This window comes from Roseomonas marmotae (genome assembly GCF_017654485.1).
Taxonomy (GTDB): domain Bacteria; phylum Pseudomonadota; class Alphaproteobacteria; order Acetobacterales; family Acetobacteraceae; genus Pseudoroseomonas; species Pseudoroseomonas marmotae.
This window is the reverse complement of the sequence record NZ_CP061091.1, coordinates 261786-316779: the sequence shown is the minus strand read 5'-3', so window position 1 is coordinate 316779 and position 54994 is coordinate 261786. Positions and strand designations below refer to the sequence as shown.

At 70.5% G+C, this 54994-nt stretch carries 56 protein-coding genes and 1 pseudogene (1 of these 57 running past the window's edge); 34 read left to right on the top strand and 23 right to left on the bottom strand.

Going from position 1 to position 54994, the window contains the following annotated elements; all coding sequences use genetic code 11:
- Nucleotides 1-44: 44 nt before the first annotated feature.
- Together IAI58_RS01515 and IAI58_RS01510 are read right to left on the bottom strand one after the other, a co-directional pair.
- Entirely contained in the window at nt 45-1139 is a 1095-nt protein-coding gene (locus tag IAI58_RS01515) for a TRAP transporter substrate-binding protein (RefSeq protein WP_207448043.1), read from the bottom strand.
- A gap of 159 nt (nt 1140-1298) precedes the next feature.
- The gene (locus IAI58_RS01510; protein ID WP_207448041.1) at nt 1299-1772 is read right to left on the bottom strand and encodes a zinc-ribbon domain-containing protein; all 474 of its coding nucleotides are present in this window, start codon (nt 1770-1772) and stop codon (nt 1299-1301) included.
- A 113-nt stretch (nt 1773-1885) separates the two neighbouring features.
- Here IAI58_RS01510 and IAI58_RS01505 point away from each other — a divergent pair, with 113 nt between their 5' ends.
- From IAI58_RS01505 to IAI58_RS01485, 5 genes are all read left to right on the top strand, one after another.
- Nucleotides 1886-2560, top strand: coding sequence for a cell division ATP-binding protein FtsE (locus IAI58_RS01505; protein ID WP_207448039.1), 675 nt, complete (start codon nt 1886-1888; stop codon nt 2558-2560).
- Complete coding sequence (locus IAI58_RS01500; protein WP_207448037.1) at nt 2553-3425, top strand: cell division protein FtsX; 873 nt, start codon at nt 2553-2555, stop codon at nt 3423-3425. The genes IAI58_RS01505 and IAI58_RS01500 overlap by 8 nt, the downstream gene beginning before the upstream one ends.
- Complete coding sequence (locus IAI58_RS01495) at nt 3422-4036, top strand: YdcF family protein (protein WP_237182892.1); 615 nt, start codon at nt 3422-3424, stop codon at nt 4034-4036. Before IAI58_RS01500 ends, IAI58_RS01495 begins: the two co-directional genes overlap by 4 nt.
- Nucleotides 4033-4806, top strand: coding sequence for a lysophospholipid acyltransferase family protein (locus tag IAI58_RS01490; RefSeq protein ID WP_237182471.1), 774 nt, complete (start codon nt 4033-4035; stop codon nt 4804-4806). Before IAI58_RS01495 ends, IAI58_RS01490 begins: the two co-directional genes overlap by 4 nt.
- Before the next feature lie 414 nt (nt 4807-5220).
- On the top strand, nt 5221-6183 hold the full coding sequence (locus tag IAI58_RS01485; RefSeq protein WP_207448035.1) for a DUF2125 domain-containing protein: 963 nt from the start codon (nt 5221-5223) through the stop codon (nt 6181-6183).
- 40 nt (nt 6184-6223) lie between these two features.
- Here the strand turns inward: IAI58_RS01485 and rho are convergent, their stop codons facing one another.
- The 4 genes from rho to IAI58_RS01465 form a co-directional block, all read right to left on the bottom strand.
- A complete protein-coding gene (gene rho / locus IAI58_RS01480; RefSeq protein ID WP_207448033.1) occupies nt 6224-7498 on the bottom strand; it encodes a transcription termination factor Rho in 1275 nt (424 codons plus the stop codon).
- 441 nt (nt 7499-7939) lie between these two features.
- On the bottom strand, nt 7940-9088 hold the full coding sequence (gene dnaJ, locus IAI58_RS01475; protein WP_207448031.1) for a molecular chaperone DnaJ: 1149 nt from the start codon (nt 9086-9088) through the stop codon (nt 7940-7942).
- Nucleotides 9089-9183: 95 nt separating this feature from the next.
- A complete protein-coding gene (dnaK, locus tag IAI58_RS01470) occupies nt 9184-11115 on the bottom strand; it encodes a molecular chaperone DnaK (protein WP_207448030.1) in 1932 nt (643 codons plus the stop codon).
- A 239-nt stretch (nt 11116-11354) separates the two neighbouring features.
- Nucleotides 11355-11936, bottom strand: coding sequence for a nucleotide exchange factor GrpE (locus tag IAI58_RS01465; protein WP_207448029.1), 582 nt, complete (start codon nt 11934-11936; stop codon nt 11355-11357).
- Nucleotides 11937-12077: 141 nt separating this feature from the next.
- On the opposite strand from IAI58_RS01465, the gene hemH reads away from it, so the two are divergent.
- The 6 genes from hemH to trmB all read left to right on the top strand — a co-directional run bounded on the left by hemH (nt 12078) and on the right by trmB (nt 17396).
- Nucleotides 12078-13190, top strand: a complete 1113-nt coding sequence (gene hemH, locus IAI58_RS01460; RefSeq protein ID WP_207448028.1) for a ferrochelatase — start codon at nt 12078-12080, stop codon at nt 13188-13190.
- Complete coding sequence (locus IAI58_RS01455; RefSeq protein WP_207448027.1) at nt 13187-13843, top strand: HAD family hydrolase; 657 nt, start codon at nt 13187-13189, stop codon at nt 13841-13843. Before hemH ends, IAI58_RS01455 begins: the two co-directional genes overlap by 4 nt.
- A complete protein-coding gene (gene hemJ, locus IAI58_RS01450; protein ID WP_207448026.1) occupies nt 13840-14292 on the top strand; it encodes a protoporphyrinogen oxidase HemJ in 453 nt (150 codons plus the stop codon). Before IAI58_RS01455 ends, hemJ begins: the two co-directional genes overlap by 4 nt.
- Nucleotides 14293-14428: 136 nt before the next feature.
- Complete coding sequence (gene dapB, locus IAI58_RS01445) at nt 14429-15199, top strand: 4-hydroxy-tetrahydrodipicolinate reductase (protein WP_207448025.1); 771 nt, start codon at nt 14429-14431, stop codon at nt 15197-15199.
- Between the two features lie 219 nt (nt 15200-15418).
- Nucleotides 15419-16606, top strand: coding sequence for a methionine adenosyltransferase (metK, locus tag IAI58_RS01440; protein ID WP_207448024.1), 1188 nt, complete (start codon nt 15419-15421; stop codon nt 16604-16606).
- 76 nt (nt 16607-16682) lie between these two features.
- Nucleotides 16683-17396 carry a tRNA (guanine(46)-N(7))-methyltransferase TrmB gene (trmB, locus tag IAI58_RS01435; protein WP_207448023.1) on the top strand — a complete coding sequence of 238 codons (714 nt, stop codon included), beginning with the start codon at nt 16683-16685 and terminating at the stop codon, nt 17394-17396.
- 73 nt (nt 17397-17469) lie between these two features.
- Here the strand turns inward: trmB and IAI58_RS01430 are convergent, their stop codons facing one another.
- Nucleotides 17470-18702, bottom strand: a complete 1233-nt coding sequence (locus tag IAI58_RS01430) for a DNA methyltransferase (RefSeq protein ID WP_207448021.1) — start codon at nt 18700-18702, stop codon at nt 17470-17472.
- A gap of 149 nt (nt 18703-18851) precedes the next feature.
- On the opposite strand from IAI58_RS01430, the gene IAI58_RS01425 reads away from it, so the two are divergent.
- From IAI58_RS01425 to IAI58_RS01415, 3 genes are read left to right on the top strand one after another with little or no spacing between them, the layout of a single operon-like run.
- Nucleotides 18852-19259, top strand: a complete 408-nt coding sequence (locus IAI58_RS01425; protein ID WP_207448019.1) for a hypothetical protein — start codon at nt 18852-18854, stop codon at nt 19257-19259.
- Nucleotides 19256-19636, top strand: coding sequence for a nuclear transport factor 2 family protein (locus IAI58_RS01420; protein ID WP_237182891.1), 381 nt, complete (start codon nt 19256-19258; stop codon nt 19634-19636). Before IAI58_RS01425 ends, IAI58_RS01420 begins: the two co-directional genes overlap by 4 nt.
- A 5-nt stretch (nt 19637-19641) precedes the next feature.
- A complete protein-coding gene (locus IAI58_RS01415) occupies nt 19642-20139 on the top strand; it encodes an MOSC domain-containing protein (RefSeq protein ID WP_207448017.1) in 498 nt (165 codons plus the stop codon).
- Between the two features lie 28 nt (nt 20140-20167).
- Here IAI58_RS01415 and rsmD read toward each other — a convergent pair whose 3' ends face one another.
- The 3 genes and pseudogenes from rsmD to IAI58_RS01400 all read right to left on the bottom strand — a co-directional run bounded on the left by rsmD (nt 20168) and on the right by IAI58_RS01400 (nt 22434).
- On the bottom strand, nt 20168-20725 hold the full coding sequence (gene rsmD, locus IAI58_RS01410) for a 16S rRNA (guanine(966)-N(2))-methyltransferase RsmD (RefSeq protein WP_207448016.1): 558 nt from the start codon (nt 20723-20725) through the stop codon (nt 20168-20170).
- A 231-nt stretch (nt 20726-20956) separates the two neighbouring features.
- Nucleotides 20957-21724: pseudogene (locus IAI58_RS01405) on the bottom strand (pseudouridine synthase); the annotation flags it as partial.
- Nucleotides 21721-22434: a gamma-glutamyl-gamma-aminobutyrate hydrolase family protein gene (locus IAI58_RS01400; RefSeq protein ID WP_207448014.1), complete on the bottom strand. Its 714-nt coding sequence runs from the start codon at nt 22432-22434 to the stop codon at nt 21721-21723. The gene IAI58_RS01400 and the pseudogene IAI58_RS01405, both read right to left, overlap by 4 nt.
- Before the next feature lie 117 nt (nt 22435-22551).
- On the opposite strand from IAI58_RS01400, the gene IAI58_RS01395 reads away from it, so the two are divergent.
- The 3 genes from IAI58_RS01395 to IAI58_RS01385 all read left to right on the top strand — a co-directional run bounded on the left by IAI58_RS01395 (nt 22552) and on the right by IAI58_RS01385 (nt 24680).
- Nucleotides 22552-23310, top strand: coding sequence for an SDR family NAD(P)-dependent oxidoreductase (locus IAI58_RS01395; protein ID WP_207448013.1), 759 nt, complete (start codon nt 22552-22554; stop codon nt 23308-23310).
- Nucleotides 23307-23747 carry a nucleoside deaminase gene (locus IAI58_RS01390; protein ID WP_207448012.1) on the top strand — a complete coding sequence of 147 codons (441 nt, stop codon included), beginning with the start codon at nt 23307-23309 and terminating at the stop codon, nt 23745-23747. Before IAI58_RS01395 ends, IAI58_RS01390 begins: the two co-directional genes overlap by 4 nt.
- 267 nt (nt 23748-24014) lie before the next feature.
- Nucleotides 24015-24680, top strand: coding sequence for a PEP-CTERM sorting domain-containing protein (locus IAI58_RS01385; RefSeq protein ID WP_207448011.1), 666 nt, complete (start codon nt 24015-24017; stop codon nt 24678-24680).
- Between the two features lie 296 nt (nt 24681-24976).
- Here the strand turns inward: IAI58_RS01385 and IAI58_RS01380 are convergent, their stop codons facing one another.
- Entirely contained in the window at nt 24977-25162 is a 186-nt protein-coding gene (locus IAI58_RS01380; protein ID WP_207448009.1) for a succinate dehydrogenase assembly factor 4, read from the bottom strand.
- A 42-nt stretch (nt 25163-25204) separates the two neighbouring features.
- On the opposite strand from IAI58_RS01380, the gene htpX reads away from it, so the two are divergent.
- The 8 genes from htpX to IAI58_RS01340 all read left to right on the top strand — a co-directional run bounded on the left by htpX (nt 25205) and on the right by IAI58_RS01340 (nt 32100).
- On the top strand, nt 25205-26188 hold the full coding sequence (gene htpX, locus IAI58_RS01375) for a zinc metalloprotease HtpX (RefSeq protein ID WP_208776002.1): 984 nt from the start codon (nt 25205-25207) through the stop codon (nt 26186-26188).
- Between the two features lie 145 nt (nt 26189-26333).
- Nucleotides 26334-27410 (top strand): alpha/beta hydrolase, encoded by a 1077-nt coding sequence (locus IAI58_RS01370; RefSeq protein WP_207448005.1) that lies wholly within the window; start codon nt 26334-26336, stop codon nt 27408-27410.
- Nucleotides 27411-27593: 183 nt separating this feature from the next.
- A complete protein-coding gene (locus tag IAI58_RS01365; RefSeq protein ID WP_207448003.1) occupies nt 27594-27800 on the top strand; it encodes a cold-shock protein in 207 nt (68 codons plus the stop codon).
- Between the two features lie 187 nt (nt 27801-27987).
- Nucleotides 27988-28155: a hypothetical protein gene (locus IAI58_RS01360; RefSeq protein ID WP_207448001.1), complete on the top strand. Its 168-nt coding sequence runs from the start codon at nt 27988-27990 to the stop codon at nt 28153-28155.
- Nucleotides 28156-28187: 32 nt separating this feature from the next.
- Nucleotides 28188-28457, top strand: coding sequence for a hypothetical protein (locus IAI58_RS01355; protein ID WP_207447999.1), 270 nt, complete (start codon nt 28188-28190; stop codon nt 28455-28457).
- Nucleotides 28458-28544: 87 nt separating this feature from the next.
- Nucleotides 28545-30326, top strand: a complete 1782-nt coding sequence (locus IAI58_RS01350; RefSeq protein ID WP_207447997.1) for an IlvD/Edd family dehydratase — start codon at nt 28545-28547, stop codon at nt 30324-30326.
- 165 nt (nt 30327-30491) lie between these two features.
- On the top strand, nt 30492-31241 hold the full coding sequence (locus IAI58_RS01345) for an SDR family oxidoreductase (protein ID WP_207447995.1): 750 nt from the start codon (nt 30492-30494) through the stop codon (nt 31239-31241).
- Nucleotides 31242-31254: 13 nt separating this feature from the next.
- Nucleotides 31255-32100: a fumarylacetoacetate hydrolase family protein gene (locus tag IAI58_RS01340; protein ID WP_207447993.1), complete on the top strand. Its 846-nt coding sequence runs from the start codon at nt 31255-31257 to the stop codon at nt 32098-32100.
- Nucleotides 32101-32159: 59 nt separating this feature from the next.
- Here IAI58_RS01340 and pncA read toward each other — a convergent pair whose 3' ends face one another.
- The 10 genes from pncA to IAI58_RS01290 all read right to left on the bottom strand — a co-directional run bounded on the left by pncA (nt 32160) and on the right by IAI58_RS01290 (nt 40285).
- On the bottom strand, nt 32160-32774 hold the full coding sequence (gene pncA, locus IAI58_RS01335) for a bifunctional nicotinamidase/pyrazinamidase (RefSeq protein ID WP_207447990.1): 615 nt from the start codon (nt 32772-32774) through the stop codon (nt 32160-32162).
- Nucleotides 32771-33382 carry an urease accessory protein UreG gene (gene ureG / locus IAI58_RS01330; RefSeq protein WP_207447988.1) on the bottom strand — a complete coding sequence of 204 codons (612 nt, stop codon included), beginning with the start codon at nt 33380-33382 and terminating at the stop codon, nt 32771-32773. The genes pncA and ureG overlap by 4 nt, the downstream gene beginning before the upstream one ends.
- The gene (locus IAI58_RS01325) at nt 33379-34077 is read right to left on the bottom strand and encodes an urease accessory protein UreF (protein WP_237182469.1); all 699 of its coding nucleotides are present in this window, start codon (nt 34075-34077) and stop codon (nt 33379-33381) included. Before IAI58_RS01325 ends, ureG begins: the two co-directional genes overlap by 4 nt.
- Nucleotides 34055-34573 carry an urease accessory protein UreE gene (locus IAI58_RS01320; protein WP_207447984.1) on the bottom strand — a complete coding sequence of 173 codons (519 nt, stop codon included), beginning with the start codon at nt 34571-34573 and terminating at the stop codon, nt 34055-34057. The genes IAI58_RS01325 and IAI58_RS01320 overlap by 23 nt, the downstream gene beginning before the upstream one ends.
- Before the next feature lie 9 nt (nt 34574-34582).
- Nucleotides 34583-36292, bottom strand: coding sequence for an urease subunit alpha (gene ureC, locus IAI58_RS01315; protein WP_207447982.1), 1710 nt, complete (start codon nt 36290-36292; stop codon nt 34583-34585).
- A gap of 3 nt (nt 36293-36295) precedes the next feature.
- Complete coding sequence (locus IAI58_RS01310; protein WP_207447980.1) at nt 36296-36601, bottom strand: urease subunit beta; 306 nt, start codon at nt 36599-36601, stop codon at nt 36296-36298.
- A 10-nt stretch (nt 36602-36611) separates the two neighbouring features.
- The gene (locus IAI58_RS01305) at nt 36612-36914 is read right to left on the bottom strand and encodes an urease subunit gamma (RefSeq protein WP_207447978.1); all 303 of its coding nucleotides are present in this window, start codon (nt 36912-36914) and stop codon (nt 36612-36614) included.
- 48 nt (nt 36915-36962) lie between these two features.
- Nucleotides 36963-37790 carry an urease accessory protein UreD gene (locus IAI58_RS01300; protein WP_207447976.1) on the bottom strand — a complete coding sequence of 276 codons (828 nt, stop codon included), beginning with the start codon at nt 37788-37790 and terminating at the stop codon, nt 36963-36965.
- 248 nt (nt 37791-38038) lie between these two features.
- Nucleotides 38039-39571 carry a UxaA family hydrolase gene (locus IAI58_RS01295; protein WP_207447973.1) on the bottom strand — a complete coding sequence of 511 codons (1533 nt, stop codon included), beginning with the start codon at nt 39569-39571 and terminating at the stop codon, nt 38039-38041.
- 75 nt (nt 39572-39646) lie between these two features.
- Entirely contained in the window at nt 39647-40285 is a 639-nt protein-coding gene (locus IAI58_RS01290) for a YqgE/AlgH family protein (protein ID WP_207447971.1), read from the bottom strand.
- 110 nt (nt 40286-40395) lie between these two features.
- Here IAI58_RS01290 and IAI58_RS01285 point away from each other — a divergent pair, with 110 nt between their 5' ends.
- Nucleotides 40396-40878, top strand: a complete 483-nt coding sequence (locus IAI58_RS01285) for a peroxiredoxin (protein ID WP_207447969.1) — start codon at nt 40396-40398, stop codon at nt 40876-40878.
- 289 nt (nt 40879-41167) lie between these two features.
- Here IAI58_RS01285 and IAI58_RS01280 read toward each other — a convergent pair whose 3' ends face one another.
- A complete protein-coding gene (locus IAI58_RS01280) occupies nt 41168-42358 on the bottom strand; it encodes an acyl-CoA dehydrogenase (RefSeq protein ID WP_207447967.1) in 1191 nt (396 codons plus the stop codon).
- Between the two features lie 124 nt (nt 42359-42482).
- Entirely contained in the window at nt 42483-44246 is a 1764-nt protein-coding gene (locus IAI58_RS01275) for a DEAD/DEAH box helicase (protein ID WP_207448082.1), read from the bottom strand.
- A gap of 269 nt (nt 44247-44515) precedes the next feature.
- On the opposite strand from IAI58_RS01275, the gene IAI58_RS01270 reads away from it, so the two are divergent.
- The 8 genes from IAI58_RS01270 to IAI58_RS01235 form a co-directional block, all read left to right on the top strand.
- Nucleotides 44516-45217, top strand: coding sequence for an alpha/beta fold hydrolase (locus IAI58_RS01270; protein WP_207447965.1), 702 nt, complete (start codon nt 44516-44518; stop codon nt 45215-45217).
- 58 nt (nt 45218-45275) lie between these two features.
- A complete protein-coding gene (locus tag IAI58_RS01265; protein WP_207447963.1) occupies nt 45276-46358 on the top strand; it encodes a family 8 glycosyl hydrolase in 1083 nt (360 codons plus the stop codon).
- Between the two features lie 509 nt (nt 46359-46867).
- Entirely contained in the window at nt 46868-47440 is a 573-nt protein-coding gene (locus IAI58_RS01260; RefSeq protein ID WP_207447961.1) for a hypothetical protein, read from the top strand.
- A 10-nt stretch (nt 47441-47450) separates the two neighbouring features.
- On the top strand, nt 47451-48293 hold the full coding sequence (locus IAI58_RS01255; RefSeq protein ID WP_207447959.1) for a cellulose synthase operon protein YhjQ/BcsQ: 843 nt from the start codon (nt 47451-47453) through the stop codon (nt 48291-48293).
- A complete protein-coding gene (bcsA, locus tag IAI58_RS01250; RefSeq protein ID WP_207447958.1) occupies nt 48293-52858 on the top strand; it encodes a UDP-forming cellulose synthase catalytic subunit in 4566 nt (1521 codons plus the stop codon). The genes IAI58_RS01255 and bcsA overlap by 1 nt, the downstream gene beginning before the upstream one ends.
- Nucleotides 52859-52907: 49 nt before the next feature.
- On the top strand, nt 52908-53381 hold the full coding sequence (gene bcsD, locus IAI58_RS01245) for a cellulose biosynthesis protein BcsD (RefSeq protein WP_207447957.1): 474 nt from the start codon (nt 52908-52910) through the stop codon (nt 53379-53381).
- A 69-nt stretch (nt 53382-53450) separates the two neighbouring features.
- The gene (locus IAI58_RS01240) at nt 53451-54740 is read left to right on the top strand and encodes a class I SAM-dependent RNA methyltransferase (RefSeq protein ID WP_207447956.1); all 1290 of its coding nucleotides are present in this window, start codon (nt 53451-53453) and stop codon (nt 54738-54740) included.
- A gap of 85 nt (nt 54741-54825) precedes the next feature.
- A protein-coding gene (locus IAI58_RS01235) for an MBL fold metallo-hydrolase (protein ID WP_207447955.1) crosses the window boundary here: on the top strand, nt 54826-54994 show its 5' end (the start). Its footprint extends 842 nt past the window's final position; 169 of the gene's 1011 nt are visible here — the first part of the coding sequence; its start codon is at nt 54826-54828; its stop codon lies beyond the right edge, outside the window.

The following is a 54994-nucleotide window of genomic DNA, read 5'->3' as shown; positions in this document are numbered from 1 at the left end:
ATGTCATCTGAAACCGGCGATAGCGGCGCCGGCCTCCGGTGGCGTCACTTGACGGTCTGGGCGGCCGTGAAGGCGAAGTTGTCGTAGGAGTTCTCGGCGACGCGGAACCAGGCGTATTCGTCGTCGCGGAACTTGCGGTAGGACTCCCAGGTCTTCTTGAACATGGGGTTCCTGTCGCTGGTCTCCTCGTAGAGCACGTGGGTCGCCTTCCAGGCGGCGGCCATCACCTCGCGCGGCCAGGCGCGCAGCTGGGCGCCGCCGGCGATCAGCCGGCGCAGGGCCATCGGGTTGCCGGCGTCGTAGCGCGCGGTCATGTCGGCATCAGCATCGGCGCAGGCGGTCTCCAGCGCCATCTTGTAGGCGGCGGGCAGGGCGTCGAAGGCGGCCTGGTTGGCCATGAAATGCAGCCTCGCGCCGGCTTCCCAGAAGCCGGGGAAGTAGTAGTAGGGGGCGACGCGATTGAGGCCGAGCTTCTCGTCGTCATAGGGGCCGACGAATTCGACGGCGTCGATCGAGCCACGCTCCAGCGCCGGATAGATATCGGCCGGGGCCACCTGGGTCGGCACCGCGCCCATCTTGGCGAAGACCTCGCCCGCGATGCCGGCGATGCGGAACTTCAGGCCCTGGATGTCAGCGATGGACTTGATTTCCTTGCGGAACCAGCCGCCCATCTGCGCACCCGTGTCGCCGGCCGGGAAGCTGACGATGTTGTAGCCGCGGAAGAGTTCCTGCGCGAGCTCGCGCCCGCCGCCATGGCGGTACCAGGCATTCGACATGCGGGTGTTCAGGCCGAAGGGCACCGCCGTGTGGAAGGCGAAGGTGGCGTCCTTGCCGGTGTAGTAATAGGGCGCGGTGTGCGCGGCCTCGATCGTGCCGGCCTGCACCGCGTCCAGCGCCTGGGCGGTGCCGACGATCTCGCCCGCCGGGAAATTGCGGATCTGGAACTTGTTGTCGGTCAGCGCGGCCACGCGGCGGGCGATGAATTCCGGCGCGCCCCAGAGAATGTCCAGGTTGCGCGGGAAGGCGCTGGTCAGGCGCCAGCGCACCTCCGGCGCCGATTGCGCCAGGGCCGGCGTGGCGAGGGTCAGGGCGGCCGGCGCAGCGGTGGCGGCGGCGCCGAGCAAGGCGCGGCGGTTCATGGCGTTCTCCCGAAGCAGGCGTATGTGCCTTCGGTCTTAGGACATCCGGATCGGGCGCGGAAGGTATCGCGCGAATGATCCTGCATCTGCCGCATCATAAAGGCGAGGATCATGCGCGTGTCGGCGGTGACGTGGAATATTATGTCCTTCGCGCCGTCGCTACAGGCTTAGCATGCCATAGAGCCGAGCGGCCGGTGGCCAGGCCGCCACCACGGCGTCCCGGTACCGCCACAGCAGCAGGGCGGCGGCGGCGAGCAGGGCGAGGGAGAGCAGCCAGGCCAGCAGCGGCGCCACGATGCCGCGGCCCTGAGTCGCCCGTGCCGGCGCGTGGCCGGCCTGCAGGGGCGCGGGCGGCGATGCTGCCCCGCGTGGCAGGAGAGCCTCGCGCGCCAGGCTGGCCTCCCGCGGGATGGGGGGCTGGCGCGGCGGGGGGGGCACGGAACGCGCCGGCAGCGGGGCGGCGGATGGTGGCGGGGCGGCGGGCGGGGCGGAGCCCTCCGGCGCCGCGGCCGGTTGCCATTCATTGCCGCAGCGCAGGCAGCGCACCGGGCGCGGCGCCACCAGGCCCTTCGGGGCCAGCAGCTGGTCCGGCACTTCGTAGACGGCGGCGCAGGCGGGGCATTCGATCCGCATAATGATTGCTATGGCCAAGCCGGTGGCGCGCCGCAAGCCCGATGCATCGCCCTCTGTGCCTTCCTTCACCCGCGGGTGGCATGTCAGGCCGTGCCGTGGCATTTCCCTGCCCCATGGTCCGCTTTACCGCCGTCGGCCTGCGCTACCCCGCCCCGAACGGGGGCGAGGGGCCGGAAGCCTTATCCGACCTGACCTTCACGCTGCCGGAGGGAAGTTTCACCTGGCTGCTGGGGGCCTCGGGCGCGGGCAAGTCCTCGCTGCTGCGGCTGATGCATCTGGCGCAGCTGCCGACGCGCGGCACGCTGGAGGTGCTGGGCATGTCGGTGCGGGCCGACCGCCGGGCCCAGCTGCCGGCGCTGCGGCGGCGCATCGGCGTGGTCTTCCAGGATTTCCGGCTGCTGCCGTATCTTTCGGCCTTCGACAATGTCGCCCTGCCGCTGCGTCTTGCCGGCCGCTCCGAGTCGAGCGCGCGGCCGGACGTGACGGAGATCCTGCGCTGGGTCGGGCTGGCGGGAAAGGAAACCTCCCTGCCGCAGCAGCTTTCGGGTGGCGAGCAGCAGCGCGTCGCCATCGCCCGCGCCGTGGTGACGCGCCCGCAGCTGCTGGTGGCCGATGAACCCACGGGCAACCTCGATTCGTATCAGGCGCGGCGGCTGCTGGCCTTGCTGACGGAGATGAACCGCCTGGGTACCACCGTTGTCGTCGCCACCCACAGCGAGGAGCTGGTGGCGAATTTCCCCGCGCCCTCCCTGGTGCTGGAAGCCGGGCGGATCCTGCATCATGGCTAGGCATGTCCGCTATGCGCGCGACCCGCTGGGGCTGCGGCGCGCGCTTTCCGACCGGCTGCTGCCGGGGCTGGTGGCGGCCATGGCGCTGCTGGCCGCGCTGGCCCTGGCCGGCAGCCGGGGCGCCGAGGCGCTGCGCCACCGCTGGCAGGCCGGCGCCGCCGCCGCCGTGACGGTGCAACTGCCGCCCGAGCAGGCCAACCGCATGGACCAGGCGCTGGCCGTGATGCGCGCCATGCCGGAGGTGGAAAGCGCCGAGGCCGTCAGCCCGGAACGGATGCGTGCCCTGCTGCGGCCCTGGCTGGGTGCGGCTGTGGATGACGGCATGGCCGCCCTGCCGCTGCCGGCGGTGATGGAGCTGAAGCTGTTCAACCCGGATATCGATCCCTCTCCGCTGGCCGCCCGGCTGGCCGAGGCGGTGCCGGGGGCCGAGCTGGAGGCGCATGGCGTCTGGGTGGCGCGGCTGGCGGCGCTGGCCAGCAGCGTGCAGGGCGTGGCGCTGGCGGTGCTGGGGCTGGTGGTGGGCGTGGCAGTGGCTGTGGTGGCGGTGGCAACGCGCGCCGGCATCGCCGCGCGGCGCGAGGCGATCGAGATCTTCCACGACCTCGGCGCCACGCAGCGCGACATCGCCGGCCGCTTCGCCCGCCGTATCGGGCTGCTGGCGGCGGGTGGCGCGCTGGCGGGGGCGGCGCTGGCAGTGCCGGCGCTGGTGGCGCTCTCCTCCCTCGCCGCTCCCTTCACGGGCGGGGAGGTGCCCCTGGCGGCGCTCCCCTGGCTGGACCTGGCGCTGCTGCCGCCCGTGGCGGGGGGCATCGGCTGGGCCACCGCCCAGTATAGCGTGCGGCGCTGGCTGCGGCGGCTGCCGTGAAGCGGTGGTGGTGGCTGGCGGGCATTCCCGCCCTGGCCCTGCTGGCGGGTTTCGCCTTTTTCCTGGGCCAGAGCCGGGCGCGGCCGGAGATGCCGTTGCGCCATACCGATGGCATCGCCGTGCTGACCGGCGGGCCGGAGCGGGTGGAGGTCGGGCTGCGGCTGCTGTCCCAGGGCTATGCCCGGCACCTGATGGTCTCGGGCGTCAGCCGTGGCGCGGAACTGGCCGACCTGGCGCGCACCAACAATATCGCCCCCGCCCTGCTGCCGGGCGCCGAGCCCGAGCCGCCGCCGGTGCGCGGCGCGCCGCCGGGGGTGGCGACCCCGGCCATCACCCTGGGGCGGCTGGCCGCCAGCACGCGCGGCAATGGGCAGGAGATCGCCATCTGGGCGCGGGAGAAGGAGATCGACTCGCTCCGGGTGGTCACGGCCGGCTATCACATGCCCCGCGCGCTGCTGGAACTGCGCCGCAACCTGCCGGACGTGGCGCTGGTGCCGCATCCCGTACAGGCGGCGGGGGCGAGGCCGGGTCTGCTGCTACGTGAATATATCAAGCTGATCGGGGCCGCCCTTGGCCTCTCCGCCATCAAGAGCGACTTCCCGCGACAATGACCGCACCCCATGACGCCCCCCCGGGCCTGCTGACGCTGCTGCGCTCGGCCCTGTTCAACCTGTTGTTCTTTGGCGTCACGGCCGGGGCGGTGCTGCTGGGCCTGTTGCTGCTGCCCTTCCCGCGCCGCCTCACGCGCCGCCATGCGCAGGGGTGGGCGCATCTGATGCTCTGGCTGCTGCGGGTGGTCTGCGGCATCCGCGTCCGGGTGACGGGGCGGGAATACCTGCCGACCGGTCCGGCAGTGATCGCCGCCAAGCACCAGTCGGCCTTCGACACCATCATCTGGCTCGCCCTGCTGCCGGACCCCGTCTATGTGCTGAAGAAGGAGCTGCTGCGGATCCCGGTCTGGGGAACGGTCGCGCGGAAATATGGCGCGGTGGCGGTGGACCGGGCCGGCGGCGCCCGCGCCCTGAAGCAGATGGTGCGGGAGGCCGCCGCGGCCGCCGCCGAGGGCTCGCAGATCATCATCTTCCCGGAGGGCACCCGCACCAGCCCCGGCCAGCGCGTGTCCTATCAGCCCGGGGTGGTGGCGCTGGGCGCGGCGGTGGGGCGGCCGATCATCCCGGCGGCCACGGATAGCGGCCTGTTCTGGGGCCGGCGGGCCTTCGCCAAGCGCCCGGGCACCCTGACGGTGGCCCTGTTGCCGCCTCTGCCGATGGGCTTGCCCCGTGCCGCCCTGCTGGCGCGGATGGAAGAAGCGATCGAGACGGAGAGCCTGCGGCTGCTGCCTGATGATTATCCCGTGCCTGTGGATAATTCTGTGGGATAAGTGGAGAACAGCCTTGGCGTCCGCCCCGAAGAATGCCCTCTAAAGGCCTGCGACTCCTTGATTCGTCTGGCCCGGGAATGGTTGTGCCTGTGCTTGTTTTCTACCAAGTGATTGAAATCATTAGCTAAACGGAAATGGTGTGGTACAAAGGGCAGGCGTGTCCTGAACAGCACAGGGAAGACTCAAAGCTCTTGTGGATAGTTTGCGGCGCGGCAGCCCTGGCCTTCACCTCCGGGGATAAAGCATGATTCCCCTCGGGGCCGATATGGGCATGCGGACATGCGCCCTGACGAATCCGGCGCTATACCGGCTGCCGTGAGACTCCAGACCCAAGCGGCGCTGGCCGTGACCTCATCCCCGCCACCCGGTGCCCCTCCGCGGCGCCGGTGGCGGAGGAGACATATCCTCCTGGCGGTGCTGGTTCCGCTGCTGCTGCTGGCCGGGGCGCATGCCGCCTTGCTGTGGTGGATGAGCGGTCAGTTGCAGGCGGCGCTGGAGAACTGGGCGGCGCTGCGACGGGCCCAGGGCTGGCAGGTGGAATACGGCGCCCCCGAGCGCGCTGGCTGGCCTTTCGCCGCCACGCTGCGCCTGCCCGCCATGCGACTGGCCGCGGAGGGGCTGGAATGGCGGGCGGAGGCGCTGCGCCTGTCCGTCACGCCAGAGCATCACGACCGGCTGCGATTGGAGCCGGAGGGCGCGCAGCAGATTTCGCTGGGCGGACCGCCCATGCCGTTGCAGGCGGGGTCGCTCTCGGCCGTGCTGACGCTGGATGGCAGCGCTCCGCCCCTGGCCGGGGTGCTGGAGGGCACTGCGCTGCGGCTGGAAAGCCCCGCCGGCCCGATCGGGCTGGACCATCTGCAGGCCGCTTTCGATGCCAGCGGCCCGGATGCCACGGCCATGACCGCCCGGCTGCGCGGCCTGGCGCTGCCGGGCAATCAGCCGCTGGGGCCGAAGATCGAGGAGACCACGCTGCAGGCCCTGCTGCATGGCAGGCTGGATGGGTTCGGCCCCATCCGGCAGCGCGCGGCCGCCTGGCGCGACGCAGGTGGATGGGTGGAGGTGCAGGGGATGACGTTGCGCTGGGGCAGCATGGCCGCCAGCGCCGCCGCCACGCTGGCACTGGATGATGCGCTGCAGCCCAGCGGTGCCGGCACCCTGCGCGTGGCGAATCCGGGCGAGACGCTGGATGCCATGGCCGATGCCGGGCTGGTGCCGCCGCGCACCGCCGCCATGGCCCGCCGCATCCTGCCGCTGTTGACGCGGCTGGATGCCGGTGGCGGTGCGCCGGTGATCGAACTGCCGGTGACGCTGGAGGAAGGCGCGCTCAGCGCCGCGCGGATTCCGCTGCTGCGGCTGCGCCCGCTGGCCTGGCCATGAGCTGAACGGAAAAGGGGGCCTTCCGGCCCCCTTGTCGTGTTCAGGTATTCATCGCGTCGAAGAAGTCCTGGTTGGTCTTGCTGTATTTCAGCTTGTCCAACAGGAACTCCATCGCGTCCTGCGTGCCCATCGGGTTCAGGATGCGGCGCAGCACCCACATCTTGGACAGCGTGGCGCGGTCCACCAGCACTTCTTCCTTGCGGGTGCCGGATTTGGTGATGTCGATGGCCGGGAAGACGCGCTTGTCGGAGAGCTTGCGGTCGAGGATGAGCTCGGAGTTACCCGTGCCCTTGAACTCCTCGAAGATCACCTCGTCCATGCGGCTGCCGGTATCGATCAGCGCGGTGGCGATGATGGTGAGGCTGCCGCCTTCCTCGATGTTGCGGGCGGCGCCGAAGAAGCGCTTCGGCCGCTGCAGCGCATTGGCATCCACGCCACCCGTCAGCACCTTGCCCGAGGAGGGCACGACGGAGTTGTAGGCGCGGCCCAGGCGGGTGATGGAGTCGAGCAGGATGACCACGTCGCGCTTGTGCTCGACCAGCCGCTTGGCCTTCTCCAGCACCATCTCCGTGACCTGCACGTGGCGGGTCGCCGGCTCGTCGAAGGTGGAGGCCACGACCTCACCGCGGACGGTGCGGGCCATGTCGGTGACTTCCTCGGGCCGCTCATCGATCAGCAGCACGATCAGGAAGACGTCGGGGTGGTTGGCGCTGATGCTGCGGGCGATGTTCTGCAGCATCACGGTCTTGCCGGTGCGCGGCGGCGCCACCACCAGTGCGCGCTGGCCCATGCCGATGGGGGCGACGAGGTCAATCACGCGCGGCGTGTTGTCCTTCTGCATGCCCTTCGGCGGTGGCTCGGCATTCTCGTTCTCCATCTTCAGCCGGCGTGTCGGATAAAGCGGAGTGAGGTTGTCGAAGTTGATGCGGTGGCGGAGAGCCTCGGGCGGCTCGAAATTGACGGTATTGACCTTCAGCAGCGCGAAGTAGCGTTCGCCATCCTTCGGCGCGCGGATCTGGCCTTCCACCGTATCGCCGATGCGCAGGCCGAAGCGGCGCACCTGGGCGGGGGAGACATAGATGTCATCCGGCCCGGGCAGGTAGTTGGACTGTGGAGAGCGCAGGAAGCCGAAGCCATCCGGCAGGATCTCCAGCGTGCCATCGCCATGAATCGCCTGCTCATTTTCGGCGAGCTGCTTGAGAATGGCGAACATCATGTCCTGCTTGCGCAGGCTGGAGGCGTTCTCGATCTGGAGCGACTCGGCGAAAGCCAGCAGATCAGCGGGGCTTTTGGCCTTGAGTTCGGAGAGATGCATGGGCGGGACGCGTTCCGTTCCGGCGTAGAGCAGGGGACACTTCCCAAGGCGCGACCGAGAGGGTCTGCCCATGTGCGGCGAGCGCCCGAATGGGTGCGGCCGGCAATGTCCCGAAGAGGATCAAGGAGGGGAGTCGTGGCGGAATGCCAGACCAGAAGCCTGGAATGCCGCCATGGACGGGAAGCGCCGCAACGCTAGGGTCACAGCCACCACCACGTCAATGCACAAATAGAGGAAATCGGCGATTCTTCAAGGGGTTCAGGAAGAAATTCTCTGATTTCCGGCAGAAAAACAGACCGGAAGGATGCCGCCCCTCCGGCCTTCTATCCTGGACGGCATCTTCACCCGCCCGGACCGTTCCATCAGACCGGGGGCCGGCCACGGTATCCTGCCCGCCATGCACCATGGGTTCATCCATGAACATGGCGGGGCGGCAGGATATCAGCGTCCCAGGCCTTCCCAGAACTCGCGCACCTTGGCGAAGAAGCCTTCGCTTTCCGGGCTGCTCTTCTCGCGCTCGCTGGCCTCGGCCTCGAATTCCTCCAGCAGCTCGCGCTGGCGGGCCGAGAGGTTCTGCGGCGTTTCCACCGCGACCTGCACATACATGTCGCCGCGGGCTGCGGAGCGGAGGACGGAGAAGCCCTTGCCGCGCAGGCGGAACTGGTCGCCGGACTGGGTGCCGGCGGGGATGGTGACGCGCGCGCGGCCGCCATCGATCACCGGCACTTCCACCGCCTCACCCAGCGCCGCCTGCGTCATCCGCAGTGGGACGCGGACGAAGATATTGGCGCCGTCCCGCTGGAAGATCGGGTGCTGCTGGATGTTGATATCGACATAGAGATCGCCCGCCGGCGCGCCGCGCAGCCCGGCCTCGCCCTCGCCCGAGAGGCGGATGCGCGTACCGTCCTCCACCCCGGCCGGGATGGTCACGTTCAGCGTGCGCTCCCGCTGCACGCGGCCGGCGCCGTGGCAGACCTTGCAGGGGTTCTTCACCACGCGGCCGGTGCCGCCGCAGGTGGGGCAGGCGCGCTCGATCAGGAAGAAGCCCTGCTGCGCGCGCACTTTGCCGGCGCCGCCGCAGGTGCCGCAGGTCTGCGCCGCCGTGCTGCCGCCCTCGGCGCCCGAGCCGTTGCAGGCATCGCATTGCACGCCGGTCTGCACGCGCACCGTCTGCTTGCTGCCGGCGAAGGCCTCTTCCAGCGAGATCTGCACATCGGTGCGCAGGTCGGCGCCGCGGCCGGCAGCCTGGCCCTGGCGCTGCCGCCCGGCGCCGCCGCCGAAGCCGAACATCTGCTCGAAGATATCCTCGAAGCCGCCGCCGCCGAAGGGATTGCCGCCGCCGGCGCCCCCGCCGCCCATGCCACCCTCGAAGGCGGCATGGCCGTAGCGGTCATAAGCCGCGCGCTTCTCGGCGTCCTTCAGGACCTCATAGGCCTCGGAGCATTCCTTGAACTTGGCCTCGGCGCCCTTGTCGTCCCGGTTGCGATCCGGGTGGTACTTCATCGCCAGCTTGCGATAAGCCTTCTTCAGCTCATCCTCGCTGGCGCCCTGGGCGACACCCAGAACCTCATAGTAATCCCGCTTGGCCATAGCCGGGTCAGTCCCCCACTTCAGGGTCGATAAGACTACGCCCGGCTTCCGCGAGGAAGCCGGGCGCGACGCTTAATTCACCAGGAAGCCGCGCCTCAGCTGGGCTTCTTCTTGTTCGGGTCGACTTCCTCGAACTCGGCGTCGACCACCTTCTCGCCATTCGGCTGGCCCTGCTGGGCCTGGGCGCCCGGACCGGCCTGGCCCTCGGCGGCGCCCTCCTGCGGGGTGGCCTTGTAGATCGCCTCGCCGACCTTCATCGCGGCGGCGGAGAGACGCTCCGTCGCGCTGGTGATGGCGTCCAGATCCTCGCCGTCCTTGGCGGAGCGGGCGGCGGAGAGGGCAGCCTCGGCCTCGCCCTTCTCGGCCTCGGGGATCTTGTCCGCGTTCTCGCTCAGCGACTTCTCCGTGGTGTGGATCAGCGCTTCGAGCTGGTTGCGGGCCTCGACCGCGGCGCGGCGCTTCTTGTCCTCCTCGGCATGCGCCTCGGCGTCCTTCACCATCCGCTCGATGTCGGACTCGGACAGGCCGGACTTGGCCTGGATCTTGATCTGCGTCTCCTTGCCGGTGGCCTTGTCCTTGGCCGAGACGGAGACGATGCCGTTCGCGTCGATGTCGAAGGTCACCTCGATCTGCGGCACGCCGCGCGGGGCCGGCGGGATGCCCTGCAGGTCGAAGTTGCCCAGCAGCTTGTTGTCCGCCGCCATCTCGCGCTCACCCTGGAACACCTTGATGGTGACCGCGGTCTGGTTGTCGTCGGCGGTGGAGAAGGTCTGGGACTTCTTGGTCGGGATCGTGGTGTTGCGGTCGATCAGCCGGGTGAAGACGCCGCCCAGGGTCTCGATGCCCAGGCTCAGCGGGGTCACGTCCAGCAGCAGCACGTCCTTGACATCGCCCTTCAGCACGCCGCCCTGGATGGCGGCGCCGATGGCGACCACCTCGTCCGGGTTCACGTTCCGGGCGGGGTCCTTGCCGAAGAAGTTCTTAACGGCCTCGATGACCTTGGGCATGCGGGTCATGCCGCCGACCAGGATCACCTCGTCCACCTCGTTGGCGGCGAGGCCGGCATCCTTCAGCGCCTGGCGGCAGGGCTCCAGGGTGCGCTGCACCAGGTCGTCAACCAGCGCCTCCAGCTTCGCGCGGGTCAGCTGCAGCACCAGGTGCTTCGGGCCGGACGCGTCGGCGGTGATGAAGGGCAGGTTGATCTCGGTCTGCTTGGCCGAGGACAGCTCGATCTTCGCCTTCTCGGCGGCCTCCTTGAGGCGCTGCAGGGCGAGCTTGTCGCCGCGCAGGTCGATGCCGTTCTCCTTCTTGAACTCATCGGCCAGGTAGTCGATCACGCGCTGGTCGAAGTCCTCGCCACCCAGGAAGGTGTCGCCGTTGGTGGACTTCACCTCGAAGACGCCGTCGCCGATCTCGAGGATGGAGACGTCGAAGGTGCCGCCGCCGAGGTCATAGACCGCGATGGTGCCGGCGTGCTTCTTGTCGAGGCCGTAGGCGAGGGCGGCCGCCGTCGGCTCGTTGATGATGCGCAGCACTTCCAGGCCGGCGATGGCGCCGGCTTCCTTGGTGGCCTGGCGCTGGCTGTCGTTGAAGTAGGCGGGGACGGTGATGACCGCCTGCGTCACCTTCTCGCCGAGGTAGTTCTCGGCGGTTTCCTTCATCTTGGACAGCACATTGGCGCTGATCTGCTGCGGCGCCATCTTCTGGCCGCCGGCCTCGACCCAGGCATCGCCATTGTCGGCGCGGATGATCTTGAAGGGGACGAGGCCCGCTTCCTTCTTGACCATGGCGTCGTCGAAACGGCGGCCGATCAGGCGCTTGACGGCATAGAGCGTGTCGTTCGGGTTGGTCACGGCCTGGCGCTTGGCGGCCTGGCCGACCAGGCGCTCACCCGACTTGGTGAAGGCCACCATGGACGGCGTGGTGCGCGCGCCCTCAGCGTTCTCCAGCACCTTGGCCTCGCCGCCTTCCATGATGGCGACGCAGCTGTTGGTCGTGCCGAGGTCGATGCCGATGACTTTGCTCATCCGAATTCTCCTTCTGGCGGACGGGGGCGGCCCGATCGAGGCGCCGCGCCCATCCCCGGCTTGCTATGTAGCGGATGGGGTGGAAGGGGCCGGCCGTTCCCGTGAAGGAACGCCGGTTTCGGTTTCCGATGTATTGGCCCGCAGCCCCCCGGACAAGACCAGCCGGCCAGCCATGCGCAGAAATTGTGCAGGGCGGAAGGCGGCAGGGGCGGGCCGGGGCGGCCTCAGGCCCGGCCGGGTCAGGCGGTTTCCGACACGCCGCCGGCCACCACGACCATGGCGGGCTTCAGCAGGCGGCCGTTCAGCGTCCAGGCGGGGGTCCAGGCCTGGATCACGGTGCCGGCGGCCATGCCTTCCGGCGCCGGCTGCTGCGCCATCGCCTGGTGCAGTTCGGGGTCGAAGGGCTGGCCGGCGGGGTCCTGCTTCACCACGCCGTTGCGCTCCAGGATGGTGATGAAGTTGCGCTCCACGCCCTCGAAGCCGCCGCGCAGCTTCGTCAGCAGCTCCGGCTCATCCTCGGCGGGGGCGGGCAGGGCGTCCAGGCCACGGCGCAGGTTCTCGGCCGTCTCCACCACGTCGCGGGCGAATTTCTGCACGGCGTATTGCCGGGCATCCTCCACCTCGCGCTTCGTGCGGGCGCGCAGGTTCTGCATTTCCGCCTCCGAGCGCAGCCAGCGATCCTTCAGCTGCGTCACCTCCGCCTCCAGCTCGGCGATGCGCGCCATGGCATCTGCGGGCTGCTGCGGGGCCTCCGGCGTCTCGGTCCCGGGGGAGGGATTGGTGGTCTGCTCGTTCATCGGGTGATCATTCTTCATGGTCATGGGGGAGCGGGGGAACCCCGGTCTGCCTCACCACCTAGGGGCGGAGGGGCCTGGGAACAAGTTACCGCGCGGCAGCATCCGGCAGGCGGAGCGCGGCCGCACCTTGACCCCACGGTTTAAGATGGCATCTCCAACCCCATCATGCAGCCCCCCTCCGCCCGACCTAAGCTCGCGATCGTGCTGTTCAACCTCGGGGGGCCGGATTCCCCTGAGGCGGTGCGGCCTTTCCTGACCAATCTCTTCACCGACCCCGCCATCCTGCGCCTGCCCGGCTTCGTCCGGCAGCCGCTGGGGCGCTTCGTGGCCTGGCGCCGCACCAAGGCGGCGAGCGAGAACTACGCCATCCTCGGCGGCCGCTCCCCGCTGCTGCCTCTGACGGAGGAGCAGGGCGCCGCCCTGCAGGCCGCGATTGGCGGCGATGTGGAGGCGCGCTGCTTCATCGCCATGCGCTACTGGCACCCGTTCTCCGAGGCCACCGCGCGGGCCGTGAAGGACTGGGGCGCCGAGGAGGTGGTGCTGCTGCCGCTCTATCCGCAGTTCTCCACCACCACGACCGGCTCCTCCATGGCGGCCTGGGATGAGGCCTGCGCCTCGGTCGGCCTCTCGCTGCCCACCCGCACCCTCTGCTGCTGGCATTCCGACGAGGGCTTCGCCACCGCCACCGCCGCCATCCTGCGGCGCGCCCATGACGAGGCGCGGGCGCAGCTGCCGCCGGGAAAGGGGCTCCGCATCCTCTTCTCCGCCCATGGGCTGCCCGAGACCATCGTGAAGCAGGGCGACCCTTATCAGTGGCAGGTGGAGCGCAGCACCGCCGCCGTGGTGGAGGCGCTGGAGGCCGGGGGGCTGGCCCCGGACCGGCTGGACTGGCAGATCTGCTACCAGTCCCGCGTCACGCCGCAGAAATGGCTGGGCCCCTCGACGGAGGAGGCGCTGCACAAGGCGGCCGCCGACGGCGTGGCCGTGCTGGTCCATCCCATCGCCTTTGTCTCCGAGCATTCGGAGACGCTGGTGGAGCTGGATGTGGAATACAAGGAACTGGCGCATAAGCTGGGCGTGCCCGGTTATTTCCGCTGCCCCACCCAGAACAGCGACCCCGCCTTCATCCGGGCGCTGGCCGCGCTGGTCGGCCGGGTGCGGGAGGCGGGCAACCGCAGGCTCTGCTCCTTCGCGGGCGGGCGGCAGTGCCCGAAGGTCCATTCCGGCTGCCCGCATACGGGCGTGAAGCCCCCCCGTGCCGAGAAGGTGCCCGCATGACCCGACGCCCCTCCGCCGTTCTCTTCGATTGCGACGGCGTGCTGGCCGACAGCGAGCAGCTGGTGAACGGCATCGTCGCCGAGGACCTGACCGCGCGCGGCTGGCCCGTGACGGTCGAGCAGTGCAAGGGCATCTTCCTCGGCCGCTCCATCCCGGACATGGTGCCGCTGATCGAGCGCCAGGTGGGGCCGCTGCCGCCGGAATGGCCGGCCGAGCTCTCCGCGCTGATCGCCCGCCGGATGCGGGAAGACGCGCCGCCCATGCCGGGGGCGATGGCGGTGGTGAAGGCGCTGGCCGAGGCCGGCATCCCCATGGCCTGCGCCAGCAATTCCGGGCGGGATGAGCTGGAGGCCAAGCTGGAGGGGCTGAAGCTGATGCCTTTCTTCGAAGGCCGCGTCTTCTCCTACCAGGACGTGCCGAACCCCAAGCCGGCGCCGGACATGTATCTGGCCGCCGCCGCCGCCTGCGGGGCCGATCCGCGCGACTGCGTGGTGGTGGAGGACAGCGCGCTGGGCGCCAGCGCCGGGGTAGCCGCCGGCTGCCGCGTGCTGGGCTTCGCGCATGAGACCCCCGCCGCGCTGCTGGAGGCCCAGGGCGCCGAGCCCTTCCACAGCATGGAGGAACTGCCGCGCCTGCTGGGGATCGCATCATGACGATCGACGCGCTCGCCGCCTTCTATCCCTGGACCAAGGCGCTGCACCTGATCTCGGTCTTCGCCTGGATGGCCGGGATGTTCTACCTGCCGCGCCTCTACGTCTATCACACCGCCGCGCCGGTGGGCTCGGAGCGCAGCGAGATGCTGAAGGTGATGGAGCGCCGCCTGCTGCGCGCCATCATCAACCCCGCCATGATCGCGGCCTGGATCTTCGGGATCATGCTGGTGCTGACGCCCGGCGTCGTCGACTGGTCGGCCGGATGGTGGCACGGCAAGATGCTGGGCTTCCTGCTGATGAGCGCCTTCCACGGCCATCTGGCCGTCGCGCGCAAGAGCTTCGAGCGGGATGAGCGGAAGCATTCGGAACGCTACTGGCGCATCGCCAACGAGGTGCCGACGCTGCTGCTGATCCTGATCGTCATCATGGTGATCGTGCGGCCGTTCTGAGGGTGGTCCAGGGCGGCTCCGCCCCGGACTCCGCTGCGGGTCCGCCGGCGCGGCGGGCCCGGCCTCGCCCCGGCTTGACGGAAGCCCCCCCGCCGCGACACTTCCGCCCCGCATCCGCAACCGAGGGCCAGCCACCATGACCACGCTCCGCATCGGCATCGCCGGCATTTCCGGCCGCATGGGCCGCCTGCTGGCCGAGGAGGTCCTGGCGGCCGGGGAGCATCTCTCGGGCGGCACCGCGCGCGGCGGGGCCGCGGAGGGAGCGGTGCTCTTCAGCGACGCCGGGGCGATGTTCGCCGGCAGCGACGTGGTGATCGACTTCACCCATGCCGAGACCTCGGCCATGCATGCGGCGCTGGCGGCCAGTCACCGCCGGCCACTGGTGCTTGGCACCTCCGGGCTCTCGGTGGAGCAGGAGGCGGCGGTGGCCGAGGCGGCGAAGATCGTGCCCATCGTCCATGCCGCCAATTTCGCGCCGGGGGTGAACCTGCTCTTCGCCCTGGCCGAGCGCATGGCCGCCGCCCTGCCGCCCGAGCAGTATGATGCCGAGATCGTCGAGATGCACCACCGCCAGAAGGTGGACGCACCCTCCGGCACCGCCATCGCCCTGGGCCGGGCGGTGGCGCGGGGGCGTGGCACGACGCTGGAGGAATGCGGCACCGAGAGCGGCCGTGACGGCCATACCGGCCCCCGCCGGACCGGCTCCATCGGCTTCGCGGCGCTGCGGGGAGGGCAGGTGGTGGGCGACCATACCCTGCTCTTCGCCGCGGGGGCGGAGCAGATCGCCCTGACCCACCGTTCCTTCGACCGGCGCGTCTATGCCACTGGCGCGGTGCGGGCGGCGCGCTGGGTCGCCAGCCAGCCGCCGGGCCTCTACGACATGAAGCATGTGCTGGGCATGGGCTGAGGCCGGCGCCACGTCCTTGTGGGGCCGCCCCGGCAGCCGGGGCCGAATGGCCGGGCGTCGGGCGGGCACAGCCAGCCCCTGGGGCCGCGCATGCCAAACCCGTCCCTATGCGCCCTTGACCCCTTATGCCGCCCCTGCGAAACAGCCACGCCCGGAATTCCGGGGGATAGCCAGGCCGGGGCAAGCCGGTCGCCATCGCGACAAGAGGACGATAAGGCCATGCGCGACAAGGGCGAATACCAGTTTACCTCGGAATCCGTTTCCGAAGGCCATCCCGACAAGGTCGCGGACCGCATCAGCGACACGGTGCTGGACGCCTTCCTGGAAGCCGACCCCTATTCCCGCGTGGCCTGCGAGACGCTGGTCACCACGAACCGCATCATCCTGGCCGGCGAGACCCGTGGCCCCGGCAGCGTGACGCATGAGCTGCTGGCGCATCTCGCCCGCATGGCCGTGCATGACATCGGCTACGACCAGGAAGGCTTCTCCTGGCGCAATGCCGAGATCTCCGTCCATCTGCACGCGCAGTCCGCCCATATCGCGCAGGGCGTGGACGCGGCCGGCAACAAGGACGAAGGTGCCGGCGACCAGGGCATCATGTTCGGCTATGCCTGCACCGAGACGCCGGACCTGATGCCGGCGCCGCTGTATTACTCCCACCTCATCCTGCGCCGCATCGCCGAGCTGCGCCGTTCCAAGGACAAGACGGTCGCCGGCCTGCTGCCGGACGCCAAGTCCCAGGTGACGCTGCGCTATGTGGACGGCAAGCCGGTCGGCGTGACCTCTGTCGTGGTCTCCACCCAGCATGAGGAGGGGATGACGCAGGAGCAGGTGCGCGAGCTGGTGCGCCCGATCGTCGCCACCTCCCTGCCCGAGGGCTGGACGGTGCCGGAGGACGAGTTCTACGTGAACCCGACCGGCACCTTCGTGATCGGCGGCCCCGATGGCGACTGCGGCCTGACGGGGCGCAAGATCATCGTCGACACCTATGGCGGCGCGGCCCCGCATGGCGGCGGCGCCTTCTCCGGCAAGGACCCGACCAAGGTGGACCGCTCGGCCGCCTATGCCTGCCGCTACCTCGCCAAGAACGTGGTGGCCGCGGGCCTGGCCGAGAAGTGCACCATCCAGGTCTCCTACGCCATCGGCGTCTCCAAGCCGCTCTCGGTCTATTTCGACCTGCACGGCACCGGCCGCGACATCGACGAGACCAAGCTGGCCAAGGTCGTCAACGGGATGGTCAACCTTTCCCCGCGCGGCATCCGGGAGCACCTGCACCTGAACCGCGCGATCTATGTGCCGACCTCCGCCTACGGCCATTTCGGCCGCACGCCGGATGCCGACCTCGGCACCTTCACCTGGGAAAAGACCGATCTGGCGGATGAGCTGAAGCGCGCCTTCAACCGCTGATCCCTTCCTGAGTTCGTGACCGTGGGGGGTGGTGCCGGCCGGCGCCGCCCCCTTTGACGTAATGGGCCTCTGCCGCATGACCGACGATACCGCCGCCAATCCCCCGCCGGTGCCCGACCGCCTCTATGGCCGCCGGCGCGGCCACCCGCTGCGGCCGCGCCAGCAGGCGCTGCTGGAGGTGACGCTGCCCCGCCTGCAACTCTCGCCCGAGGATGCCGCCAGCGGTCCCGCCCGCGCCTTCGCCGCGCCGGTCGAGGAGGTCTGGCTGGAGGTGGGCTTCGGCGGCGGCGAGCACAGCTACGCGCAGATGCAGGCCAACCCGAAGGTGGGGCTGATCGCCTCCGAGGTCTTCGAGAACGGCATCTGCTCCCTGCTGACGCGGCTGGTGCCGGAGGGCGGGGAGGGCACGGCGCCGCTGCCGCCCAACCTGCGGCTCTGGACCGAGGATGCGCGGCGGCTGCTGCGGATGCTGCCGGAGGGCAGCCTGTCGCGCCTCTTCCTGATGTTCCCGGACCCCTGGCCGAAGGCGCGGCACGCCAAGCGGCGCTTCGTCCATCCCTCCATCCTGCCGGTGCTGGCGGCGGCCATCCGCCCCGGCGGCCAGTGGCGCATCGCCACCGACGACCCGACCTACCAGCAATGGGTCATCGAGGTGATGGGGGCGCAGGATCTGTTCGAGCAGGTCTCGCTGGACACGACGCGGCCGGAGGGCTGGCCGCCGACGCGCTACGAGGCCAAGGCCCTGCGCGAGGGGCGGCAGCCGATGTACTGGGTCTGGCAGCGGCGCTGAGCGCCCGGAGCCTCAGCCGCTTCCGCCTTCCCTCTATACCCGGTCAGGTAAATCGCCGTGACCGGGACCGGCTTCAGAGCCGGCGCAGCAGTACGACGCGGTTGGTATTGGTGCCGGCCGTGTTGTTGGCCACGCCCCAGCAATTGGCGGTCTTGGTGAAGGCCTGGTCGTGCACCAGCACGCCCAGGCGCTCGAAGGGCAGGCCCTCGGCCGCCTGCCAGACCAGCCGCTCCAGCAGCAGCCGGCCGCGCCGTACCTCGCCTACCTCGAAGGCCAGGTGCCCGCCGGGGCGCAGGATGCGCGCCTGCTCGGCCAGCACCGCCCGCACCATGGCCGTCCAACCGGCCTCGCCCCGGTGCATGGCGATGGGGACGGCGGCGGCGTCGATGCCGGCGAACCAGCAGCGCAGCCAGTTGTCGGCGGCGTATTGCACCACGTCCAGGAAGGGCGGCGAGGTCACTGTCAGCGCCACGCTGCCGGCGGCAATGGCGGGGGTGGCGGCGGCCGGACCGGTGCAGAGCAGGGCGGGCGGATGCGCGGGCGGCGGGCCATCGGCCAGCAGGGCGCGCGATTTCTTCAGGATGAGGGCGGCCACCTCCCGCCGCGGCGGGGTGAGGCCCAGCCGCGTGTTGATCCGCCGCTGCGCCCGCACCGAGACCGCCTGGTTGGGGGGCATGGAGCGGCCGGAGAAGAAGCCGGGGGAATGGCCGCTGAGGCGGTTGATGGCGACCATGCGGATCCAGTCCTCCACCGGGTCCGGCTCCCCGAGCGTGAGCGGTGCGCGCGCCAGCAGCCAGCCGCGCAGCGCCATCAGCTGGCGCAGCGTCTCCGGGTGGTAGAAGGCCAGCAGGTCCTCCGGCGCTTCCCCGCCCTCCGCCCAGGGCACCTCCCGCAGCCGTTCCGCCACGGCGTCCAGGGCCGGCGGGTTCAGGCGCGGCCGGGCCAGCAGGGTGGAGAGGGGGTTGATGTCGTTGCCCAGCGGCCGGCGGCCCATCAGCGCCGCCTGCACGGGGGTGGTGCCCCGGCCCATGAAGGGGTCGTGCACCGCCTCGCCGGGGGTGGTCAGGCGGGCGATGAAGAATTCCGGCAACTGGGCCTTGAAGCAGGCGCGGTAGCTGACCTCGTGCAACGAATGCGCCTGACGCTGCCGCACGGTCCAGAAGGCATTGACCCAGTAGGGGATGCCCTCCTCCACCAGACTCTCGGTCCGGCGGCCATGTCCCTCGAAGGCGCGGACCTGCGCGGCGATGTCACCGGCCCCTGCCACCGGGGCGGGCGGGGGCGGCAGGATTGCGGCAGTCGCCATCGGCGCTCTCTCGGGCTCTGTCCCGCCCCAGCCCTAGCATCGCCGCCGCACCGGTACAAGCCTGGAGGCGCCCGCTGGTGCGAACCCCTGGCCAGCAGGGGCCGATCGCCGCTAACCCTGGCATCTCTGGAGTGAAGGAGAACCGCGGCATGACCGTTCCTACGTCCCGGCGCGCGGCGGCGGCGCATCCCTCGAAGCGCCTGGCGGCGGCCATCGCGGGCTGGCACCGGGCGCTGCTCAACGCGCAGGCGGCGGGCCATCCGGCGGGTGGAAACCCCTATGCGCTGCTGCAGGCGGTGATGCATGACCCTGATTTCGCCTGGCTGCGCCGGCTGAGCGACCTGATCCTGCGGATCGACGAGGCCAATGCCAAGGGCGCCACGCCTTCGCCCGAGGCCGTGCAGGGCTTCCTGGCCGACCTCATGGCCCTGACCGAGGGTGAGGACGCCGATTTCCATGCCCGTCAGCAGCGCTTCCTGCTGCGGCCGGAGGTGGCTTCGGCCCGTGCCGCCGCGCAGGCCGCGCTGGACGAATTGCGGCAGGCCACGCAGCAGTGACCATCATCACCGAGGCAGAGGTGGAGGAAGCCGAGGCCGCGCTGCGCGAGGCGACGCTGACCGGAGACGTGGTGTCGCTGGACGGGCTGCTGTCGGAGGCGCTGATCTTCACCGACCAGACGGGGCGGGTGATCGGCAAGTCCGAGGATATGGAGGCGCATCGCACCGGCCTGCTGCGGCTGACCCGGGTGCAGGTCTCGGAGCAGGAGATCCGCCTGGCGGGCAATGCCGCCGTGGTGACGCTGCGGGCCGAGCTGGCGGGCACCTGGGATAGCAATGCCTTCGTCGGCGCCTTCCGCTACACCCGCGTCTGGCGGCGGGAGGAGGCCGGGCTGCGGGTGCTGGCGGCGCATTGCTCGGGTGCGGCGGTGGCCTGAGGCGGGTGCTGAACCCGGCCTCGCCCCTGGCCCGGCTGCTGGAGGGGCCGCTGCGCCCAGGGCGGCTCTGCTGGATCGGGCTGCGCCCGGCCCGGCGGGCGGCGATGGAGGTGGTGGCGGCCGCCGGGCTGCGGGCCGGGCAGGGGCTGGCGGGCGACCGCTATGCCGGGCGGGAGGGCGCGCGGCAGGTGACGCTGATCCAGGCCGAGCATCTGGCGGCCATCGGCGCCTATCTGGGCCTGGAGGGGCCGGCGGCGCCGGAGCGGCTGCGGCGCAACCTCGTCATTTCCGGCCTGAACCTGCTGGCGCTGAAGGGCCGGCGCTTCCGCCTGGGCGGCGCGCTGCTGGAAATGAGCGGCGAATGCCACCCCTGTTCCCGCATGGAGGAGGAATTCGGCCCCGGCGGCTACAATGCCGTGCGCGGCCATGGCGGCATCACCGCGCGGGTGCTGGAGGACGGCGCCATCCGGCTGGGCGATGCGCTGACGCGGGAGAAGAGTTGAGGGGCGCCGCTCCGCCCGCAGCCCGGTGTCAGCCCGGCGCGCGCAGCACCAGCACGCGGGCGGCGCCATGCACCCGCTCCGCCAGGATCTCGAAGCCCGGCAGTTCCGGCGTCTCCTCCCGCCCCACCTCGGCGCAGATCAGCGCGGCGGGAGCGATCCACCCCGCCGCACCCAGGGCCGAGAGGGCGCGGGGCACCAGATCCTGGGCATAGGGCGGGTCCAGGAAAATGAGGGAGCAGGGGGTGGCGGCACGCGGCGGGCGGGTGGCGTCGGCCACCAGGACCTTCGCAGCCTCCTCCTCCCGGCAGGCGGCGATATTGGCGCGCAGGGCGGCCAGCGCCGCGCGGTCCTTCTCGATGAAGCTGGCCGAGGCCGCGCCGCGGGAGAGCGCCTCCAGCCCCAGCGCGCCGGTGCCGGCGAAGGCATCCAGCACCGCCTGCCCCTCCACCGCCGCGCGGCCGGCCCAGGGGGCGTGCCAGAGCATGTCGAACAGCGCCTGCCGCATCCGCTCGGAAGTCGGGCGGGTGGCGGCACCGGCAGGCGCGGCGAGCTTCCGGCCGCGATGGCGGCCGGCGACGATCCGCATCGCCCGCTAGTCGCGCGGGCGGCGCGCGGCGCGGGTGCCGGGCTTCGGCCCGCCCGCCTTGGCCCCGCCACCGCGCGAGGGGCGCGGCGGGCCGTCGAGCCCGAGGGAACGGGCGGCATTGCGCGCGCGCGGGATCTTGGGCTGCGGCGGCTTGGCCGGGCGGTTGCGGGCGATGGGCTCCGGCAGCGGCTCGGCCGGCCTGGGCGCCGCCTCCGCCGCCAGATCCACGCCACGCTTCACGCGCGGCGGCGCCTCCAGGCCCAGCTGCTCCCGCAGCACCTTGGCGTTCACTTCCTCCACCGCGCCCTTGGGCAGGGTGCCGAGCTGGAAGGGGCCATAGGCCACGCGGATCAGCCGCGTCACGGTCAGGCCGAGATGCTGCAGCACCCGCCGGACCTCGCGGTTCTTGCCTTCCTTCAGGCTGACCGTCAGCCAGGAATTGGTGCCCTGGCGGGAATCGAGCCCGGCCTCGATCGGCCCATAGGCCACGCCGTCGATGGTCACGCCGCGCGCCAGCTGCGCCAGCGCCTTCTCGTCGACGAAGCCGTGCACGCGGGCGCGGTAGCGGCGGATCCAGGCATTGCCCGGCAGTTCCAGGCGGCGGGAGAGGGCGCCGTCATTGGTCAGCAGCAGCAGCCCCTCGCTGGTCAGGTCCAGCCGCCCGACCGAAACGAGGCGCGGCAGACCCGCCGGCAGTTCCTCGAAGACCGTGCGGCGGCCCTCGGGGTCCTTATGGGTCGTCACCAGCCCGTCGGGCTTGTGGTAGCGGAACAGCCGCGTGCGCTCCGGCGCGCCCACGGGATTGCCGTCGAGGCTGACGCTGTCGCCCTCGGCCACGAAGGTGGCGGGGCTTTCCACGGTCTCGCCATTCAGGCGCACGCGGCCCTCGGCCACCAGCTTCTCGGCATCCCGGCGGCTGGCGACGCCGGCGCGGGCCAGCCATTTGGCGACGCGCTCGCCGCGCGCGCCGGTCTCGGGGGTGTTGTCGTCCTCGCTCATCGCGCGGCCTCCACGAAGGCATCGAAAATGCGGGGATCGGCGGGGTCCACGGCATATTCCGGGTGCCACTGCACGCCCAGCGCGAAGCGGTAGCCGGGATGCTCGATCCCCTCGATCACCCCATCCGGCGCCACCGCGTTGACGATGGCGCCGTTGCCCGGCCGCTCCACCGCCTGGTGATGCGCGGAATTGACGGCCATCCGCGCCGTGCCGGCGATGCGCTCCAGCAGCGTGCCGGCGGCGATCTCCACCTCATGGCCCGGCTCGGTGCGGGGGTTGGGCTGCTCATGCGCCAGGGCATCGGCGATGCTGTCGGGGATGTGCTGGACCAGCGTGCCGCCGAAGGCGACCGCCAGCAGCTGCTCGCCGCCGCAGATGCCCAGCACAGGGATGTCGCGGGCGAGCGCGCCGCGCGTCACCGCCAGCTCGAAGGCGGTGCGGCCGGCCTTCAGCGAGACGGTCGGATGCGCCGGCCCCCCGCCATAGAGCGAGGGATCGACATCGAAGGCGCCGCCGGTGACCAGCAGACCGTCGATCCGCTCCAGATAGGCCTCGGCCAGTTCCGGCTCATGCGGCAGGGCGACCGGAAGCCCGCCGGCGGCGGCGATGGCGGAGAGATAGTTCTGGCGGATGGCGTACCAGGGCAATTTGGACCAGCCGCCCGCTGGTTCCGCATCCAAGGTTACGCCGATCAGGGGAAGCTTACGCATGGGGCGGTTGCTAGACCGTGGCGAGGGCTGCGACAAATACTATTCCACGCCGGCTGTCCCCCATGTGCGGCGGGCTTACCCTTTCCCTGGCCGCATCGCGGCAGAAGGAGGCATGCGATGTTCGATCTCACCGGCCGGCGCGCCGTGGTGATGGGCGGCAGCCGCGGCATCGGCCGCGCCATCGCGCTGGGCCTGGCGCGGGCCGGCGCGCGCGTCGCCGTCTGTGCGCGTGGCCTGGCCGGGCTGGAGGCCCTGCGCCCCGGGCTGGGGGAGGGCGCCTATGCCGCCCCCTGCGACCTGGCCGATGCCGATGCCATCGCCCGCTTCATCCCCGAGGCCGCCACCGCGCTGGGGGGCATCGACATCCTGGTGAACAATGCCTCCGCCTTCGGCGAGAGCCATGACGAGGAAGGCTGGGCGGCCTCCTTCGCCGTGGACGTCATGGCGGTGGTGCGCGCCAGCCAGGCCGCCGAGCCCTTCCTGGCCGAGGCCGCGCCGGGCATCGAGGGCGGCAGCGCCATCGTCAACATCACCTCCATCGCCGCCCTGCGCTCCCCCGGCCGGGCCGAGCCCTATGGCGCGGCCAAGGCGGCGGTGGTGCATCTGACCGGCAACCAGGCCCGCGTGCTGGGCCGCAGGGGCATCCGCGCCAATGCCGTCGCCCCCGGCTCCATCGAGTTCCCGGAGGGGCTCTGGGACCAGCGGCGCCGGGCCGATTCGCCGCTCTACCGGGCCACCCTGGCCAATATGCCGCGCGGCCGCCTCGGAAGGCCGGAGGAGGTGGCGGATGTCGTGCTCTTCCTGGCCTCGCCCGCCGCGCGCTGGGTGACCGGGCAGAATATCGTCGTCGATGGCGGGCAGCTGCTCGGTCCGTGACGCCTATCGAGATCGCGCTGGAGGAAGCCCGCGCCGCCGCCGCGCGGGGGGAGGTGCCCGTGGGGGCGGTGGTGACGGATGCCGCCGGCACCGTGCTGGGCCGTGCCGGCAACCGCGTGGAGGAATGCCACGACCCCAGCGCTCATGCCGAGATCCTGGCCCTGCGCGCCGCCGCCGCCGCCCGCGGCAGCCCGCGCCTGCCCGACTGCACCCTGACCGTGACGCTGGAGCCCTGCCCGATGTGTGCCCAGGCCGCCAGCTTCTTCCGGGTGCGGCGCGTGGTCTTCGGGGCCTACGACCCCAAGGGGGGCGGGGTGGAGCATGGCGCGCGCATCTTCCAGGCCTCCTCCTGCCACCATGCGCCGGAAGTCATCGGCGGGGTGCGGGAAGGCGAATGCGCCGGGCTGCTGCGGGATTTCTTTTTGCGGCTGCGCTAGGCGTAGCCGCGCGGTTCCGCTCAGGGCGGGCCTCTCCACGCCGCCGCCGTCGGCCGGCCTTCGTGAGAAACGATATATACTCGTAACAGTTGTAAGCCTGGACTTTACGGTTGTGGATCTTTCTCCGGCCGCGATTCAGTTAATACACTGAATTAAAACAGAAAAAACATCTGGCACATTGTTTGCTCTAGCTGAGCGCAGGACCGTAATGGTTCGGTCTCGGAAGGGTTTCCGCCCGCGAGATAAACATTGTCAGAGGGACTTCCCATGCGTTCCAAGATTCTGGGCCTCGCCGCCGCCGCCGCCGTAACAGTCGCGAGCATGGCGACCGCCATGGCCGCCCCCGTAAACTTCACCGTCACCGGTGGCTCCTGGTCGGTGGGCTCCGGTTTTGGCACGGGCAACAGCCAGCTCGACGTGACCTTCAGCAGCCTGGTGACGGCGCAAAGCTTCTCGCTCAACCAGGGCCAGACCGCTTCGTTCCTGTTCGGCAGCGCCACCCTGAACGAGACCTGCATCAACAGCGGGAACACGATTGCCGACGTCCTCTCCGGCTGCGGCGTCGGCGGCAGCGAGCTGGACAACCTCGGCGTGACGGCCAACCTGACCTTCACCAGCCCGCTGGCCTCGACCGTCCAGAGCGTCGCGATCACCGGCGCCATCGCCGGCCCCGTGAACGATCTGTTCGAGCCGCCCCTGCGGATCACCGACTTCTTCATCGACTTCAACCCGGTGACCGTCAACTTCGGCGAGGGCGGCGAGTTCGTGCTCAACCTCTCCGACCTGTACTTCAGCTCCACCGGCACCATCACCAACGCCGCCAGCGTGACCCTGACCGCCACCCCGGTCCCGGAGCCCGCCTCCATGGCGCTCTTCGCGATGGGCCTGCTGGGCCTGGGCGCCGTGCACCGCGCCCGTAGCCGCGCGGCCTGACGCAGACTTGGCCGGATGCCGTTGAGGCATCCGGCCGTCATCGTGCTTTGATGGGGTGACTGCCCCGGCCAGGGGCACCGGCCCCTCCCGGACCCCGCTTCCGACCCCGCTCCGCTCAATGGAGCAAAGATGCTGAACCCGGCATATCCACGGGTTTCAGGTGGGGACGGAAGGCCGGGGCATCCTGCTCCGGCGCCCTGGCCTTCCGGCGAGATGCCGGTGCCACGGGCGTCCGGCGGATGGCGCTCCGCCCCGGCCGCGCCCTCAGCACTCCCTCCGAAGTCGCCCGCGCCTCCTCAGAAATCGCTGACGCGTCCCTTACGTTCCCAGTCCCCGAAGCGGGTCGGTTCCGGCCCCGCCGGGCCGCCGATCTCCGGCGGCATCGGGGCGGGCTTCGCGGGTTTCGGCGCCTCAGGCTGGGTCGCCGTCTCGGCGGGGTTCGGGCTGGCCGGCGTGGCGGCCTCTTGTTCAGGCTTCGTCATGCGCAACATCTGGGGTGCGAAGGCCGGAACGGAAAAGGGGTCATGGGCGGATATCTGCGAACAACCATCCTGCTGGCGGCGATGACGGCGCTTTTCGTGGCGGTCGGCGGGATGCTGGGCGGGCGGAGCGGCATGATGGTGGCGCTGGCCGTGGCCTGCGCGACCAATCTCTTCGCCTGGTGGGGCAGCGACAAGATGGTGCTGCGGATGTACAACGCGCATCCGATCGGGCCGCAGGACGCGCCGGCGCTCTGGCGGATGACGGAGGCCCTGGCCGCGCGGGCGGGGCTGCCGATGCCGGCGCTCTATCTGATCCAGGAACGCCAGCCGAATGCCTTCGCCACCGGCCGCAACCCGCAGAACGCTGCGGTGGCGGTGAATACCGGCCTGCTGGAGCTGATGCCGGAGGATGAGGTGGCGGGCGTCATCGCCCATGAGCTGACGCATATCCGCAACCGCGACACGCTGATCATGACCGTCACCGCCTGCCTGGCGGGCGCCATAGGTATGCTGGCGCAGTTCGGCTGGCTGTTCGGCGGGGCGCGGGACCGGGAGCGGGGGCCGGGCCCGCTGGTGGGGCTGCTGATCATGCTGCTGGCGCCGCTGGCGGCGGCCATCGTGCAGATGGCCATCAGCCGGGCGCGGGAATACGAGGCCGACAAGGGCGCTGCCGAGATCACCGGCAACCCCGCGGGCCTCGCCAATGCGCTGATGCGGCTGGAGCAGGGGCGGGTCCTGCCGAACCCGGAGGCCGAGTCCAATCCGGCGACGGCGCATATGTTCATCATCAACCCGCTCTCCGGCGCGCGGATGGACGGGCTGTTCTCCACCCATCCCCGCACCGAGAACCGCGTGGCGGCGCTGATGGAGATGGCGCAGCGGATGGGCGGCCCGCGCGGTGGCTGGAGCGGCCCGGCCAGCGCGGCGCCGATGCGCGGCTCCGTGCCGGGCACCGGCCGGGGCGGGCCCTGGTCGCGCGGCGCGGCGCGGCCGGCGGCGCGGCCGCCACGCGGCCCCTGGGGCTGAAGCACCGTCGGGCCGGGGCGCCCGCGGCGCCGGCCTCGGGTCGGCCGGCTTTCAGGCTCCACCGGCCGATTTCGGCCTGTCCCGTTCTGGCCTATGCTGGCCTCCGGGCGGGCTGCCACCGCTCGCGATGTCTCCGGAGAACCCCATGCGCCGCCGCATGCTGCTCGCTGCCCCGTTGGTCGCTTCCCCCTTGCTGCTGCCCGCGGCGGGTCCCGTCTCCGCCCAGCCGGCGGGGGTGGTGCTGGAGGAATTCCTGGTGCCCTCCGGCCCGGGCATCCAGCTCTATCTGCGGAACAAGCGGCCGGAGGGGGCGACGACGGCGCGGGCGGACCGGGTGGTGCTCTGTGTCCATGACGGCACCTTCCCCGCCAGCACCAGCTTCGACCTGTCGGCGGGCGGCGTCTCCTGGATGGATTACATGGCCGGGCGCGGCTTCGATGTCTGGTGCCTGGACCTGCGGAATTACGGCCGCTCGACTCGGGAGGCGGCGATGGGCCAGCCGCCGGGCGGCCAGCCGCTGACCCCCAGCCGGGATGCCCTGGCCGATATCGCCGCCGCCGCCGCCTTCATCCGCGAGAAGCTGGGCGTGCCGAAGCTGGTGCATCTGGGCTGGGGCTGGGGCGCCGGGCTGATGGGGCGCTTCGCCACCGAAAATGCCGCGCTGGTGGACCGCCTGGTGCTCTATGCGCCGGAATGGCCGGCGGAGGCCAGGCCCGCTCAGGCCAGTGCTTCCCAGGCCAATGCGTCCCAGGCCAATGGCGCGGCCCGGACGGCGCCGGGCCTGCCCTCCTACCGCAGCCTGACCCGGGCCGAGGTACGCGCCCGCTGGGTGGAAGGGGTGCCGGACAACCGGCGCGGCGCCCTCTTCCCCGCCGGCTGGTACGAGCACTGGGCCGACACCACCTTCGCCGCCGACCCGGAAGGGGCGCGGCAGGTGCCTTCCGTGCTGCGGGTGCCGAATGGCGCGGCGGCAGAGCGGCAATCCGGCCAGCCGCCTTTCGACGCCGCCAGGGTCACGGTGCCGACCCTGATCACCCTGGCGGAATGGGACCACGAGGCGCCGGCCGCCCAGGCCCTGGCCCTGTTCCAGGCCCTGACGGCCGTCCCCTCCAAGCGGATGGTGCTGCTGGGGGAGGGGACGCATGGGATCATGCTGGAGCGGAACCGTGGTGCGCTTTTCCAGGCGGTGCAGGTCTTTCTCGAAGAGGGTTTGACGGGCTAAACGGTCACTCTTTTGCCAACTCTGTTGCGGTCGGCCGGCGATACACTTAGATAGGTGTCGTCGACTGGTTTGGCTTTGCGCCTCGTGCCTGGCCGTTCGTGCATCGTGCCTGGTGCCCGTCCATCAAGTTGATCCGTCGTGCATGTCGTGCGTCGGCAATACTTTTTCTCACGGAGCACCCCGATGACCATCGGTACCGTCAAGTGGTTCAACACGACCAAGGGTTTTGGCTTCATTCAGCCGGAGGACGGCTCGAAGGATGTGTTCGTGCACATCTCCGACGTCCAGCGCGCCGGCCTGCAGGGCCTGAACGAAGGCGAGCGCGTCGAGTTCGAGCTGCAGCGTGGCCGCGACGGCAAGGTTTCCGCCGGTAACCTCCGCCGCACCTGAGCGATAGACGGGTCATGCGCTGCTGCGCGTGACCCTCTTCCGGCCGGGCGCTTCCTGCCCAGGGTCCGTCCCGGCCGGCTGCACAGCCTTCCTTGGCGGTGCATCCGCGCGCCAGAGCGGCGCGCTGTGACAATGCCCTCTGGCTGCGGACCGCCCGCCCCTGCCACCGAGACGGGAGCATCCACCCATGGCACGTACCCCGAACTACAATCAGCAGCGTGCTGATCGCGACCGCGCCAAGCAGGCCAAGGCCGCCGAGAAGCAGCGCGAGCGCGAGCAGCGCAAGGCCGAGCGCGATACCACCGCGACGACCGACCAGCCGCTGCCCCCGCCTGAGTCCGAAGACCAGGCATAAGGCCGCCGCTGTCCTGGCGGCAGGAGTTCACTATGGCTGCCAAGCAGCGGAATACCGGCACCTGGGTGCTGTTCGATGTCCTCTACGCCGATGGCTCCCGCCGCTCGAATCGCAAGGTGCCGGCGGAGCTGCTGGGCGGGCTGGATGGCGATGAGCCGGCGCGCAAGCTGATCGAGAGCCAGGACGAGGAAATCGCCAAGGCTTCCGGGCAGCCGCGCCAGCCTATCGCGGCGCTGACGCGCACGCCGCTGCCCAAGCCTGAGCCCCGGCCCGGGGCGGCGAAGCACGGCAAGGCACGCTGAACCTCCGCCTTCTCCTCTTCCTCCCGGATTGACAGCCACCGACCCCAGGCGGAGGCTGATGCAGGGAGAGAAGAGGACGAATGGCCGATGGACCAGACCAAGAAGCAGTTCAGGCTTCGTAGCCAGCGTTGGTTCGACGACCCGGAAGACCCGGGCATGACCGCGCTCTATATCGAGCGCTTCCTGAATTTCGGCATGACGCGGGGTGAGTTGCAGTCGGGCAAGCCGATCATCGGCATCGCCCAGACCGGCAGCGACATCGCGCCCTGCAACCGCCACCACCTGGCCCTGGCCGAGCGCGTGAAGGCCGGTATCCGCGACGCCGGCGGCATTCCCCTCGAATTCCCGATCCATCCGATCCAGGAGACCGGCAAGCGCCCGACGGCGGCGCTGGACCGCAACCTGGCCTATCTGTCGCTGGTGGAGATCCTGCACGGCTATCCGCTGGATGGCGTGGTGCTGACCACCGGCTGCGACAAGACGACGCCCGCCTGCCTGATGGGCGCGGCCACCGTGAACATCCCGGCCATCGTGCTCTCCGGCGGGCCGATGCTGGACGGGCACTGGAAGGGGCGGCTCTCCGGTTCCGGCACCATCGTCTGGGAAGCGCGCAAGCAGCTCGCGGCCGGCGAGATCAACTACGACGGCTTCATGCAGATGGTGGCCTCTTCCGCCACCTCCGTCGGCCACTGCAACACCATGGGCACGGCGCTGTCGATGAACTCGCTGGCGGAGGCGCTGGGCATGTCGCTGCCGGGCTGCGCCAGCATCCCCGCCGCCTATCGCGAGCGCGGACAGATGGCGCACGCCACGGGCATGCGGATCGTGGATATGGTGCGGGAGAACCTGCGCCCCAGCGACATCATGACGCGTGAGGCCTTCGAGAATACCATCGTCCTGGCCAGCGCCATCGGCGCCTCCTCCAATTGCCCGCCGCACCTCGTGGCCATCGCCCGCCACATGGGCGTGGAGCTGACCACCGAGGACTGGCAGGCCATCGGCGCCGATATCCCGCTGCTGGTGGATTGCCAGCCGGCCGGCCGCTTCCTGGGCGAGGCCTTCTATCGCGGCGGCGGCGTCCAGTCCGTGATGAAGGAGCTGTACGACGCCGGCAAGCTGCATGGCGGCGTGAGGACCGTCAGCGGCAAGACCCTGGCCGAGGACCTGGAGCGGGCGCCGCTGCCGGACCGCGAGGTGATCCGCGCCTATGACACGCCGCTGAAGGAACAGGCGGGCTTCGTCGTGCTCTCCGGCAATCTCTTCGACAGCGCGGTGATGAAGGTCAGCGTCATCGACAAGAAGTTCCGTGAACGCTTCCTCTCCGACCCCGAGGATGTCTTCGAGGGCAAGGTCATCGTCTTTGAGGGGCCGGAGGATTACCACGACCGCATCGAGGACCCCGAGCTGGGCGTGGACGAGCATACCGTGCTGGTCATCCGCAACTGCGGCCCGGTCGGCTATCCCGGCAGCGCGGAGGTGGTGAACATGCAGCCGCCGGGCGCCATGATCAAAGCCGGCATCGACAGCCTGCCCACCATGGGCGACGGCCGGCAGAGCGGCACTTCCGCCTCTCCCTCCATCCTCAATGTCTCCCCGGAAGCCGCGGTGGGTGGCGGGCTGGCGCTGCTGAGGTCGGGCGACCCGATCCGCATCGACCTCAAGACCCGCAAGGTGGACGTGCTGATCCCGGCGGAGGAGATGGAGGCCCGCCGCGCCGCCTGGACGCCGCCCAAGCTGCTGAACAAGACGCCCTGGGAGGAGATCTACCGCTCCATGGTCGGACAGCTCGGCACCGGCGGCTGCCTGGAGCCGGCGACGCTCTACCTGAACATCCTGGAGACGCGCGGCGAGAGCCGGCACAACCACTAAGGCAGGCGGGGAGCAAGGCCGGGGAATGAATTCCCCGGGCCCCTTCTTTTTTCTTCGAATCGGGGTGCGCCTGTTTCGGCGGCGCCACCCTGGAAGCGCCAAAAAAGGAAGATGGGGGTCCGGGGGAATTCCTTCCCCCGGCCTTTCTGCGGGGAGAAGAACCGAATGGCCGGAAGGCTGCAAGGAAAGCGCTGCTTCGTGACGGCGGCGGGGCAGGGCATCGGCCGCGCCGCCGCGCTGGCCTATGCGCGGGAAGGCGCCACGGTGGTCGCCACCGACCGCGATGCGGGAAAGCTGGCGGGCCTGCCGGAGGCAGGCATCACCGCGCTGGCGCTGGATGTGCTGGACGATGCCGCCCTCCGCTCCACCATCGAGGCCAATGGACCCTTCGACGTGGTCTTCAACTGCGCCGGCTTCGTGCATCAGAACGATGTGCTGAGCGCGACGGACGAGGAATGGGATTTCGCCTTCGCGCTGAACGTGCGGGCGCAGTGGAAGGTGATCCAGGCCGCGCTGCCGGGCATGCTGGCCCAGGGCGGCGGCGCCATCGTGAACATGGCTTCCGCCGCCGGCTCGGTGAAGGGTGTCGCCAACCGCTTCGTCTATGGCACCACCAAGGCCGCCGTGGTCGGGCTGACCAAGAGCGTGGCCGCCGATTTCGTCACCAGGGGCATCCGCTGCAACTGCGTCTGCCCCGGCACGGTCGATACCCCCTCGCTCGGTGAGCGGATCGCCGCCAATGCCGGCAGCGCCGGCGGGCTGGAGGCCGCGCGTGCCGCCTTCGTCGCCCGGCAGGCCATGGGCCGGCTGGCCACGGCCGAGGAGATCGCCGAACTCGTGCTCTATCTCTCCGCGCCCGAAAGCACCTTTGTCACTGCCCAGGCCATCGTCATCGACGGCGGCTGGACCAACTGAGGAACGACCGACCATGAAGCTGCTGCGTTACGGCCCGCCGGGCCAGGAGAAGCCGGGCCTGCTGGACGCCCATGGCGAGATCCGCGACCTCTCCGGCGTGCTGCCGGATTTCTCGGGCGACGCGCTCTCCCCCGCCGGGCTGGCCCGGCTGGCGGGGATCGATCCGGCCTCCCTGCCCGCCGTCAGTGGCAGCCCGCGCCTCGGCCCGCCGGTGGCGCATATGAAGAACTTCGTCTGCATCGGCCTGAACTATGCCGACCATGCGGCGGAGACGGGGGCCGCCATCCCGAAGGAGCCCATCATCTTCCTGAAGTCGCTGGGCGCCCTCTGCGGCCCCAATGACGACGTGCAGATCCCGAAGGACAGCCAGAAGACCGACTGGGAAGTCGAGCTGGCCATCGTCATCGGCAGCCGGGCCAAGAATGTCACCGAGGCCGAGGCGATGGACTATGTCGCCGGCTATACCGTCTGCAACGACGTCTCCGAGCGCGAATTCCAGATCGAGCGCGGCGGCCAGTGGGACAAGGGCAAGGGCCACGACACCTTCGGCCCGCTGGGCCCCTGGCTGGTGACGAAGGACGAGGTGCCGGACCCGCAGGACCTCGCCATGTTCTGCGAGGTGGACGGCCACCGCTACCAGGACGGCTCCACGCGCACCATGATCTTCGGCGTGCAGAAGCTGGTCTCCTACGTCTCCCACTTCATCACGCTGCATCCGGGCGATGTCATCACGACAGGCACGCCGCCGGGCGTGGGCATGGGCCAGAAGCCGCCCGTCTATCTGAAGCCGGGCCAGACCATCCGCCTCGGCATCGCCGGCCTGGGAGAGCAGGTGCAGAAGACCGTCGCGGTCAGCTGAAAACGGGAAAGGCTGGGGGAAGGAATTCCCCCAGGCCCCCATCTTCTTTCTTCGAGTTTTTACAGGGCGTCGCTGGCGAGGATGCGCACGCCCTTGGCCAGCAGGCGGGCGGTGCCGGCGGCGGTGGCCTCGGGCGTGATGCCGCGGCAGGCATCCTCGATCAGCACCACCTCGTAGCCGAGATCGGCGGCATCCTCGGCGCTGAAATCCGTGCAATAGCCGCGCGCCAGACCACAGACGAAGATACGTTTGAAGCCGCGTTCCCGCAGGTAGCCATGCAGGCCGGTGTTGGTGCTGCGGTCGTTCTCGCGGAAAGCCGAGTAGCTGTCGATGGACTTCCGGAATCCCTTGCGGATCACCAGTTCGATCCGCCGCGTGTCCAGCGCCGGATGCAGCGCGGCGCCGGGGGTGCCCTGCACGCAGTGGTCGGGCCAGAGCACCTGTTCGCCATAGGACAGCATGACGCTCTCGAAAGGCTTCCGCCCCGCATGCTGGCTGGCGAAGGAGGCATGGTCCGCCGGGTGCCAGTCCTGCGTCGCCACGGCATGGTCGAAGCGCGTCAGCAGGCGGTTGATGACGGGCACCACCGCATCGCCATCCGGCGCCGGCAGCGCGCCGCCGGGCATGAAGTCCGGCTGCACATCCGTCACCAGCAGCAGGTCTGTGGGGTTCATGTCACGATCCCTCCGGCTTTCAGGATGAAATCAGCGATCTCGGCTACGCCCTGACCGGCCTTGAGGTTGGTGAAGATGAAGGGTCGCTGCCCCCGCATCTTCCTCGCATCCCGGTCCATCACGCCGAGATCGGCGCCCACCAGCGGCGCCAGGTCGGTCTTGTTGATGACCAGCAGGTCGGAGCGCGTGATGCCAGGCCCGCCCTTGCGCGGGATCTTGTCGCCGGCCGAGACGTCGATGACATAGATGGTCAGGTCCGCCAGCTCCGGGCTGAAGGTGGCGGCCAGGTTGTCCCCGCCGCTTTCGATGAACAATACTTCCAGCCCGGGGAAGCGGGCATTCATCTCGTCGACGGCGGCGAGGTTGATGCTGGCATCCTCGCGGATGGCGGTATGCGGGCAGCCGCCGGTCTCCACGCCGATGATGCGCTCGGGCGCCAGCGCGCCGCTGCGCGTCAGGAATTCGGCATCCTCCCGCGTGTAGATGTCGTTGGTGATGACGGCGATGTTGTGGCGGTCGCGCAGATGCTTGCACAGCCGGTCCGTCAGCGCCGTCTTGCCGGAACCGACGGGACCACCGATGCCGACACGGAAAGGACCGTTACTCATGAGCGGAAGAGCCTCGTGTATTGCGTCTCGTGACGCAGGGAGAAGAGGTCAAGCATCGGCGCGGCAGTGCCGAGGCGGTCGGGATCGGCGGTGAGGCCGGCTTCCGTCGCAGCCTCGATAACCGGTAGCAGGGCGGCGGTGGCGACCTGCCCATCCGTCTGCCCCAGAGGCACCAGCCGCACGCCCGCCGAGACGATATTGGCCGCGAAAGCCGAGAGAAAGCCGAAAAGCGCCGCGCGCAGCGGCACCCCCTGCCAGGCGGCGGCCGCGCCCAGCGCCACGGGATGCGCGATGCTGCTGCCATGCCGCCGGGCGAAGGCTGCCAGCCGCGCATCCGGCCAGGCGGCGGTGGTGACGCGCAGGAAGGCGCTGCCCTGGGCCATGGTCTCCAGCGCCGTCTCGGCCGTGCCGCGCCAGGCGGCGGCGAGGTCGGCGACATCGTCCAGGGCCGCGTCGCCACCGGCCTCAGCGGCGCGGAAGGCAGCGGCCAGCAGGGCCGCGTCGATCCGCCCGGCCCCGGCCTCCAGCACGCTGCGGAGGTAATCGACCAGCGTGGCGCGGTCGCGCACCGCCCCGTCCTCCACCGCGCGTTCCAGCCCGTGGCTATAGGTATAGGCGCCGACGGGATAGGCCGGGGAAAGCCAGCTCAGCAGCCTTTGCAGGGCCGCGGCGTCAATGGCTGTGGAAGTGGCCATCGCCGTGGTCATGCAATTCGCCGTGCTGATGGCCGGTATGGCGGTTGTGCTCGCCATAGGCACCGCCTTCGGGGTTGAAAGGCGCCTCCACCCTGGCCGTGGTGGCGCCGAGGCCCTGCAACATCCGCAGGATGACGTGGTCCTCGCGGATCAGGATGCGGTCGGGGCCGATCTCGGCGGGCAGGTGCCGGTTGCCCAGGTGCCAGGCCAGCCGCAGCAGGTGCTCCGTGCCCTGCCCGCGCACTTCGATCAGCGGCTCCGGCGCGGCGCGCACCAGCACCACGCCGCCGCCTTCCAGCAGCAGCCCGTCGCCATCGCGCAGCGCGACGGCTTCGGGAAGGTCCAGCAGGAAGCTCAGGCCTTTCTCAGCCGTGTAGCGCCTGCGGCGACGGTGGCGGTCGTCGAAATCGACGGTGATGACATCCTTCGCCGTACGTGCCTGCCAGTGGCCGGCATGCAGGACCTGGGTAGCGCGGGGCAGGGTGGCTTCGGCCATGGGCATGTCTCAGAACAGGAAGTAGCGCTGTGCCATCGGCAGGACTGCCGCCGGCTCGCAGATCAGCAATTCGCCATCGGCGCGGACCTCGTAGGTCTCCGGGTCGATCTCGATCCTTGGCAAGGCGCCGTTGAGGATCATGTCGCGCTTGCCGATCCCGCGCGTATTCGCCACCGGCAGCAGTGTCCGGTTGAGCCCGAGCCGCCCGGCCAGATCCGTCTCCAGCGCGGCGGCGGAGACGAAGGTGACGCTGCTGGCCTGCATCGCCCGGCCATAGCCCGCGAACATCGGGCGGTAATGCACGGGCTGCGGCGTGGGGATGGAGGCATTGGGGTCGCCCATCGGCGCCATGGCGATGCTGCCGCATTTCAGCACCATCTCCGGCTTCACGCCGAAGAAGGCGGGCGACCACATCACGAGATCCGCCAGCTTGCCGGCTTCCACGCTGCCGATATGCGCGCTGACGCCCTGCGCGATGGCGGGGTTGATGGTGTATTTGGCGATGTAGCGGCGGATGCGCAGATTGTCGTTCCCGCCCGTCTCGCCGCTCAGGCGCCCGCGCTGCACCTTCATCTTATGCGCGGTCTGCCAGGTGCGGATGATGACCTCGCCCACCCGCCCCATTGCCTGGCTGTCAGAGGACATCATGGAGATGGCACCGAGGTCGTGCAGGATATCCTCCGACGCGATGGTCTCCTTGCGGATGCGGCTCTCCGCGAAGGCCACATCCTCGGCGATGCGGGGGTCGAGGTGGTGGCAGACCATCAGCATGTCGAGATGCTCATCCACGGTATTCACCGTGTAGGGCATGGTGGGGTTGGTGGAACTGGGCAGGAAGTTCGGCTCCCCGACCACACGCAGGACATCCGGCGCATGGCCACCGCCCGCGCCTTCCGTATGGAAGGCCTGGATGGCGCGGCCGCCGATGGCCTTGATGGTATCCTCGACAAAGCCGCTCTCGTTCAGCGTATCCGTGTGGATGGCGATCTGGATGTCGAACTTATCCGCCACGCGCAGGCAGGTGTCGATGGCCTTGGGCGTGGTGCCCCAGTCCTCATGCAGCTTCAGCCCGCAGGCACCGGCGCGGATCTGTTCCTCCAGCCCACCCGGCAGGGCCGCATTGCCCTTGCCGAGGAAGCCCAGATTCATCGGGAAGCTTTCCGCCGCCTGCAGCATCCGCGCCATGTGCCAGGGGCCGGGCGTGGCGGTGGTGGCCAGCGTGCCATGCGCCGGGCCGGTGCCGCCGCCGAACATGGTGGTGACGCCGGAGGCCAGCGCTTCCTCGATCTGCTGGGGGCAGATGAAATGGATATGCGGGTCGATGCCGCCGGCGGTCAGGATGCGCCCCTCGCAGGCGATGATCTCCGTGCCCGGCCCAATGACGATATCCACGCCCGGCTGGGTATCGGGATTGCCGGCCTTGCCGATGGCGGCGATGCGCCCGTCGCGCAGGCCGACATCGGCCTTGTAGATGCCGCTATGGTCGATGATCAGCGCATTGGTGATGACGGTATCCATCGCGCCCTGCTCGCGGGTGCGCTGGCTCTGCCCCATGCCGTCGCGGATGACCTTGCCGCCGCCGAACTTCACCTCCTCCCCATAGGTGGTGAGGTCGCGCTCCACTTCGGCGAAAAGTTCCGTATCCGCCAGCCGTACCTTGTCGCCCACCGTCGGGCCATACATGCCGGCATAGGCGGTGCGGGAGATTCTCGTGGCCATGGCTCAGAGCTTCCCTTCCGTCTCGCCGCGGAAGCCGTGCACGATGCGGTCTCCGCTGTATTCCACCAGCCGCACGCGCCGGCTCTGCCCGGGCTCGAAGCGCATGGCGGTGCCGGACGGGATATCCAGCCGCCTGCCTCGCGTCCGCGCGCGGTCGAAGGAAAGGCCAGGATTGGTCTCGAAGAAATGATAGTGGCTGCCGACCTGGATGGGCCGGTCGCCGGTATTGGCCACTTCCAGCTCCACCGCCTCGCGCCCGGCATTCAGCTCGATCTCACCAGCCGCGACAATGACTTCCCCGGGGATCATGGAGTCTTCCTCAGCGGATGGGGTTATGGACGGTGACGAGCTTGGTGCCGTCGGGGAAGGTGGCTTCCACCTGGATCTCGTGGATCATCTCGGCGATGCCTTCCATCACCTGGTCCCGCGTCAGGACGGTGGCCCCATCGCGCATCAGCTCCGCCACGCTGCGGCCGTCGCGCGCGCCTTCCACCACGAAATCGGTGATCAGCGCGACCGCCTCCGGGTGGTTCAGCGTCACGCCACGCGAGAGGCGCCTGCGGGCCACCTCGGCCGCCATGGCGATCAGCAGCTTGTCCTTTTCACGGGGGGTCAGGTGCATGGGGCCATCCTGCGGGGCGGTGGGGAATTCATTCTGGCGTGGGCCTTCTCAGCTCGTCCACAGCCGGGGCAGCCGGGCCGGGTGGCCCAGCACGCCCGCGCGCAGCAGCGGGATGGCGGCGGAAAGCGCATCGCGCACTTCGCCGGCGCGGCCCAGCCAGCGGACCAGCAGCAGGCCGGGGCGGGCGAGGGTGGCGTCGTGGCCGGCCTCCCGCAGCAGGTCGCGGCCCGCGCCCGCCTCCGCCTCGCTGCCCGCCAGCAGCAGCAGGGCGCTGGCCTCGGCCTGCGCGAATCCGAAGGGTGCCGCCAGCCGGGCCGCGATGTCGCCCGAGAGATCCATGGCATCGGCCCAGTGCAGCCTCTCCCCGCGCCAGAGCCGCCAGGAATCGAACAGCGCGCCATGGCTCAGCCGCTCCCCCCGCGCGACGCGGCCGAAGACCAGCATTTCCGCCGCCAGCAGCCGGGCGCCGGGGGCCAAACGCGCCCGCATCCGCCGCTCCAGCCGCGCGCCGTCGAAAAGGATGGTCTCCTGCGGCAGCCATTCCAGCGTGGCGCCTTCCGCTACCTCCAGCTCGGTGGAGAGGCGTGTGCTCTCGCCCAGGCTGCGATAGACCTTCTCGGCCGCCGGCGTGGTCAGGCTGGCGCCGGTGCTTTCCGCCAGCCTCGCGGAAATCTCCAGCGAATCCCCGCCCGCGAGGCCGCCGCCGACATTCACCAGGGCGGCCAGGGGCAGGTCGTCAGGCTCGGGCCTCGGGAAGAGCACGCGCAGCGGCGCGGCATGAAAGAGGTGCCGCAGCACGGTGCCGCGATCCGTGCGGATGAAGCCCAGCTCCGCCCGGCCATGGGCGCGCTGGTGGCGGGGGAGGGAGAGGGACATCGGCGCCAATCTGCCAAGGCCGAGGCGAAGCAGGAAGAAGCTCCGGGCGGGAGTCGCCTCAGATCCCCGTCTTTTTCCGCGGGGCGGCTTTCGGGGCGGCCGGGCAGGGGCAAAGAAAGGCCGGGGGAAGGAATTCCCCCGGACCCCCGTCTTTCTTTTTGTCAGTTTCAGCGATGTCGCCGCCGGTTGGCGGATTCGCGGAAAAAAGAAGGGGGCTCCAGGGGGAATTCATTCCCCCTGGCCTTCCCTCACATCGTCGCCCCGATCGGCCAGGGCGCGAATTCCGCCGCGCCGAAGTCGTAGCTCTCGCTCTTGGTATGTTCGCCGCTGGCCACGCGCAGGATCAGCTCGAAGATCCGCTGGCCGCATTCCTCCACCGTCTCGCGGCCGGAGAGGATGGTGCCGCAGTTCACGTCCATATCCTCCTCCATCCGCTCATACATGGCGCTGTTGGTCGCCAGCTTGATGGAGGGCGCCGGCTTGCAGCCGAAGACGCTGCCGCGCCCGGTGGTGAAGCAGACGAGGTTGGCGCCGCCCGCCACCTGCCCGGTGGCGGCCACGGGGTCGTAGCCGGGCGTGTCCATGAAGACGAAGCCCTTCTCCGTCACCGGGGCGGCGTAGTCATAGACCGCCGTCAGGTTGGTGGTGCCGGCCTTGGCCATGGCGCCCAGCGACTTCTCCAGGATGGTGGTCAGCCCGCCCGCCTTGTTGCCGGGGGAGGGGTTGCTGTTCAGCTCCGCCTGCCCGCGCGCCGCGTAATCCTCCCACCAGCGCATCAGGTCCACCAGCTTCTGCCCGACCTCGCGGGAGGTGGCGCGTCGCGTCAGCAGATGCTCGGCGCCATAGGTCTCCGGCGTCTCGGAGAGGATGACGGTGCCGCCGTGCCGCACCAGCAGGTCGGAGGCCGCGCCCAGGGCCGGGTTGGCGGTGATGCCGGAATAGCCGTCCGAGCCGCCGCATTGCAGGGCCACGGTCAGGTGGCTGGCCGGCACGGGCTGGCGGTGGACCTTGTTGGATTCCTCCAGCACTTCCCTCACGAAGGCGATGCCGGCTTCCACCGTCTTGCGGGTGCCGCCCATGGTCTGGATGTCCATGTTGCGGAGACGCCCGGCGAGGTTCTGCTCCTCCAGCAGGCCGGAGATCTGGTTGACCTCGCAGCCCAGGCCGATGGCGATGACATGGCTGAAATTCACATGCCGCGCGAAGCCCGCCAGCGTGCGGCGCAGGATGCGCAGCCCGTCATTGTCGCCCATGCCGCAGCCGGTCTTGTGGGTCAGCGCCACCACGCCATCGACATTCGGGTATTCGGCCAGCGGGTCGTTGCCGATGAAGGGATTCCGCTTGAAGGCATCCGCGATCATCGAGGCCACATGGGCCGAGCAGTTCACGCTGGTGACGATGCCGATGTAGTTGCGGGTGGCCACCCGCCCGTCCGGCCGCATGATGCCCATGAAGGTGGCGGGCTGCGGCACATAGAGCGTGGGTTTGGCATCCACGCCCCAGGCATAGTCCTTGTCGAAATCGCCCATGCCGCAATTCTGCACATGCACCCAGTCGCCGGGCGCGATGGGCTGCGTGGCGAAGCCGATGATCTGGCCGTAGCGCCTGACCGGCTCCCCCACCGCATGGGCGCGGGCGGCGACCTTATGGCCTGGCGGGATGCGGGCGGTGGCGACGATGCCCGGGGCCACCGGGCTGCCTTCCGGCGCCGCGCGCCGGGCGATGAGCACCGTATCCTCCGGGTGCAGGCGGATGAAGGGTGTCTCGACCGCGATATCCATTGTTCTCGTTTCCTCCAGGGGGCGGGTGATCCTGGCGCGAAACGGCGGGTGAGGGAAAGACCCCGGCGTCAGGCGTCAGGCGTGGCCGGCGCTGGCCGAGAGCAGCAGCGGGTCGATCCGCAGCTTGGCAAGGGCCTGCCGCCACTGGGTATCGGGCTCGCTGTCGAAGAGCAGGGCCTCGTCCGGCGTGACGTTCAGCCAGGCATTGTGCTGGATCTCGCTCTCCAGCTGCCCCGGGCCCCAGCCGGCATAGCCCAGCGCCAGCAGCCCCTGGCGCGGCCCGCCGCCGCCGGCGATGGCCTTCAGGATATCGACGCTGGCGGTCAGGGCCAGGTCGCCCGTCACCTTCAGGCTCGCATCGCTCTCCCAGTCCGCGGTGTGCAGCACGAAGCCGCGGCCGCCCTCCACCGGGCCGCCGGCCAGCAGGCGCATCTGCCGCTGCGGGGGCAGGGGCTCCACCTCCAACTGCTTCAACAGCTCCTCGAAGCTCAGCGTATCCAGGGGCTTGTTGAGGACGATGCCCATGGCCCCGTCGGCCGAATGGGCGCAGATGCAGATGACCGCCCGCGCGAAACGGGGGTCAGACAGGCTGGGCATGGCCACCAGCAACTGGCCACCCAGATAGCCCTCGCTCGCCGGGCCGCCTCTGCCAAGTTCCTGTGGCTTGGGCAGCCGGGCCTTGGGGAAATCCTGCTCGCTCGCGCGTCTCGCCATGGTCCCGTGAAGATGGCGGTCCATCCGGCGGCGCGCAAGCGTCCCGGTTGACAGAGTCCCCGATGGCGTAAAAACAACCACGCGAAACTCCAGACCAGGAAAGCGACACCATGGCCATTCAGAACGGCGATACCATCCCCGAAGCGAAGCTGACCCAGGCGACCGCCGAGGGCCCGCGCGAGCGGTCCACCCAGGATCTCTTCGCCGGCAAGACCGTGGTGCTCTTCGGCGTGCCCGGCGCCTTCACCCCCACCTGCTCCGCCAAGCACATGCCGGGCTTCGTGCAGCAGGCCGCAGCGCTGAAGGCCAAGGGCGTGGACACCATCGCCTGCATGGCCGTGAACGACCCCTTCGTCATGAAGGCCTGGGGCGAGAGCCAGGGCATCACGGACGAGGTGTTGCTGCTGGCCGATGGCTCGGCCGCCTTCACCAGGGCGCTGAGGCTGGAACTCGACCTGACGGCGCGCGGCATGGGCGTCCGCTGCCAGCGCTTCGCCCTCGTCGCGAAGGACGGGAAGGTGGTCTACCTGGGTGTCGAGGAGCCCGGCGCCTTCGAGGTGTCGAAGGCCGAGACGGTGCTCGCGGCACTCTGAGGACAGGCCAGGGGCGCCGCCCCTGGACCCCGCCGGGGTGGAGAGTCCACCCCGGACCCCGCTTCGAATTTTCTACGCCCTGGAGGCTCTGGCGGAGTGCCAGCCACCCGTGCATTGAAATTGAAGAAGGGAAATTGAAGAAGGCCACGCGGGCTCGGCCCGCAGTCGCCGGAGGTCATGGACCTCCGCCGGAACCGCCATACCATAAGCCAAAAAACAGATGGAGGGGTCTGGGGTGACACTGTCACCCCAGCGGGGTGGCCTGGAGGGGCGGCGCCCCTCCAGGCCTTCAGAAGAAGGCGTTCAGGCCCGTCTGCGCCCGGCCCAGGATCAGGGCATGGACATCGTGGGTGCCTTCGTAGGTGTTCACGGCTTCCAGGTTCATCACGTGGCGGATGACGTGGTACTCGTCCGCGATGCCGTTGCCGCCGTGCATGTCACGCGCCACGCGGGCGATATCCAGCGCCTTGCCGCAGTTGTTCCGCTTCAGCAGGGAGATCATCTCCGGCGCCACGCGGTGCTCGTCGAACAGCCGGCCCAGGCGCAGCACGCTGTGCAGGCCCAGCGTGATCTCGGTCTGCATGTCGGCCAGCTTCTTCTGGATCAGCTGCGTCTGCGCCAGCGGGCGGCCGAACATCTGGCGGCCCATGGTGTAGTCGCGCGCGGCATGCCAGCAGAACTCGGCGGCGCCCAGCGAGCCCCAGGCGATGCCGTAGCGGGCGCGGTTGAGGCAGGAGAAGGGGCCCTTCAGGCCCTTCACGTCCAGCTTGTTCTCTTCCGGGCAGAAGACCTCGTCCATCATGATCATGCCGGTGGTCGAGGCGCGCAGGCTGAACTTGCCCTCGATCTTCGGCGCGGCCAGGCCCTTCATGCCCTTCTCGAGCACGAAGCCACGCACGTCGCCGGCATCGTCCTTGGCCCAGACCACGAAGACATCAGCGATCGGGGAATTGGTGATCCAGGTCTTGGAGCCGGACAGCAGGTAGCCGCCATCCACCTTCTTCGCGCGGGTGCGCATGGAGGCGGGGTCGGAGCCGGCATCGGGCTCGGTCAGGCCGAAGCAGCCGACCAGCTGGCCCTGCTGCATGCCGGGCAGCACGCGGTCCTTCAGCGCATCGGTGCCATAGGCCCAGATGGGGAACATGGCGAGGGAGGACTGCACGGAGAAAGCCGAGCGGTAGCCGGAATCGACCCGCTCCACCTCACGCGCGATCAGGCCGTAGGAGACGTAGTTGACGCCGGCGCAGCCATGGCTGTCGAGCGTCGCGCCCAGGAAGCCCATCTCGCCGAATTCATTCATGATCTCCCGGTGGAAGACCTCGTGCCGGTTGGCCTCCAGCACGCGCGGGAAGAGCTTCTCCTGGCAATACTGCCGCGCCGCGTCGCGGATCATCCGCTCATCCTCGCCGAGCTGGTCCTCCAGCAGCAGCGGGTCCTCCCAGTTGAAGGCGGGCTTGGTGGGCGGGGTGGCGACGTTCATCGGACAGTTCCTCCTCGGCCGGCCGGCGGGCCCCGCTCAGGGCTGCCGGCCGCTCGGTTGCAGCGGGCGGAGATTGGCGCCCCGGAGCCGGGGCGGCAACCCGGCCGGGGAAACCAGGATAGCCTCAGGCGGCGTCGGCCTCGGCCGGACGGCTTTCGCGCTTCGCGCGCGGGATCGGGATCAGCATGAAGGCCGGAACGGCATCGCCGAAGCCCACGACCGGCGGACCCAGGTCGTCGCGCTCACGCCGGTCACGCCGGAAATCGTCACGGTCACGGCTGACGCGTTCCTCACGTGGCGGGCGGGCACGCTCCTCGCGCGGCGGACGGGCGCGCTCATCCTCGCGGTGACGGCGGTGATCCTCGCGGGGGCGGGGAGGCGCCTCGGCGGGTGCGGGCGCGGCGGCGAGGGGCTCGGCCCGCTCTTCCTCATGCCGGCGGGGCGGCGCCGGCTGCTCCTCGTCGCGGCGGCGGCCACGGCGGGCGACCTCATCGCGGCGTCCGCGGCCTTCCTTCTCCGGCCGCGCGCCGCGCTCGGGCTTCTCGGGCTTGGCGGCACGGCTGCGGCCACGGCCGCGGCCCTTCGATTCGCGGGCCTCGGCCAGCTCGGCCTCGCTCACCGGCTCGATCCCCTCGATGGTCATGCGGGGGATCTCGCGGCCGGTCAGCGCCTCGATGGCTGCCAGCAGCTTGGCGTCGTCGGCGGTGGCGATGGAATAGGCATGGCCTTCCCGCCCGGCGCGGCCGGTGCGGCCGATGCGGTGGACATAATCCTCCGCATGGAAGGGCAGGTCGAAATTGAAGACGTGGCTGAGGCCGCCGATATCGATGCCGCGCGCGGCGACATCGGAGCAGACCAGCAGCTGCAGCTCGTTGTTCTTGAACTTCTCCAGCGTGGCGAAGCGCACGGACTGCGCCAGGTCGCCATGCAGGGCGCCGACCGAGAAGCCGTGCTTGCTCAGGCTCTTGTAGAGGATGTCGACGTCACGCTTGCGGTTGCAGAAGATCAGCGCGTTCTGCACCTTCTCGCGCCGGATCAGGCTGCGCAGGGCGTGGCGCTTCTCATGCTCCGGCACCAGGACCAGGCCGGTCGTGATGGTGGCCGCGACCGAGGCCGGCGGCGCCACCGTGATCTCCTTCGGGTTCTGCAGGAAGGCATCGGCCAGCTTGCGGATCTCGGGCGCCATGGTGGCGGAGAAGAACAGGGTCTGGCGCAGCGGCGGCAGCATGGAGACGATGCGCTCGACATCGGGGATGAACCCCATGTCCAGCATGCGGTCCGCCTCGTCGATCACCAGCACCTTGCAGTCCGCCAGCATGACGCGGCCGCGGTCGAAAAGGTCCAGCAGGCGGCCGGGGGTGGCGATCAGCACGTCGACGCCCTTGTCCAGCGCGTCGGTCTGCTCGGCCATGCTCTCGCCGCCGATCAGCAGGGCATGGTTCAGCTTCATGTGCTGACCGTATTTGACGAAATTCTCGGCCACCTGCAGCGCCAGCTCGCGCGTCGGTTCCAGGATCAGGCTGCGCGGCATACGGGCCTTGGCGCGGCTGCCGGCCAGGATATCCATCATCGGCAGCACGAAGCTGGCGGTCTTGCCGGTGCCTGTCTGGGCGCAGCCCAACACGTCGCGGCCCATCAGCACGATGGGGATGGCCTGCTCCTGGATCGGCGTCGGATGCAGATAGCCGGCGTCCTCGACGCCCTTCAGCAGCTGCTCGGAGAGGCCGAGATCGGCGAAGACCACGCGCGGCTCCTCCTCCTCGTGCTCGTCCCAGCTGGCGGCTTCCTGGGCCGCCTGCCGTTGGTCTTCCGTTAGCGCCTCCGTCACGGGCGTTTCCGGCAGGCCGTCCAGCGGCACGGCGCCGGGCAGGGCGTCCGGCAGGGGCATGGCATCGGAATGCTCGTTTTCGGCCGCGACATTCGCGGGCGCTTCAGGCTGATCGCTCAAGAGCAGTAGGTCCCTATCGCCGACCATGCGGCGTGCCTCATGGGGGCATGTGATGCCGGCCGGTCACACGCGATCCGCGCGGCCCTGAATCCGGTATCGGTGCCCCTATGCGCCGGAAGGCGCTTCTTGGCAAGGTTTTGAACCCATGGACGCGCTTTTTGAAGGCCGCTAACTGCAATTCCACGCCCTGCTGACGGAGGTTCCGCGTCATGACCGCTTATCCGCTGCTGCTGTTGCCGGGGCTGCTCTGCGATGTCCGGCTCTGGCGCGACCAGATCGCGGCGCTGAAGGACGTCGCGGCCTGCCAGGTGGCGGACACGACGCAGGATGCCGGCCTGGGCGAGATGGCCTTGCGCGCGCTGGCCATGGCGCCGCCGCGCTTCGCCCTGGCCGGGCTTTCGATGGGCGGCTACCTGGCGCTGGAGATCATGCGCCGGGCGCCGGAGCGGGTGACGCGGCTGGCGCTGATGGATACCGGCGCCCGCCCGGATACCGAGGAACAATCCCGCCGACGGCGCGGCCTGATGTCGCTGACCCGCAGCGGCCAGTTCAAGGGCGTGACGCCCCGGCTGCTGCCCAGCCTGCTGCATCCCGCCCATATCGACGGCCCACTGGGCTTCGAGGTGCGGGAGATGGCCGAGCGGGTGGGGCGCGAGGCCTTCCTGCGGCAGCAGCAGGCCATCCTGCACCGGCCGGATTCGCGCCCGGACCTGCCGCGCATCACCGTGCCGACGCTGGTGGTGGTGGGGGAGCAGGATGTGCTCACGCCGCCCGAACTCTCCGAGGAAATGGCCGCCGCGATTCCCAATGCCCGGCTGGTCCGCATCCCCGAGGCCGGGCACCTGCCGCCGATGGAGCAGCCGGAGAGGGTGACCAGCCTGTTGCGGGACTGGCTGGCCGGCGCCGCCTGACGCACCGGGTGAGCGGGTGTCAGCACTCCCGTAACGCTCCCCGGGCGATACATGCGGGATGCCTGCCATCCCGCCCGCCCCGCCGCCCCATGGCCTGCCCCGCCGCGCATTGATGGGCGGCGTGCTGGCCGGGCTGGCCGCCGCGCCGCCCCCCGCCCGGGCAGGGGAGGCCCCGCCCGAGGCGCCGCCGGCGCTGCGGCAGGCCTGGCGGGTCTTCCGCGCGCGCTTCCTGCTGCCGGAAGGGCGGGTGGTGGATACCGGCAACCAGGGCATCTCGCATTCCGAAGGGCAGGGCTGGGCGCTGCTCTGCGCCGAGCGCTGCGACGACCGCGAGGGCTTCGACCTGTTACTGGGCTGGACGCGGCAGGCGCTGCGGCGGCCGCAGGACAGCCTGCATGCCTGGCGCTACCGCCCCGGCGCGGCGCAGGGCTTTTCCGACCGCAACAATGCCTCGGATGGTGATCTCTTCATCGCCGCGGCCCTGCTGCTGGCGGCGCGGCGCTGGGCGCAGCCGGCCTATGCCGGGGCCGGCCGCGCCATCGCCCGCGACGTGCTGCGCCTGCTCCTGCGGCGGGTGGCCGGGTACACGGTGCTGCTTCCCGGCGCGGCTGGATTCGAGGATGCGGAGGGTGTCATCCTCAACCCGTCCTACTACGCCTTCCCCGCCATCCGCCTGCTGGCCCAGGCGGTGCCGGATCCGGCGTGGCTTCGGCTGGTGGCGGATGGCGTGGGGCTGCTGCGCGGCGCGCGCTTCGGCCGCTGGGGCCTGCCACCGGATTGGCTGGCGCTGCGGCGCGCCGGGGGACTGGCTGGCCTGGCCCCGGGCCGGCCGCCGCGCTTTTCCTACGACGCGGTGCGGGTGCCGCTCTATCTCGCCTGGTCCGGGCTGGTGGAGGAACCGGCGGTGCGCGCGGCCCTGGGATTCTGGAACGATCCGGGCCACCCGCACCCGCCGGCCTGGGTGGATCTGGTGACCGACCGCATCTCACCCTATCCGGCCAGCGGCGGCATCGAGGCCTTGCGGGATTGCCTCCGGCGCGGGGAAGCCAGCGGGCCGGCGCTGACGTTTACGCTTGAGGAAAGAGATGATTACTACGCCGCGATGCTCAAAATTCTGAGCATGATCTCAACTATCAGATAATCTTAAAAAAGAGATTATCTCTCTCTTATTTTGCAAGTTTTTTGTATTCCATTCAATCACCACTGGCTGCATTCTGCGCCCGGGGGAAGGGCTTGATAGTGGCGACGAATCAGGACAGCGACGTTGCGCGGGTGGCGGAGGCTTTGCGTGTTCCCGGTATCCGCTATCAGACTTTCAGCAATGGCCCCGTGCGGAAGGTGCCGCGCCCCGTCATGCCGCCTGTCTTGCCCGCTGGGCTGGAAGGAGTGGCTGGAACGCGCGTGGAGGCTACATCCGGCCCTGTTCCATGTTCCGAGGAGCAGGCCAGCACATCTCAACCTGTAGTTGATGTGCTGTGGGCCGCCCTTTCGCCAGCCTGCCCCCCCATGGCGCCAGCCATGCCCGCCCCCGCAGCCCCGCCGCCGCGCCCGGCTGCCCCCGTCTCCGGACCCGGGCCCAATGCGCCGTCCGTTCCCCTGATGGCGGCGGCGCCATTCAGCGCCCCTCCGTTGCCGCCGGGGCCGTCACCCGTGTTGCATGCGCCACAGAGCCTGCAGAACCGCCAGAACGCGCAGTCCCTGCTGATGATGCTGCGTGGCAGCGCCATCCAGGACGCCGCCGGCTCCGGCGCGCCGGAATCCTTGGCCGAAGCGCCGGCCACGCTGCTGGAGCAGTTGCGTGCCTCCAGCGCCGCCAGCCCGCCGCCGCGGGAGGGGCTGCTGGCCATGCTGTCGCAGCCCGCCGTCTGGGACCTGCCGCTGGCGCCGCGGCGGCCCGTGGAGCCTCCGCAGCTTGTGGGCCGGCCGATCGAGCCGGCCGCCGGCGGGCTCATGGGCCTGCTGCCCGAGGCCTTCGGTGCCCCGCCGCCTTCCGCCGGCCAGCCATTCTGGTCCGCCGCGCGCCCGCCGGCCCCGTCCGCACCGCCCGCCGGACCGGCCGCGCCGCCTGCCGGCGCCATGCGGGCGTCCCTGGCCCCGGCATCGCTGGCCGAGGTGTTCCGCGTGGTCTCGGCACCATCGGCCCCCCCGCCGGCCGCGCCTCCGCAACAGACCGATTCCCTGAAGGACATCCTGCGGGGCCTGCGCTCTGGCAGGGGCGGTTAAGGAGCCTTTCGTGCCGCTGATCTGCTTCGCCTCCCCGAAGGGAGGAGTCGGGAAGACGACGCTTTCGGCCAATGTGACGGAGATGCTACGGCGCCAGGGCCATATGGCGCTGGCGCTCGACCTCGACCCGCAGAACGCCCTGCGGCTGCATTTCGGCGTGCCGGTGGGTGACCTCTCCGGCTTCAACGCCCATCTGCCGCGCCGGCCGGACTGGCGGTCCTGCCTGCGGCAGACGGCCTCCGGCACCCTGCTGCTGCCGCATGGCGCGGTCGAACTGCGCGATGCGCTGGAATGCAGCACGGCGCTGGAGCGTGACCCCGGCCTGCTGGCCAACCCGGTGCGGGAGATGCTGGCCGATCCGCGCGTGGTGGTGGTGGCGGATATGCCGCCCGGCCCTTCCCGGGCCCTGGCCATCCTGTCGCCCATGGCCTCCCTGGTGGTCACGGTGCTGCGGAGCGAGGCCATCAGCGCCGCCATGCTGGGCGAGATCGAGGCTGGCCGCTTCCTGGGCCAGGGCACCATGGCCGCGCTCTTCGCCGGGCGGCTGCAATTCGTGCTGAACGGGGTGGACATGGCTTCCCGTCTCTCGCGCACCGCGGCCGAGGCGGTGGCGCGGCATCTCGGCCCGCGCCTGCTGGGCGCCGTCGGCCGTGACGACGCCTTCGCCGAGGCCCTGACCGGCCAGAAGCTGGTACTGGACACCGCCCCGCGGAGCCGTGCCGCAGAGGATATCCGTCAACTTGCCCGCGCCATCGAGGCGCTGCTGCTGCCGCCGTCGCGGGAGGCCCCCGTGCCGTCGGCGCCGCCGCGCATGGTCGCGCCCTGGGCGGCGCCGGAATGGGGATCTCGCTGATGCGCCTGGATCGTCGGATCAACGGCATCCTGTCGCGCGTGCCGATGCTGAACGCGTTGATGGCCCTGGCGGGCGGGCTGCTCGGCCTCGTCTTCATCATGGCGCCGCTGGAGGCGGAGCAGCAGGCCTGGCTGGCGCTGGGCGGCTTCCTGGCCTTCCTGGCCATCAACCGCTTTCCCGGCAGAGGGCCGCTCTTCTTCCTGGTCGCGCTCTCCTCGCTGATCTCCCTGCGCTACCTGTATTGGCGGGTGACGGATACGCTGGGCTACAGCGGCTATATCGCCACCTTCCTCGGCACCGGCCTGCTGCTGGCCGAGGTCTATGCCGTGGTGGCGCTGCTGCTCTCCTACTTCCAGCAGCTCTGGCCGCTGGAGCGCAAACCCGTGCCGCTGCCGCCGGACCCGGAGCAATGGCCGGTCGTGGATGTCTTCATCCCCAGCTACAACGAGCCGCTGGAGGTGGTGAAACCCTCCATCTACGGCGCGCTGGCGATGGACTGGCCGCGCGACCGCATGAACGTCTATGTCCTCGACGACGGACGGCGCGAGGATTTCCGCGCCTTCTGCGAGGAGATCGGCTGCGGCTACATGATCCGCCCGGACAACAAGGGCGCCAAGGCCGGCAACATCAACCACGCGCTGGGCAAGACGAATGGCGAATATGTCGCCATCTTCGACTGCGACCACGTGCCGGTGCGCGCCTTCCTGCAGCTGACCATCGGCTGGATGCTGCGGGATCGCGAGATCGGCATGCTGCAGACGCCGCACCACTTCTACTCGCCCGATCCCTTCGAGCGGAACCTCGCCTCCGGCACGCGCGTGCCGAATGAGGGCCTGCTCTTCTACGGGCTGGTGCAGCAGGGCAACGACACCTGGAACGCCACCTTCTTCTGCGGCTCCTGCGCGGTGCTGCGGCGGACGGCGCTGGAGGAGGTGGGCGGCGTCCCCACCGAGACCGTGACCGAGGACTGCCACTGCTCGCTGAAGATGCAGCGGCTGGGCTGGCGCACCGCCTATCTGCGCCTGCCGCTGGCCGCCGGCCTCGCCACCGACCGGCTGCTGGCGCATATCGGCCAGCGCATGCGCTGGGCCCGCGGCATGATCCAGATCCTGCGCGTCGACAACCCGCTCCTCGGGCCCGGGCTGAATGTCGCGCAGCGCCTCTGCTACCTCAACGCGCAGTGGCACTTCCTCTTCCCGCTGCCGCGCTTCGTCTTCCTGACCTCGCCGCTCGCCTTCCTGCTGTTCGGGGAGAACATCATCGCCGCCTCGCCCCTGGCCATCCTGGTCTATGCGGGGCCGCATGTGGTGCATTCGATCGCCACCAACAGCCGCATGCAGGGCAAGGTGCGCCACAGCTTCTGGTCCGAGATCTACGAGACCGTGCTGGCGCTTTATCTGCTGCCGGTGGTGACCACCACGCTGCTCGACCCCACCAAGGGCAAGTTCAACGTCACGGACAAGGGCGGCACGCTGAAGGAGGGGTATTTCGACGCGCGCGCCGTCATGCCCAACCTGGTGCTGGGCGGGGTGCTGGCGCTCGGGCTGATGTTCGGCCTCTATGGCATGGCGGCCAATCCGCCTTCCAGCCTGGCCTTCCAGGCCCATGCGCTGAACGCTGCCTGGGTGCTGCTTTCCCTGGTGACGGTGATGGCGGGGCTCGCCGTGGGGCGCGAGCGGCGGCAGATCCGCGAGCGCCACCGAGTCGCCGCCCGGGTGCCCGCGACCATCGTGCTGGCCGATGGCCGGCGGCTGGACGGGGAGAGCATCGACCTCTCCCTGGGTGGCGCCGCGCTGGCCGTCACCCGGCCGGAGGATGTGCCGGAGGATGCCGCGCTGACCCTGGAATTCGATATCGGGCCCGACCGGGTGGTGGTGCCGGGCGAGGCGCTGCGCTGGCAGCCCGGCCGCCTGCAGGTGCGCTTCACGCCGGCCGGGCCATTGGATGAGGGCAATATCGTGCGGGTCGTGCTCGGCCGCGCCGATGCCTGGCTGCATTGGGACAATGTGCGCGCGGACCGTCCGCTGCGCGCGATGCTGGAGGTGGTCTTGAGTATCGGTGGCCTGTTCCGTGGCGACAGCCAGCTTTCGCTGCGCGCGCACCGCGCCCGCCGCCAGGCCCGCGCCGCGGCGCGCGCAGGGCACGGCAAACCGCCGGCGACCGGCCAGGATGCCGTCGCGCCGCGCGCCTCCCGCCCCGGCCTCGGCGCGGGCCGTGCCGCGGCGCTGCTGCTGGCGGTGCTGGGCGCATCCGGCGCGGCCTCGGCGCAGGTGCCCGGCGCCCCGCCGGGCCTGCCGCCGCTGATGCCGCCGCAGGCGCCGTCCGGCGAGCCCCTGGCGGCGCAGCCGCCGCCGGCCCTGCCGCCCCTGCAGGGCGCCGGCGCCCCGGCCTATGCCTTCGGCGCGCCCTCCGGCCCCGTCGGCGGCGCCCGCGTCGAGACGCGCAGCCTGCGCCAGATGGGCCTGGGCGGGCCGATGCAGCTGCGCGGCACCTCCGACCTGCAGGGCCTGCTCTTCGGCATCCGCGCCGACGAGGTGGTGACCGGCGCCAGGCTGACCCTGCAGGGCGCGACCAGCCCCGCGCTGATCCCTGAGCTGAGCCAGATCGCCATCGCCCTGAACGAGCAGTTCGTCGGCACCATCACGCCCGACCGCGCGCGCCCCTCCTTCGGGCCGGTCGAATTCCCGATGAACCCGGTCTTCTTCACCGATGCCAACCGGCTGAACTTCCGCTTCACCGGCCGCTACGCGGTGGAGTGCAACGACCCGCTCTCCGGCCTGCTCTGGTCCACCATCTCCGACCTCTCCACCGTGCAATTGACGCTGGAGCGGCTGCCGCTGCCGCGCGACCTGTCGCGGCTGCCCGAGCCCTTCTTTGACCCGCGCGTGCTGCGCGAGCCGCTGAACCTGCCGGTGGTGCTGGGCGAGGGCGCGGGCAATGACGTGGTGCGCGCCGCCGCCATCGCCTCCTCCTGGTTCGCGGTGCAGGCGGATTACCGCGGCGCCAACTTCCCGGTCAGCGGCAGCGTGCCGGCGCGCGGCCATGCGGTGGTCATCGCCACCGGCCCCGACTCCGTGCCCGGCGTCACCCTGCCGCGGATGGAAGGCCCGACGCTGGCGGTGGTGCCCAACCCGGCCGACCCTGATGGGGTGCTGCTGGTGGTCGGCGGCCGCAACGGGGCCGATGCCGTGGCGGCGGCGCAGGCGCTGGCGGTGGGCCGGCAGGCCCTCTCGGGCGAGATCGCGATGGTGCAGGCGCCGGAGGTGCCGCAGCGCGCCCCCTATGACGCGCCGCGCTGGATCCGCACCGACCGCCCCGTGCGCTTTGGCGAGCTGGTGGACCCTTCCGAGCTGCAATCCTACGGCTTCGCGCCCGGCAGCATCGCCATTCCCTTCCGCACCGCGCCCGACCTCTATACCTGGCGTGACCGCGCGCTGCCGGTCGATGTCTTCTACCGCGCTCCTCCGGGCCCGGTCACGGATGTCGCCGTCTCCCGCCTCGATGTCGCGCTGAACGACGTCTATCTGCGCTCCTTCCCGCTGCGGGACGCCGATGCTGGCTGGCCCTGGAACTGGCTGGCGCGGCAGGTCAATGCCGCCGGCACCGCCGACCGGATGCAGGGCCAGCTGGGTCTGCCGCCCTATCTGTTCTTCGGGCTGAACGAGCTGCAGCTGCGCTTCGATATGCGGCCGATGAACCGGGGCGACTGCGTCTCCATCCCCGGTGAGGTGCGCGCCTCCATCGACCCCGACAGCAGCATCGACCTCTCCCGCGCCCATCGCTTCGCGGAGCTGCCGAACCTCGCCTATTTCTCCAGCAGCGGCTTCCCCTATACCCGGCGGGCGGATTTCGGCGGCACGGCGGCCGTGCTGCCGGAGCGGCCGAGCAGCTCCGAACTCTCGGCCTTCCTGACGATGCTGGGGCGGCTTTCGGCCAATGTCGGCCATGCCGCCACCCGTATCGCCGTCGTCAGGCCCTCCGGCATCCAGGAGGTGGCGGAGCGCGACCTGCTGCTGATCGGCGCCATCACGCGCCAGCCGGTGCTGACCGAGATGCTGCGCGACCGCAGCCCGCTGCAGGTCGAAGGCAACCGCGTCACCCTGGCGCTGCCGGATGCGCTGGAAGGATTCCGCAACCTCTTCCTCAGCGATGACGAGCGGATGCAGCGGGAGCAGTTGCAGGCCATCCTGGCCGCGCCTTCCTCCGGCACCGGCATGCTGATCGGCTTTCAGAGCCCGCTGCATTCCAGCCGCAGCGTGGTGGCGCTGACCGGCGCCAGCCCTCAGGGCGTGGAGGCCATGGTGGCCGCCCTGCGCGACCGGGAGTTGCTGCCGCGCATCCAGGGCGACCTCGCCATCCTCTCCAACGGGCGGATGACCTCCTACAAGATCGGCGGCAACTACACGGTGGGTTCCATCCCGCCCTGGCTCTGGCCGCAATACTATCTCGGCCAGCATCCGCACCGGCTGCTGCTGGCGGTGCTGGCCGCCTCCCTGCTGGTGGCGGTGCCGGGCTACTGGCTGCTGCGGCGGCGTGTGGCCCGGCGGCTGAGGACCCGGACATGATGCCCGGCCCCGGACGGCCGGCGCGGCGGCGAGGAGGAAGCGGAGGCTCATGACGCAGATGGACCGGACGGCCCTGGCCTACTTGGCACGGAAGGATGCCGGCGCGCAGTGGCGCGGCTTCCTGCGGGCCCTGCTGGAGACACTGGAAGGGCAGCTGGACCAGCCGGCGCGCGATGCCCTGCTGCGCGAGGTCGGACGGCGTTTCGCCGCCGCCATGCCCCTGCCGCCAGCCGAGACGCTGGCGGGCCTGGAGGCCCGCATGAACGAGGCGCTGGCCGCCGCCGCCTGGGGCTATGTGACGCTGGCGCTGGACCCGCAGGACCGCCGGCTCCACTTCACCCACCATGCCGCCCCCTGTATCGCCACCGCCGGGGATGGGGCCGGCGCCTGGCTGGGCCCGGTGCTGGAGGGGCTCTTTGGCACCTGGCTCAGCGCCCAGCCCGGTGGGGAGGAGGCGGGCGCCGCCACGGTGCGGCTGACCTCCCTCGAACCGGGGCTGGCAAGGCTGCAATTCGGCGCCTGAGGCGCCGGTCGGCGCATCTCTGCCATCTCGGCGCTTGCCATCCGGGGGAGGGCGGTCCATGCCGCCGCCATGCCCCTGCAAGAGTCGCTGGAATTCGAGATCGCGCGCCTCGGCGCCGCTGGCGACGGTGTCGCCGCCGGTGCGGATGGCCGCCCCGTCTTCATCCCCTATGCCCTGCCCGGGGAGCGTGTCTCGGCCCGCCTCGCCGGCAAGCAGGGGGAGGGGCAGGCGGCCGAGCTGACCGGCCTGCTGCGCCCGGCCCCCGAGCGCGTCACCCCGCCATGCCCGCATTTCGGCCGCTGCGGCGGCTGCGTGCTGCAGCACATGGCCATTCCGCCCTATGCCGAATGGAAGCGCGCCCGGCTGGCCGAGGCGCTCTCCCGCGCCGGCTATGCCGATGCGCCGGTGGCCGAGCCCGCCGTCACCCCGCCCCATACGCGCCGCCGGGCGGACCTGGCGCTGCGCCGGGCCGATGGCGTGCCGGTCCTGGGCTTCCATGCGCGGGGCAGCGGCGCGGTGGTCGACCTCTCCACCTGCGTCGTGCTGGACCCCCGGCTGGTGGCGCTGTTCGGACCGCTGAAGACGCTGCTGCGCAGCCTCTCCGCCTTCCGGCGGGAGGGTTCGGCCGTGCTGAACCTGCTGGAGACCGGCCCCGACCTGCTGCTGCGCCTCGATGGCATCCCCAGCCCCACCGACCGTGCGCTGCTGGCCGAATTCGCCGGCGCCCATGGCCTGCCGCGCATCGCCTGCGCCCCGCTGAAGGGCGGCGTGGCGGAGAATGTGGCCCAGGTGGCCCCGGTCTCCATCACCCTGGGGGATGTGCCGGTGGCGCCCGCCCCTGGCGCCTTCCTGCAGGCCACGCCGCAGGGGGAGGCCGCCATCGTCGCCGCCGTGCTGGCCGGCCTGCCGCCGAAGCTGACGGGGAAGGCCCGCATCGCCGACCTGTATGCCGGGCTGGGCACGCTGTCCTTCCCGCTCTCCGCCCGCGCCCGCGTCACGGCCTATGAGGGCGCGCCGGACGCCGTGGCGGCGCTGGACGCGGCCGCGCGGAAATCCGGCGGGCGCGTCACGGCCGTGAAGCGCGACCTCGCCCGCCAGCCGCTTTCGGTGAAGGAGCTGGAAGCCTTCGCCGCCGTGGTGCTGGACCCGCCCTATGCCGGCGCCGCGGACCAGATCCCGGCGCTGGCCCGCAGCGCCGTGCAGCGCATCATCTATGTCTCCTGCAACCCGGCGGCGCTGGGGCGGGATGCAGGGCTGCTGAACGCGGGGGGCTGGCGCCTCGTTTCCGCCACACCCATCGACCAGTTCCTGTGGTCAGCGCAGCTGGAGGCCGTCATGGTCTTCGCGCGCGGGGCCTGATCCGGACCGCTTGACCCTGACCGGGCTCCCCCCACCTTCAACGGGATTGATGCCCTTCAGCATGTCTGTGGACCAGGAGAGATCGATGGAGATAGATCGGCGTGGCTTGATCGCGGCGGCGGGAGCCCTGGCCGCGGCACCTCTTCTGGCACGGCTGGGCATCGGCCCCGCTTCCGCCCAGACCCAGGCGGCCCCTGCCGCCGATGCGGCGGCCAGCGGCCCGGCCCAGGCGCCCGGCTTCTACCGCTTCAAGC

Coding starts and splice junctions, on each gene's coding strand:
- IAI58_RS01515 (WP_207448043.1), bottom strand. CDS start 1,139: ATGAACCGCCGCGCCTTGCTCGGCGCCGCCGCCACCGCTGCGCCGGCC.
- IAI58_RS01510 (WP_207448041.1), bottom strand. CDS start 1,772: ATGCGGATCGAATGCCCCGCCTGCGCCGCCGTCTACGAAGTGCCGGAC.
- IAI58_RS01505 (WP_207448039.1), top strand. CDS start 1,886: ATGGTCCGCTTTACCGCCGTCGGCCTGCGCTACCCCGCCCCGAACGGG.
- IAI58_RS01500 (WP_207448037.1), top strand. CDS start 2,553: ATGGCTAGGCATGTCCGCTATGCGCGCGACCCGCTGGGGCTGCGGCGC.
- IAI58_RS01490 (WP_237182471.1), top strand. CDS start 4,033: ATGACCGCACCCCATGACGCCCCCCCGGGCCTGCTGACGCTGCTGCGC.
- rho (WP_207448033.1), bottom strand. CDS start 7,498: ATGCATCTCTCCGAACTCAAGGCCAAAAGCCCCGCTGATCTGCTGGCT.
- dnaJ (WP_207448031.1), bottom strand. CDS start 9,088: ATGGCCAAGCGGGATTACTATGAGGTTCTGGGTGTCGCCCAGGGCGCC.
- dnaK (WP_207448030.1), bottom strand. CDS start 11,115: ATGAGCAAAGTCATCGGCATCGACCTCGGCACGACCAACAGCTGCGTC.
- IAI58_RS01465 (WP_207448029.1), bottom strand. CDS start 11,936: ATGACCATGAAGAATGATCACCCGATGAACGAGCAGACCACCAATCCC.
- hemH (WP_207448028.1), top strand. CDS start 12,078: ATGCAGCCCCCCTCCGCCCGACCTAAGCTCGCGATCGTGCTGTTCAAC.
- IAI58_RS01455 (WP_207448027.1), top strand. CDS start 13,187: ATGACCCGACGCCCCTCCGCCGTTCTCTTCGATTGCGACGGCGTGCTG.
- hemJ (WP_207448026.1), top strand. CDS start 13,840: ATGACGATCGACGCGCTCGCCGCCTTCTATCCCTGGACCAAGGCGCTG.
- dapB (WP_207448025.1), top strand. CDS start 14,429: ATGACCACGCTCCGCATCGGCATCGCCGGCATTTCCGGCCGCATGGGC.
- metK (WP_207448024.1), top strand. CDS start 15,419: ATGCGCGACAAGGGCGAATACCAGTTTACCTCGGAATCCGTTTCCGAA.
- trmB (WP_207448023.1), top strand. CDS start 16,683: ATGACCGACGATACCGCCGCCAATCCCCCGCCGGTGCCCGACCGCCTC.
- IAI58_RS01430 (WP_207448021.1), bottom strand. CDS start 18,702: ATGGCGACTGCCGCAATCCTGCCGCCCCCGCCCGCCCCGGTGGCAGGG.
- IAI58_RS01425 (WP_207448019.1), top strand. CDS start 18,852: ATGACCGTTCCTACGTCCCGGCGCGCGGCGGCGGCGCATCCCTCGAAG.
- rsmD (WP_207448016.1), bottom strand. CDS start 20,725: ATGCGGATCGTCGCCGGCCGCCATCGCGGCCGGAAGCTCGCCGCGCCT.
- IAI58_RS01400 (WP_207448014.1), bottom strand. CDS start 22,434: ATGCGTAAGCTTCCCCTGATCGGCGTAACCTTGGATGCGGAACCAGCG.
- IAI58_RS01395 (WP_207448013.1), top strand. CDS start 22,552: ATGTTCGATCTCACCGGCCGGCGCGCCGTGGTGATGGGCGGCAGCCGC.
- IAI58_RS01385 (WP_207448011.1), top strand. CDS start 24,015: ATGCGTTCCAAGATTCTGGGCCTCGCCGCCGCCGCCGCCGTAACAGTC.
- IAI58_RS01380 (WP_207448009.1), bottom strand. CDS start 25,162: ATGACGAAGCCTGAACAAGAGGCCGCCACGCCGGCCAGCCCGAACCCC.
- htpX (WP_208776002.1), top strand. CDS start 25,205: ATGGGCGGATATCTGCGAACAACCATCCTGCTGGCGGCGATGACGGCG.
- IAI58_RS01370 (WP_207448005.1), top strand. CDS start 26,334: ATGCGCCGCCGCATGCTGCTCGCTGCCCCGTTGGTCGCTTCCCCCTTG.
- IAI58_RS01365 (WP_207448003.1), top strand. CDS start 27,594: ATGACCATCGGTACCGTCAAGTGGTTCAACACGACCAAGGGTTTTGGC.
- IAI58_RS01360 (WP_207448001.1), top strand. CDS start 27,988: ATGGCACGTACCCCGAACTACAATCAGCAGCGTGCTGATCGCGACCGC.
- IAI58_RS01355 (WP_207447999.1), top strand. CDS start 28,188: ATGGCTGCCAAGCAGCGGAATACCGGCACCTGGGTGCTGTTCGATGTC.
- IAI58_RS01350 (WP_207447997.1), top strand. CDS start 28,545: ATGGACCAGACCAAGAAGCAGTTCAGGCTTCGTAGCCAGCGTTGGTTC.
- IAI58_RS01345 (WP_207447995.1), top strand. CDS start 30,492: ATGGCCGGAAGGCTGCAAGGAAAGCGCTGCTTCGTGACGGCGGCGGGG.
- IAI58_RS01340 (WP_207447993.1), top strand. CDS start 31,255: ATGAAGCTGCTGCGTTACGGCCCGCCGGGCCAGGAGAAGCCGGGCCTG.
- pncA (WP_207447990.1), bottom strand. CDS start 32,774: ATGAACCCCACAGACCTGCTGCTGGTGACGGATGTGCAGCCGGACTTC.
- ureG (WP_207447988.1), bottom strand. CDS start 33,382: ATGAGTAACGGTCCTTTCCGTGTCGGCATCGGTGGTCCCGTCGGTTCC.
- IAI58_RS01325 (WP_237182469.1), bottom strand. CDS start 34,077: ATGGCCACTTCCACAGCCATTGACGCCGCGGCCCTGCAAAGGCTGCTG.
- IAI58_RS01320 (WP_207447984.1), bottom strand. CDS start 34,573: ATGGCCGAAGCCACCCTGCCCCGCGCTACCCAGGTCCTGCATGCCGGC.
- ureC (WP_207447982.1), bottom strand. CDS start 36,292: ATGGCCACGAGAATCTCCCGCACCGCCTATGCCGGCATGTATGGCCCG.
- IAI58_RS01310 (WP_207447980.1), bottom strand. CDS start 36,601: ATGATCCCCGGGGAAGTCATTGTCGCGGCTGGTGAGATCGAGCTGAAT.
- IAI58_RS01305 (WP_207447978.1), bottom strand. CDS start 36,914: ATGCACCTGACCCCCCGTGAAAAGGACAAGCTGCTGATCGCCATGGCG.
- IAI58_RS01300 (WP_207447976.1), bottom strand. CDS start 37,790: ATGTCCCTCTCCCTCCCCCGCCACCAGCGCGCCCATGGCCGGGCGGAG.
- IAI58_RS01295 (WP_207447973.1), bottom strand. CDS start 39,571: ATGGATATCGCGGTCGAGACACCCTTCATCCGCCTGCACCCGGAGGAT.
- IAI58_RS01290 (WP_207447971.1), bottom strand. CDS start 40,285: ATGGCGAGACGCGCGAGCGAGCAGGATTTCCCCAAGGCCCGGCTGCCC.
- IAI58_RS01285 (WP_207447969.1), top strand. CDS start 40,396: ATGGCCATTCAGAACGGCGATACCATCCCCGAAGCGAAGCTGACCCAG.
- IAI58_RS01280 (WP_207447967.1), bottom strand. CDS start 42,358: ATGAACGTCGCCACCCCGCCCACCAAGCCCGCCTTCAACTGGGAGGAC.
- IAI58_RS01275 (WP_207448082.1), bottom strand. CDS start 44,246: ATGCCCCTGCCGGACGCCCTGCCCGGCGCCGTGCCGCTGGACGGCCTG.
- IAI58_RS01270 (WP_207447965.1), top strand. CDS start 44,516: ATGACCGCTTATCCGCTGCTGCTGTTGCCGGGGCTGCTCTGCGATGTC.
- IAI58_RS01265 (WP_207447963.1), top strand. CDS start 45,276: ATGCCTGCCATCCCGCCCGCCCCGCCGCCCCATGGCCTGCCCCGCCGC.
- bcsA (WP_207447958.1), top strand. CDS start 48,293: ATGCGCCTGGATCGTCGGATCAACGGCATCCTGTCGCGCGTGCCGATG.
- bcsD (WP_207447957.1), top strand. CDS start 52,908: ATGACGCAGATGGACCGGACGGCCCTGGCCTACTTGGCACGGAAGGAT.
- IAI58_RS01240 (WP_207447956.1), top strand. CDS start 53,451: ATGCCCCTGCAAGAGTCGCTGGAATTCGAGATCGCGCGCCTCGGCGCC.